The 55993-nt window shown below is 60.8% G+C and carries 50 protein-coding genes, 1 tRNA gene and 1 pseudogene; 27 read left to right on the top strand and 25 right to left on the bottom strand.

Going from position 1 to position 55993, the window contains the following annotated elements:
* The first annotated feature begins 2 nt into the window (after positions 1 to 2).
* Entirely contained in the window at positions 3 to 893 is an 891-nt protein-coding gene (locus ACRTG1_RS07690; protein ID WP_113155757.1) for a LysR family transcriptional regulator, read from the top strand.
* A gap of 241 nt (positions 894 to 1134) precedes the next feature.
* Here the strand turns inward: ACRTG1_RS07690 and msrP are convergent, their stop codons facing one another.
* The 4 genes from msrP to ACRTG1_RS07670 form a co-directional block, all read right to left on the bottom strand.
* Positions 1135 to 2118 carry a protein-methionine-sulfoxide reductase catalytic subunit MsrP gene (gene msrP, locus ACRTG1_RS07685; RefSeq protein ID WP_206543978.1) on the bottom strand — a complete coding sequence of 328 codons (984 nt, stop codon included), beginning with the start codon at positions 2116 to 2118 and terminating at the stop codon, positions 1135 to 1137.
* A gap of 120 nt (positions 2119 to 2238) precedes the next feature.
* The gene (locus ACRTG1_RS07680; protein ID WP_283799559.1) at positions 2239 to 4287 is read right to left on the bottom strand and encodes an elongation factor G; all 2049 of its coding nucleotides are present in this window, start codon (positions 4285 to 4287) and stop codon (positions 2239 to 2241) included.
* Between the two features lie 207 nt (positions 4288 to 4494).
* Positions 4495 to 6030, bottom strand: coding sequence for a putative bifunctional diguanylate cyclase/phosphodiesterase (locus ACRTG1_RS07675; protein ID WP_113155754.1), 1536 nt, complete (start codon positions 6028 to 6030; stop codon positions 4495 to 4497).
* Positions 6031 to 6155: 125 nt separating this feature from the next.
* Complete coding sequence (locus ACRTG1_RS07670) at positions 6156 to 7358, bottom strand: pyridoxal phosphate-dependent aminotransferase (protein ID WP_113155753.1); 1203 nt, start codon at positions 7356 to 7358, stop codon at positions 6156 to 6158.
* A gap of 182 nt (positions 7359 to 7540) precedes the next feature.
* Between ACRTG1_RS07670 and ACRTG1_RS07665 the strand changes: the two genes are divergently transcribed.
* Positions 7541 to 8461 carry an EAL domain-containing protein gene (locus ACRTG1_RS07665; protein WP_206548206.1) on the top strand — a complete coding sequence of 307 codons (921 nt, stop codon included), beginning with the start codon at positions 7541 to 7543 and terminating at the stop codon, positions 8459 to 8461.
* A gap of 4 nt (positions 8462 to 8465) precedes the next feature.
* Complete coding sequence (locus tag ACRTG1_RS07660) at positions 8466 to 9317, top strand: EAL domain-containing protein (RefSeq protein ID WP_432516021.1); 852 nt, start codon at positions 8466 to 8468, stop codon at positions 9315 to 9317.
* 136 nt (positions 9318 to 9453) lie between these two features.
* Here ACRTG1_RS07660 and ACRTG1_RS07655 read toward each other — a convergent pair whose 3' ends face one another.
* The 3 genes from ACRTG1_RS07655 to ACRTG1_RS07645 all read right to left on the bottom strand — a co-directional run bounded on the left by ACRTG1_RS07655 (position 9454) and on the right by ACRTG1_RS07645 (position 11115).
* Positions 9454 to 9948, bottom strand: a complete 495-nt coding sequence (locus tag ACRTG1_RS07655) for a hypothetical protein (RefSeq protein ID WP_317560334.1) — start codon at positions 9946 to 9948, stop codon at positions 9454 to 9456.
* 145 nt (positions 9949 to 10093) lie between these two features.
* Positions 10094 to 10351, bottom strand: a complete 258-nt coding sequence (locus ACRTG1_RS07650; RefSeq protein WP_113155749.1) for a hypothetical protein — start codon at positions 10349 to 10351, stop codon at positions 10094 to 10096.
* Positions 10352 to 10560: 209 nt separating this feature from the next.
* Complete coding sequence (locus tag ACRTG1_RS07645; protein ID WP_206548203.1) at positions 10561 to 11115, bottom strand: methylated-DNA--[protein]-cysteine S-methyltransferase; 555 nt, start codon at positions 11113 to 11115, stop codon at positions 10561 to 10563.
* Positions 11116 to 11271: 156 nt separating this feature from the next.
* On the opposite strand from ACRTG1_RS07645, the gene ACRTG1_RS07640 reads away from it, so the two are divergent.
* The 3 genes from ACRTG1_RS07640 (at position 11272) to ACRTG1_RS07630 (ending at position 13888) form a co-directional block, all read left to right on the top strand.
* Positions 11272 to 11901 carry a lytic transglycosylase domain-containing protein gene (locus ACRTG1_RS07640; RefSeq protein ID WP_113155747.1) on the top strand — a complete coding sequence of 210 codons (630 nt, stop codon included), beginning with the start codon at positions 11272 to 11274 and terminating at the stop codon, positions 11899 to 11901.
* Between the two features lie 152 nt (positions 11902 to 12053).
* Positions 12054 to 13064: an ATP-binding cassette domain-containing protein gene (locus ACRTG1_RS07635; protein ID WP_432516020.1), complete on the top strand. Its 1011-nt coding sequence runs from the start codon at positions 12054 to 12056 to the stop codon at positions 13062 to 13064.
* Complete coding sequence (locus ACRTG1_RS07630; RefSeq protein WP_206548200.1) at positions 13061 to 13888, top strand: ABC transporter permease; 828 nt, start codon at positions 13061 to 13063, stop codon at positions 13886 to 13888. The genes ACRTG1_RS07635 and ACRTG1_RS07630 overlap by 4 nt, the downstream gene beginning before the upstream one ends.
* 62 nt (positions 13889 to 13950) lie before the next feature.
* Here the strand turns inward: ACRTG1_RS07630 and ACRTG1_RS07625 are convergent, their stop codons facing one another.
* Together ACRTG1_RS07625 and ACRTG1_RS07620 are read right to left on the bottom strand one after the other, a co-directional pair.
* The gene (locus ACRTG1_RS07625; RefSeq protein ID WP_206548199.1) at positions 13951 to 14409 is read right to left on the bottom strand and encodes a cupin domain-containing protein; all 459 of its coding nucleotides are present in this window, start codon (positions 14407 to 14409) and stop codon (positions 13951 to 13953) included.
* A gap of 69 nt (positions 14410 to 14478) precedes the next feature.
* Positions 14479 to 15099 carry a cysteine hydrolase family protein gene (locus ACRTG1_RS07620; protein WP_432516019.1) on the bottom strand — a complete coding sequence of 207 codons (621 nt, stop codon included), beginning with the start codon at positions 15097 to 15099 and terminating at the stop codon, positions 14479 to 14481.
* Between the two features lie 138 nt (positions 15100 to 15237).
* Here ACRTG1_RS07620 and ACRTG1_RS07615 point away from each other — a divergent pair, with 138 nt between their 5' ends.
* Entirely contained in the window at positions 15238 to 16230 is a 993-nt protein-coding gene (locus tag ACRTG1_RS07615) for a GlxA family transcriptional regulator (RefSeq protein ID WP_432516018.1), read from the top strand.
* Between the two features lie 57 nt (positions 16231 to 16287).
* On the opposite strand, the gene carB is transcribed toward ACRTG1_RS07615, so the two are convergent.
* The gene (carB, locus tag ACRTG1_RS07610) at positions 16288 to 19785 is read right to left on the bottom strand and encodes a carbamoyl-phosphate synthase large subunit (protein ID WP_113155742.1); all 3498 of its coding nucleotides are present in this window, start codon (positions 19783 to 19785) and stop codon (positions 16288 to 16290) included.
* A 314-nt stretch (positions 19786 to 20099) separates the two neighbouring features.
* On the opposite strand from carB, the gene ACRTG1_RS07605 reads away from it, so the two are divergent.
* The 5 genes from ACRTG1_RS07605 to ACRTG1_RS07585 all read left to right on the top strand — a co-directional run bounded on the left by ACRTG1_RS07605 (position 20100) and on the right by ACRTG1_RS07585 (position 25220).
* Positions 20100 to 20849, top strand: coding sequence for a DUF4336 domain-containing protein (locus ACRTG1_RS07605; protein ID WP_432516017.1), 750 nt, complete (start codon positions 20100 to 20102; stop codon positions 20847 to 20849).
* A 149-nt stretch (positions 20850 to 20998) separates the two neighbouring features.
* On the top strand, positions 20999 to 21988 hold the full coding sequence (locus ACRTG1_RS07600; RefSeq protein WP_432516201.1) for a L,D-transpeptidase: 990 nt from the start codon (positions 20999 to 21001) through the stop codon (positions 21986 to 21988).
* Positions 21989 to 22085: 97 nt separating this feature from the next.
* Positions 22086 to 23009 carry a KPN_02809 family neutral zinc metallopeptidase gene (ypfJ, locus tag ACRTG1_RS07595; protein ID WP_206548195.1) on the top strand — a complete coding sequence of 308 codons (924 nt, stop codon included), beginning with the start codon at positions 22086 to 22088 and terminating at the stop codon, positions 23007 to 23009.
* 45 nt (positions 23010 to 23054) lie between these two features.
* Positions 23055 to 23570 (top strand): DUF2937 family protein, encoded by a 516-nt coding sequence (locus ACRTG1_RS07590; protein ID WP_283799569.1) that lies wholly within the window; start codon positions 23055 to 23057, stop codon positions 23568 to 23570.
* Positions 23571 to 23732: 162 nt separating this feature from the next.
* Entirely contained in the window at positions 23733 to 25220 is a 1488-nt protein-coding gene (locus tag ACRTG1_RS07585) for a TadE/TadG family type IV pilus assembly protein (protein WP_283799570.1), read from the top strand.
* Positions 25221 to 25280: 60 nt separating this feature from the next.
* Here the strand turns inward: ACRTG1_RS07585 and carA are convergent, their stop codons facing one another.
* Complete coding sequence (gene carA / locus ACRTG1_RS07580) at positions 25281 to 26480, bottom strand: glutamine-hydrolyzing carbamoyl-phosphate synthase small subunit (RefSeq protein ID WP_297560345.1); 1200 nt, start codon at positions 26478 to 26480, stop codon at positions 25281 to 25283.
* Positions 26481 to 26878: 398 nt separating this feature from the next.
* Between carA and ACRTG1_RS07575 the strand changes: the two genes are divergently transcribed.
* Both ACRTG1_RS07575 and ACRTG1_RS07570 read left to right on the top strand, forming a co-directional pair.
* Entirely contained in the window at positions 26879 to 27328 is a 450-nt protein-coding gene (locus tag ACRTG1_RS07575; protein ID WP_113156380.1) for a GatB/YqeY domain-containing protein, read from the top strand.
* 142 nt (positions 27329 to 27470) lie between these two features.
* Positions 27471 to 29837, top strand: coding sequence for a heavy metal translocating P-type ATPase (locus ACRTG1_RS07570; RefSeq protein WP_432516016.1), 2367 nt, complete (start codon positions 27471 to 27473; stop codon positions 29835 to 29837).
* Between the two features lie 67 nt (positions 29838 to 29904).
* On the opposite strand, the gene ACRTG1_RS07565 is transcribed toward ACRTG1_RS07570, so the two are convergent.
* Positions 29905 to 32283: a bifunctional diguanylate cyclase/phosphodiesterase gene (locus tag ACRTG1_RS07565; protein WP_432516015.1), complete on the bottom strand. Its 2379-nt coding sequence runs from the start codon at positions 32281 to 32283 to the stop codon at positions 29905 to 29907.
* Positions 32284 to 32521: 238 nt separating this feature from the next.
* On the opposite strand from ACRTG1_RS07565, the gene dnaG reads away from it, so the two are divergent.
* The 7 genes and pseudogenes from dnaG to ACRTG1_RS07530 all read left to right on the top strand — a co-directional run bounded on the left by dnaG (position 32522) and on the right by ACRTG1_RS07530 (position 39447).
* Positions 32522 to 34462, top strand: coding sequence for a DNA primase (dnaG, locus tag ACRTG1_RS07560; RefSeq protein ID WP_206543961.1), 1941 nt, complete (start codon positions 32522 to 32524; stop codon positions 34460 to 34462).
* 360 nt (positions 34463 to 34822) lie between these two features.
* Positions 34823 to 36817, top strand: coding sequence for an RNA polymerase sigma factor RpoD (gene rpoD, locus ACRTG1_RS07555; protein WP_113155733.1), 1995 nt, complete (start codon positions 34823 to 34825; stop codon positions 36815 to 36817).
* 143 nt (positions 36818 to 36960) lie between these two features.
* Positions 36961 to 37292: pseudogene (locus ACRTG1_RS07550) on the top strand (carbonic anhydrase family protein); the annotation flags it as partial.
* A gap of 218 nt (positions 37293 to 37510) precedes the next feature.
* A complete protein-coding gene (locus ACRTG1_RS07545; RefSeq protein WP_113155731.1) occupies positions 37511 to 37804 on the top strand; it encodes a GYD domain-containing protein in 294 nt (97 codons plus the stop codon).
* 57 nt (positions 37805 to 37861) lie between these two features.
* On the top strand, positions 37862 to 38281 hold the full coding sequence (locus tag ACRTG1_RS07540) for a secondary thiamine-phosphate synthase enzyme YjbQ (RefSeq protein ID WP_206543959.1): 420 nt from the start codon (positions 37862 to 37864) through the stop codon (positions 38279 to 38281).
* Between the two features lie 83 nt (positions 38282 to 38364).
* On the top strand, positions 38365 to 38658 hold the full coding sequence (locus tag ACRTG1_RS07535) for an HlyU family transcriptional regulator (RefSeq protein ID WP_206543958.1): 294 nt from the start codon (positions 38365 to 38367) through the stop codon (positions 38656 to 38658).
* 54 nt (positions 38659 to 38712) lie between these two features.
* On the top strand, positions 38713 to 39447 hold the full coding sequence (locus ACRTG1_RS07530) for a DUF599 domain-containing protein (RefSeq protein WP_432516014.1): 735 nt from the start codon (positions 38713 to 38715) through the stop codon (positions 39445 to 39447).
* Between the two features lie 21 nt (positions 39448 to 39468).
* Here the strand turns inward: ACRTG1_RS07530 and ACRTG1_RS07525 are convergent, their stop codons facing one another.
* The 4 genes from ACRTG1_RS07525 to ACRTG1_RS07510 all read right to left on the bottom strand — a co-directional run bounded on the left by ACRTG1_RS07525 (position 39469) and on the right by ACRTG1_RS07510 (position 43481).
* Positions 39469 to 40443 (bottom strand): aminotransferase class I/II-fold pyridoxal phosphate-dependent enzyme, encoded by a 975-nt coding sequence (locus ACRTG1_RS07525; protein ID WP_432516199.1) that lies wholly within the window; start codon positions 40441 to 40443, stop codon positions 39469 to 39471.
* A gap of 56 nt (positions 40444 to 40499) precedes the next feature.
* The gene (locus tag ACRTG1_RS07520; RefSeq protein ID WP_432516013.1) at positions 40500 to 41552 is read right to left on the bottom strand and encodes a hypothetical protein; all 1053 of its coding nucleotides are present in this window, start codon (positions 41550 to 41552) and stop codon (positions 40500 to 40502) included.
* Between the two features lie 251 nt (positions 41553 to 41803).
* Positions 41804 to 42295 (bottom strand): hypothetical protein, encoded by a 492-nt coding sequence (locus ACRTG1_RS07515; RefSeq protein ID WP_206548185.1) that lies wholly within the window; start codon positions 42293 to 42295, stop codon positions 41804 to 41806.
* Between the two features lie 541 nt (positions 42296 to 42836).
* Positions 42837 to 43481 (bottom strand): TetR/AcrR family transcriptional regulator, encoded by a 645-nt coding sequence (locus ACRTG1_RS07510; RefSeq protein ID WP_432516012.1) that lies wholly within the window; start codon positions 43479 to 43481, stop codon positions 42837 to 42839.
* A gap of 196 nt (positions 43482 to 43677) precedes the next feature.
* On the opposite strand from ACRTG1_RS07510, the gene ACRTG1_RS07505 reads away from it, so the two are divergent.
* A complete protein-coding gene (locus ACRTG1_RS07505; protein ID WP_113155725.1) occupies positions 43678 to 44103 on the top strand; it encodes a VOC family protein in 426 nt (141 codons plus the stop codon).
* 61 nt (positions 44104 to 44164) lie between these two features.
* On the opposite strand, the gene ACRTG1_RS07500 is transcribed toward ACRTG1_RS07505, so the two are convergent.
* The 4 genes from ACRTG1_RS07500 to ACRTG1_RS07485 form a co-directional block, all read right to left on the bottom strand.
* Positions 44165 to 44599: an FKBP-type peptidyl-prolyl cis-trans isomerase gene (locus ACRTG1_RS07500; protein ID WP_113155724.1), complete on the bottom strand. Its 435-nt coding sequence runs from the start codon at positions 44597 to 44599 to the stop codon at positions 44165 to 44167.
* A 251-nt stretch (positions 44600 to 44850) separates the two neighbouring features.
* The gene (locus ACRTG1_RS07495) at positions 44851 to 45273 is read right to left on the bottom strand and encodes a VOC family protein (RefSeq protein ID WP_206543954.1); all 423 of its coding nucleotides are present in this window, start codon (positions 45271 to 45273) and stop codon (positions 44851 to 44853) included.
* Positions 45274 to 45389: 116 nt separating this feature from the next.
* Positions 45390 to 46643 carry an RNA polymerase sigma factor gene (locus ACRTG1_RS07490; protein ID WP_432516011.1) on the bottom strand — a complete coding sequence of 418 codons (1254 nt, stop codon included), beginning with the start codon at positions 46641 to 46643 and terminating at the stop codon, positions 45390 to 45392.
* A complete protein-coding gene (locus ACRTG1_RS07485; protein WP_113155721.1) occupies positions 46640 to 47026 on the bottom strand; it encodes a YciI family protein in 387 nt (128 codons plus the stop codon). Before ACRTG1_RS07485 ends, ACRTG1_RS07490 begins: the two co-directional genes overlap by 4 nt.
* A gap of 174 nt (positions 47027 to 47200) precedes the next feature.
* Between ACRTG1_RS07485 and ACRTG1_RS07480 the strand changes: the two genes are divergently transcribed.
* Positions 47201 to 47905: an orotate phosphoribosyltransferase gene (locus ACRTG1_RS07480; RefSeq protein ID WP_113155720.1), complete on the top strand. Its 705-nt coding sequence runs from the start codon at positions 47201 to 47203 to the stop codon at positions 47903 to 47905.
* A 138-nt stretch (positions 47906 to 48043) separates the two neighbouring features.
* Here ACRTG1_RS07480 and ACRTG1_RS07475 read toward each other — a convergent pair whose 3' ends face one another.
* Complete coding sequence (locus tag ACRTG1_RS07475; protein ID WP_113155719.1) at positions 48044 to 48913, bottom strand: dihydrodipicolinate synthase family protein; 870 nt, start codon at positions 48911 to 48913, stop codon at positions 48044 to 48046.
* 194 nt (positions 48914 to 49107) lie between these two features.
* Positions 49108 to 51102 carry an OmpA family protein gene (locus ACRTG1_RS07470; protein WP_432516010.1) on the bottom strand — a complete coding sequence of 665 codons (1995 nt, stop codon included), beginning with the start codon at positions 51100 to 51102 and terminating at the stop codon, positions 49108 to 49110.
* Between the two features lie 181 nt (positions 51103 to 51283).
* Between ACRTG1_RS07470 and ACRTG1_RS07465 the strand changes: the two genes are divergently transcribed.
* The 3 genes from ACRTG1_RS07465 to ACRTG1_RS07455 all read left to right on the top strand — a co-directional run bounded on the left by ACRTG1_RS07465 (position 51284) and on the right by ACRTG1_RS07455 (position 52656).
* Positions 51284 to 51733, top strand: coding sequence for a YcgN family cysteine cluster protein (locus tag ACRTG1_RS07465; RefSeq protein WP_113156378.1), 450 nt, complete (start codon positions 51284 to 51286; stop codon positions 51731 to 51733).
* 52 nt (positions 51734 to 51785) lie between these two features.
* Positions 51786 to 52202: a nuclear transport factor 2 family protein gene (locus tag ACRTG1_RS07460; protein ID WP_113156377.1), complete on the top strand. Its 417-nt coding sequence runs from the start codon at positions 51786 to 51788 to the stop codon at positions 52200 to 52202.
* A gap of 103 nt (positions 52203 to 52305) precedes the next feature.
* Complete coding sequence (locus ACRTG1_RS07455; RefSeq protein ID WP_297560316.1) at positions 52306 to 52656, top strand: hypothetical protein; 351 nt, start codon at positions 52306 to 52308, stop codon at positions 52654 to 52656.
* 217 nt (positions 52657 to 52873) lie between these two features.
* On the opposite strand, the gene ACRTG1_RS07450 is transcribed toward ACRTG1_RS07455, so the two are convergent.
* Positions 52874 to 53602 carry an SIMPL domain-containing protein gene (locus tag ACRTG1_RS07450; protein ID WP_113155716.1) on the bottom strand — a complete coding sequence of 243 codons (729 nt, stop codon included), beginning with the start codon at positions 53600 to 53602 and terminating at the stop codon, positions 52874 to 52876.
* Positions 53603 to 53712: 110 nt separating this feature from the next.
* On the opposite strand from ACRTG1_RS07450, the gene ACRTG1_RS07445 reads away from it, so the two are divergent.
* Positions 53713 to 53789 (top strand) — tRNA-Ile (locus ACRTG1_RS07445).
* Here ACRTG1_RS07445 and ACRTG1_RS07440 read toward each other — a convergent pair.
* Together ACRTG1_RS07440 and ACRTG1_RS07435 are read right to left on the bottom strand one after the other, a co-directional pair.
* A complete protein-coding gene (locus ACRTG1_RS07440) occupies positions 53746 to 54450 on the bottom strand; it encodes a zinc ribbon domain-containing protein (protein WP_432516198.1) in 705 nt (234 codons plus the stop codon). The genes ACRTG1_RS07445 and ACRTG1_RS07440 overlap by 44 nt on opposite strands.
* Before the next feature lie 289 nt (positions 54451 to 54739).
* Positions 54740 to 55929 (bottom strand): IS3 family transposase gene (locus ACRTG1_RS07435; protein WP_432516009.1). Its coding sequence is split into 2 segments (ribosomal slippage): positions 54740 to 55672 and positions 55675 to 55929, totalling 1188 coding nucleotides; the frame shifts between segments, so codons are not numbered across the junction.
* Positions 55930 to 55993 lie beyond the last annotated feature (64 nt).

Genomic DNA, 55993 nt, shown 5'->3' with positions numbered 1-55993 from the left:
CGTTGGACTGGGACAAGCTCAGAGTTTTTCACGCTGCCGCAGAGGCTGGCTCGTTTACGCACGCCGCTGAGATACTGCATCTTTCGCAGTCGGCCATTTCGCGCCAGGTGAGTGCGCTGGAGCAGGAAGTGGGCGTGCCGCTTTTTCATCGGCACGCGCGCGGCCTCGTTCTGACCGAGCAGGGCGAGATGCTCTACCGCACCGCGCATGAGGTGCTGATGCAGCTCGAAAGCGTGCGCGTGCGGCTGACCGAGGCGAAGGATCGCCCATCCGGCCTGTTGAAGGTCTCCACCACGGTGGGGCTTGGCACGGGCTGGCTGACGGAGCGTCTGCCGGAGTTCATCGAACTCTATCCAGACATCGAGTTGCAGCTGATCCTCGACAATGAGGAGCTGGATCTGACCATGCGGCAGGCCGACTGCGCCATTCGCATGCGTCAGCCGCAGCAGCCGGATCTCATTCAGCGCAAGCTGTTCACCGTGCATTTCCACCTGTTCGCATCGCCATCCTATGTGAACAAGCATGGCAAGCCGTCGTCGATCGCGGATCTGGACAAGCACCGGATCGTGACGTTTGGCGAGGCAGTGCCGCCGCATCTGAGCGACATGAACTGGCTGGAGACCGCTGGCCGACCGGAGGGCCAAAAGCGCCAGACAGCGCTTCAGATCAACAACATCCTGTCGATCAAGCTGGCCGTTCAGCGTGGCGCCGGCATCGCGATGCTGCCTGATTATGTGGTCGGCAAGAGCAACGATCTCGTGCAGCTTATGCCCGAAACGGCGGTGCCATCCTTCGACACCTATTTCTGCTATCCGAACGTGATGAAAAATCAGGCAAAGCTGCATGCCTTCCGCGATTTCTTGATTTCAAAATCGCGTCATTGGGCATTTTGACGCAGTATTTCCAAAGAAATACGGCGTGTCATGCAAAATTGCATGGGTGAATTGCAAAATCATGTGGTTGTTATTTAGGCGGCGATTGCCCATATGAGAAGCACTCCCGGGGGCGTTCTCCTCCCATTTGCCCCCGCGAGTGTTCCCCTCTGGAGGTTTCGCCTATATGGCACTTCCAATGACTAAGCCGGATCTCTTTTGATCCGGCTCTTTTTTTATCTGCATCCCAAAACCGCGATTGTCAGCGATAGAGCTGTTCGTTTTCGAGCCCCGCATAAAGCGCGGCAACCTCTTCGCCATAGCCGTTGAAGAGCTGCGTGGGCACGGTCTCTCCCGTGTGGAGGACACGCTCTTCCGCCTGGCTCCAGCGCGGATGCGGAACCTGCGGGTTCACATTGGCCCAGAAGCCGTATTCGCTGGCCGCGATCTCTTCCCAGAAGCTGACGGGCCGCTCTTCCGTGAAGCTGATCCGCCGGATCGATTTGATGGACTTGAAGCCGTATTTCCAGGGCAGGGCGAGGCGCAGGGGCGCGCCGAACTGTTTTGCAAGCGGCTTGCCATAGACGCCCGTCACCATGAAGGCGAGGTCGTTGGCCGCTTCCTCCATCGTGACGCCTTCCACATAGGGCCAGGGATACCAGACCTGTTTCTGTCCGCCGGCAACGCTCGGGTCGTTGAACGTCTCGAAACGCACATAGCGGGCGGATGAGAGAGGACTGGCGAGCGCCACAAGGGCGGAAAGCGGGAAACCCGTCCACGGAACGGTCATCGACCATGCCTCAACGCAGCGATGCCGGTAGAGACGTTCTTCCAGCGGCATGCGTTTGGCCAGATCCTCGAAGGCGATGGTCATGGGCTTTTCCACCAGGCCGCCGATCTCGATGTCCCACGGATGGGTGGGCAGCGCCTGTGCGGCGCGCGCGATCTGCTTGTGGGAACCGAATTCGTAGAAATTGTTGTAGGCGCTGCTGACGTCTTCCGGCGTCACGTCACGTTCGATCGTGTAGGCCGTGTTGCGCTCTGCCGGATAAAGCGCGGCGGTGCGGCCTGCGGCGTCATCCCCGCCCTGCGCCCGTGCCATCCCGGGCAGCAACCCGGCGCCGGCAATCGCGCCCATGCCAAGCCCCAGCCCTTTCAGAATGGTCCGGCGGTTGGCGAAAACGTCTTCCGGCGTGGCCGCATGTTCGGCGACCGCCCAGCGCGGGCGGCGGTGGATGGCGGGCATGGCTTTCTCCAGCTTGCTTTTCCAGTTTGTCCAAGTGGTAGGGCCAGATGCCCGCCTGTCAAAATCACACGACTTCACGATTGTGTGCCGCAGGGGCTGAAGCCCTGAGGCTGTTGCCGCTTACGCCGCCTTTCCCTGCGCGTTCATTGCGGCGTCTGCCAGCCGTCCCGTAAGCTCGGCCATATGATCGAAGCTTGCGCGATAGCCCGCCACGCCTGCCGTGGCCGAGCGCAGTTCGATGATCAGGTCGCCGGTCTCCGATGCCGGGATCATCGCTTCCACCACGTCCCAGCCGTTCCAGCCGGGGCGCGCGTCAAAACCGAGTATCTGCCCGCGTCGCTGGGAGAGGATGGCGGTCACCCGCGCCGTCGCATCGGACGGCGTGTGAACCTCCACCTTGAGGATCGGCTCCAGCAAAACAGGCGAACAGTCGCCAAGCCCTTCTTTCATGGCCAGCCTGCCGGCAAGCTGGAAGGCCATGTCGGAGGAATCGACGCTGTGATAGGAGCCGTCTGCAAGGTTCACCGCCACATCGATGACGGGAAAGCCAAGCGGCCCGCATTTCAGATAATCGATGACGCCGGCTTCCACGGACGGGATGTACTGCTTGGGCACCACGCCACCGGTGATCGTGTCGGTGAACTCGAAGCCCGAGCCGCGGGGCAGGGGGCGGATATCCAGAACCACATCGCCGAACTGCCCGTGCCCGCCCGACTGCTTCTTGTGGCGGCCACGCTGGGTGGTGTTTTTGCGGATCGTCTCACGGTAGGCGACGCTGGGCGGGGCCGTGGTGATCGGCACCTGGTATTTGCCTTCCAGCCGCTCGCGGGTGACGCGCAGGTGCATCTCGCCCTGGCCGCACAGCACCGTCTCTCCGGTTTCCTGCCGCTGTTCGAGGCCAAGTGCTGAATCTTCCTCCGCCAGCTTCTGCAGGCCGAGCGAGAGCTTTGCCTCGTCCTTTCTGTCGCCGGGCCGCACAGCCATGGAGTAGACGGGCTGAGGCGGCTCAAGCGCGATCAGCGGCGCAATCGGCGTCTTGCCGGTGGTGAGCGTATCGCCTGTCCGCACGTCGTCCAGCTTGCCGAGAGCAACCGTTTCGCCGGCCTGTGCGCTGGCGACCTTGTTCTGCTCGCGGCCAAGCAGCGTGTAGATGCCCGAGACCTTGTCGGATGCCTTCTCGTTGCGCACTTCCGTTCCGTCGGTAAGCGTGCCGCACAGCACGCGCGAGACCGAGAGCTTGCCGCCATGGGGCGTGTGGATGGTCTTCATGACCTGAAGAACCGTGTCGTCCGTCTCCTGCAGGCCAAGACGCTCGCGGGTGGCTTCGATGTCGGGTGAATCGTGCCGTATCGACTTCAGCAGCCGCAGGATGCCATTGCCCTTTTCCGCCGAGCCGATGAGCACCGGCGTAACACTGCCGTCGCGCAAATCGGCCGCCAGATCGTCGAAGATCGCATCGCGCGGCGGTTCGATCTCTTCGAGCAATTGCTCCATCAGCTTGTCGTCGTGGTCGGCCAGTGTTTCCAGCATGGAGAAGCGGGCCTCCACCTCGCGCGCCCTGTCGTCGTCGTCGATGGGCGCGATCTCGCTGCTGGCGTGTTCGCGGTAGATATAGGCGCGCTCAAGCGCCAGATCGATGGAGCCGATGACAATGCCGTCCTTGCGCAGCGGGATCTGGCGCAGCATCAGCGGTGTGTCGCTGGTCGGCTGCAGCATCTTCAGCATGTCGCGCACGCCGAGCGTGGCATGCTCGATCTTGTTGAGAAAGATCATGCGCGGAATGCCCAGCTCGTCCAGCCGGTGGAGGGTGAGCTGAAGGGCGGCGATCTTCTTTTCGTCGGGTTCCGTCACGACGATGGCCATGTCGGCAGCCGCCAGAACGGGATCGGCCTCATGGGCGAATTCAATCGAGCCCGGGCAGTCGACGAAGGTCATGCTCTCGCCCAGAAACTCCGTCGTGGCGATGCTCGCCTCGACGCTCATCTGGTGCTCTCTGGCCTCTGCCGAATGATCGCCGACTGTCGCGCCGGAGCCGGTCGCGGCCTGTTTCATTATGGCGCCGGTACGTTCCAGAATGGCTTCAAGAAGGGTGGTCTTACCGCTTGCAAACGGACCGACAATGGCGATGCATTTCGGTCCGCGGCTTCTTTCTCCCGAGCGTGTTCCCATGGCTGGCGGTCTCCTGTCACGCGTTTCACCCACACGTTTCATGAGCGGCGGCCGGCCTCGGCGGCCGTCGCGCGGTCGTGGCGCGTTGACGGATGATCAGGAGCATTCTGCGCCCTTGAGAAACCCGTGCGTGGCATCTGCATGCCGGAGCGCCGACGTTCTCCGTGAAAATATCGTCACACGGCTGCGGGTTTTGGGCAAGGGGCGTCAGGCCGAGAGAGCTAGCGCCCGACGTTCAGTGAGGCCGGGCGCTTCTCGAAAAGGGGGCAGAGGCTGCGGTTTTCCCAGATAATAGCCCTGAAAGCGATTGCAGCCGGCGGAGCGGGCCAGCCGGAACTCTTCCTCTGTTTCGATCCCCTCCGCCACGATGACGAGATCCTGAATGCGCGCGATCTGGGTGAGGGCGGAGACGAACACCTGGGCGATGCGGTCATCGTCCAGATTGTGAATGTAGCTGCGGTCGATCTTGATCGCATCGATGGGCAGCGTCTTGATATAGTTGAAGCCGCAGTGACCCGTGCCGAAATCGTCGAGCGCAATGTGGAAGCCCATCTCGCGCAGCCGAACGATGCGGGCGATGATCTCCGGCGTGGCGGCGGTGGCCACGGTTTCGGTAATCTCGAGAATGAAGCGGTTGGCCTGCGCATCCGTCTCCTGCAGAACGCGGTCCAGCATGTGCACCAGACCATCACGCTTCAGCTGCTCGCCCGAGACATTGATGCTGATGCGGTTGTCGGGGAAGCGGTGCAGATCGAGGCAGGCCCGGCGGAAAACCCATTCGCCGATCATGTCGATCAGGCTTGACCGTTCGGCAATGGGGATGAACTCGCCCGGCGATATCATTCCGCGCACCGGGTGTCGCCACCGCACAAGCCCCTCCACGGCCGCGCGGTTTCGCTCCGTGTCGGTGATCACCTGATAGTGCAGCTCGAGTTCGTTGAGGTAGACAGCCGCCCTGAGTTCACGCTCGAGAAGACGGCGCTGACGTTTCTCCGACAGCATGTCCGGATCGAAAACCGTCACCCTGCCGCGTCCTGCGCCCTTGCTTTCGTAAAGAGCCAGATCCGCCAGAAGCGGCAGTTCCTTGTGGCTGCTCGCGTGTTGTGGCGCGACGGCAATGCCGATGGAAGCGCTGAGCGGCACCTGATGTCCTTCGCAGGCGCGTCCGTCCTGCAGCATGGCAAGCAGCTTCTGGGCGCGCGTGCGGCAGCGGTTGAGGTCATTGCCGTACATCAGGATGGCGAACTCATCGCCGCCCAGCCGGCCAATGGCGCAGTCGGGAAAGCAATGCCGCGCGCAGGCGACCAGATGCGCAAGCGCCTCATCGCCGAACTGGTGGCCGAAACCGTCATTGAGCTGCTTGAAATGGTCGAGATCGACGAGCAGGAGCATGATGCGTCGCGGCTTGGACAGCGTGCCGATGCTTGCGCTCAGTTCGTCAAGAAAACGGCCGCGTGTGAGCGCGGTTGTCATGAGGTCGGTTTCGGTGACCCTGTGGCGCTCGGCTTCGATGCGCACGGCATCCTGAAGCTGCTGTGAAACGGTGCGTCGCAGATAGGTGAGCAGGGCCAGACCTGCGACACTGAGCACCATGCAGGTCAGCAGCAGCCAGGTCGTGAAAGCACTTTCCTCAGGCGGCGCAAAATAGGCGATGGCCACCATCGCCGTCGCCGAAATCAAAAGCGCTTGAACGCCGCTGTAAAACCGTTCGCCATTACGCTGCACGGTGGAGAGGATGCTCATGCCCCCGCTTTCTCCCCAAGGCCCCTGGAGACGGAGAGAACAATACGAAACTCTAAGGGGGCGTTAAGAATGTTGCGCGGCAAAAAAGATATTTTGCCGCGCAATCAAAACACCCCCTAAGGCAATTACTTCAGCGATGCGGTGAAGCGCTGAATCCGGTTGCAGGCTTCTTCAAGAAGCTCTTCCGACGTGGCGTAGGAAATGCGGAAGTTCGGGCCAAGACCAAAGGCCGAACCATGCACCACTGCAACGCCCTCGGCTTCCAGAAGCTCGGACACGAAGTCTTCGTCGGTCTCGATGACCTTGCCCGAAGGCGCGGTCTTGCCGATCAGCTCGGCGCAGGAAGGATAGACGTAGAATGCGCCTTCCGGCACCGGGCAGTTGATGCCCTTCGCCTGGTTGAGCATGGAAACCACCAGATCGCGGCGGCCCTGGAAGATCGCCTTGTTTTTGGTGATGAAGTCCTGCGGACCGTTGAGCGCCTCGACGGCGGCCCACTGTGCGATGCTGCATGCGCCCGAGGTCTGCTGACCCTGGATCATGTCCATCGCCTTGATGAGCTCGATGGGGCCGGCCGCATAGCCGATGCGCCAGCCGGTCATGGCATAGGCCTTGGAGACGCCGTTCATGGTCAGCGTGCGGTCATAGAGCTTCGGCTCCACCTCGGCGATGGTGAAGAATTTGAAGTCGCCATAGGTGAGGTGCTCATACATGTCGTCCGTCAGCACCCACACATGCGGATGCGCCATGAGCACGTCGGCGAGCGCCTTGAGCTCGGCTTCGGTGTAGGCTGCGCCCGACGGGTTGGACGGCGAGTTCATGATCAGCCATTTGGTCTTCGGCGTGATGGCTTTTTCAAGCGCATCCGGCGTCAGCTTGAAGCCATTGTCGATGCTGGTCTCGGCGAAGACGGGCGTGCCGCCACAGATGGAAACCATCTCGGGATAGCTGACCCAATAAGGGCTCGGGATGACAACTTCATCGCCGGGATTGAGCGTCGCCATCATGGCGTTGAATAGGATCTGCTTGCCACCGGTGGCGACGATGGTCTGCTTCCAGTCATAGTCGAGATTGTTCTCGCGCTTGAACTTGGCGGCAATCGCCTCGCGCAGCGGCTGGATGCCGGAGACCGGCGTGTATTTCGTTTCGCCGCGATTGATCGCGTCGATGGCTGCATTCTTCACATTGTCCGGCGTGTCGAAATCCGGCTCGCCTGCGCCAAGACCGATAACATCGCGGCCCTGCGTTTTCAGTTCGCGCGCTTTCTGGGAAACCGCGATGGTAGCGGAGGGTTTTACGCGTGAAAGGGCATCGGCAAGGAAAGCCATAATGGAAGACTCCGGTTCCTGTGAGATTTTACGCTGAGGATCAGCGTTTCCCTTCTTGTCCGATCACGAGCAAAATCGCAAGCCGCCAGCGAATTTGCAGCGTTAAACCAGTCGTTAACCGCGAATAAAGGCTGGGGTGCCATTCTGCCGGGATTGAATGACGACTTGCAAGGAAGCGCAGAATGTCGCGCAGCATCGGCCTGGCCCACATCGTCCGACAGGCGGACGCAAGTGCAGTGGGTGTCTGGGGTGGCTACACATTAAGAACCGCCTTCCAGCCGATCTTCTCCTTTCGCGGTGGACGACTTCTGGTGAGCGCTTATGAGGGGCTGTTGCGCCCTTTTCGCGATGGCCAGCCCGTGGGGCCGGGCATTTTCTTCTCCAGCATTCCCGAAGTCGACCGTTTTCACGTGGAGACGCTGGCGCGAACCGTGCATCTTCTGAATGCCGGTGTATGCCTGAACCGGGGGGCTTCCCTGTTCGTCAATTTCGACCCGTCGCATTTCGTGGATGCTGCTTCTGCGACAATCGCCCTGCGGGACATTCAGACAGTGCTGGCCGAGGCAGGCGTCGAGCCGCACCGCGTGGTCTGTGAGATCACCGAGCAGGAAACCGGTTCCGATGCGTCCCTGCTTGAGTTTGTGCGCGCCCTGAAGGGCTTTGGTTACCGCGTGGCGGTGGACGATTACGGCGCTGACAATTCCGACATGAAGCGGATTGAGGCTCTGGGACCGGACATCGTGAAGTTCGACGGGGCGTGGACGGCGCGCCTGCTCGCTTCCGCCTCCGGCGTCAGCCTGCTCACCGACATGGTCAGCGCGTTTTCCGAAAAAGGCATTCGCACGGTTTTCGAAGGCATCGAGAACGGCGAGCAGCTTCAGCTGGCCGAGCGCTGTGGTGTTTCGATGGTGCAGGGTTTTGCGCTGGCGAAACCGCAGCTTGCGCCGGGTGCGTTCGATGAATTCGAAGTTGCGCGCGAGACTGCGCGCAAGGAAATCCTTTCCAATGCAGCGGCCCGTCTGGAGCGGAGCAAGCCAGCGGACGACACTTCGTCTGCGCCTGCTGCGCGTGCAAGGCGCACATTTGGCCGGCGCGGAGCGTAATGTCATGGGAGCCGTGACTGTCCCCGGCGCGCCTGCCGGATCCATCATCGCCGATGAAATCGGTCTGGAGACAGGATTCTATGGAGCCTACCGGCTGAAATCCTTTTATCAGCCGGTCTTCCGTGTCTCCGGCGAGAGCCTTGAGCCGGAGGCGCTGGATGCCTGCGCAAAGCCAATGCTCGATGGACAGTCCGTCGAGACAGAAATGTTCCTGCTGTCGGTCGCCCCGGAGCGCGAGCGGCAGGTGCGAACACTTTGCAGTCTCCTGCACATTGGAAACTGCCACCAGATGCGTGAGGACGGTCTGTCGCTGCATCTGGGGTTCGACACAGAGCGGCAGAGCGACGCGGATGCGATGAGCCATCTTGCCTTCATGCTCGCGCGGCTTGCGCAGACCGGCGTTGCGCCTCAGGCGCTTGTCTGCGGTTTCCGGGCTGCTCCGGATCCGCTGGCAGAAGTGTCGGAGCGCCTGTTGGAGACGATGCGCAGCAGCGGTGTGCGCCTCTCGGTCGATGGTTTCGGACCGGGGCAGAGCGCGCTTGAGCGCGTCGAGAAGCTGCGGCCTGAAATCGTCAAGATTGATGGGGGCTGGTTCCGCCGGATCGCGCCCGTTGCGCCTGCCAGACGCCTCCTTGCAAAGCTCGTGCAAGGGCTGAAGCGGCAGGGAGCCAGCGTTCTTGTGAAGGGTGTGGAGACACCCCCGCAGCTCGAAGCGGCGCTGGAAGCCGGGGCAGATCTGGTGCAGGGCGATCTGCTTGCAAGGCGGGCAATGGCCGGATCGGTGCAGGAGCTTGGCCCACTCGAAATCGACCGCTTTTTCCGGGATCCTGAAAAGGTTGTCGTTTCATTGCGTTAGAGCGTCGGGCCGAAAAAGTGGAATCCGGTTTTCGGGCACCCCGATGTTCCATCACGGGCCTGTATCGTTCCTTGGCCTCCAGAGAAGCGACCGGCGATCCAGGCCCGGCTTGTACCGGGCCTGTAACTGAGAGCAGCTACGCGCCTGCCTTGTCCCTTGCCGGCGGTGCATCATAGGCTTCGTTCTCGCCATAGGCGGCGGTGGCGGATGCCAGATCCGTCGTGCCTTCCCGATGGTTCTGCATAAGCACGATGCTTTCTGATGCCTCCGGTTTTGCAATGCGCGAGAGCATGGAGGCAAACTGTTCGTTTCTCTGCACCTCGACTGCGGCGCGTCTTGCCCATGCTTCAACAGCTATGTCGTCATCGGCCTTTGCCGGTGCGAAGCTTCCGGAACTCGCCTGATATGTGGAGGGGCCGCCGCGCGCATGTGACGCCGCCGCTGGCTGCGCGCCCGGTCTTGCGCCTGATGCCGGTGTGCCGGACGTGTCCGCCGCCGCCGGCGACTGGCTGGTTCCACCCTGTGCTGGCGTGGCGGAAGACGGTTCGGAAGTGGAGGGCGCGGGGGCCGGGGCCGGTGGCCTGGAGGTGTGTCCGCCAATCAGCGGCAGATTCAAGATATTGCCGAGCAACAGGGTCTATCCTCTTTTCTGGTCGATGCGTTTGGGCGGCTGGTTGCGCCCGTTGTTCTCTTGCTACCAGAGGAGGATTTTGAAACCGTGTCTGCCTTCTCTACAATTTGATGAAAAAGCCCTTCTTTCAGGGCTTTCCTGTTGTTCAGGCCGCTGCCTGAGAGTCAATATCCGGACGCTGGCTCGAAGCGCTTCCGGCTTTTGCTGCATTCGTGCTGGCATGTTTGCGCACGACACGCAGGACGGCATTCAAGAGGTCAACGTCGATGTAATACAGCTGGGAGAGCTCGGCGGGGACCTGATCGAGCTTTATGCCGCTGGACAGGAGGCGTTTGACCTCCGCAACCATCTCGGAAGGTTCGGTCAGGCGGTCCTTGATACCGTTGTCGGTTGAATGGCGCATGGAATTCTCGTCGGTTTGAATGACACTGACGCAAAAGAGACCCAACGCTGAACAAGAATACCGCCAAGAAATCGACCGATTGGCGGCAAGATTGTGGCTGTCCCCACTAACCACCGGGACCGCCAGAATCGCTGCAATTATGCGCGACCTGTGTTTGTGCGCAAGAGCAAGATTCAACCAGAGGCTAGGGCCCTGACCCTGGAGCCCGGCTAGAACGAGAATGACGCCTGGGCTGGCTCCGCATTCGGAGAGCGGGCGTTCTCCATGGCCAACATCTTCTGCTTGGTGGCGATGCCGCCATGAGCCGAAAATCCGCCGATCTTGCCACCGGCTGCCAGAACACGATGGCAGGGTATGATGAGCGGCATGGGATTACGCCCCATGGCTGCGCCCGTTTCTCGGGTGGCCCTGGGAAAGCCGACGCTCTCGCAAAGCGCGCCATAGGTCGTGGTCTCGCCATAGGCGAGCCTTCGCATGGCCGTGTAGAGCGTGCGGTGAAACGGGCTGATGCCCGAGAGATCGAGGGTAAACCCGGAAAAATCCTCTTCGCTTCCTGCGAAGTAGCGCTGCGTTGCCGCCACAAGCCCGGCCATCGCGCCGGATGGGGTGGAAGTCGCGGCATCCGGCAGCCGGGCTTTCAGCTGCTGCTCAACCGCGTCAGGCTCTGGCGTTGGCAGGACAAAGCGCACGAGGCCGGCATCGCTCCAGCCCGCGCCGCAAAAGCCGAAGGCGGTTTCAAACACATGATGGCCGGGCACGGACATGGCGCTTCCATTCCGATCGTTTCGCGGCCCAGCTCTAACATGGATACATTCTGGCACGAAGAGTGAACGAAGGGTCAGCTGACAAATGATTGCCTTACCCAAGGTTGCGCGATAGAAGGCGCGCGGGTGGGGACTCGTTGATCGAAGGAATGCGCCTTGCCTCTTTTCTCCCGTTATCTCGTTGCCGGACTTGTGATCGCGCTGCCGTCGCTGGCTGCATGCACGACCGCGGGGAGCGACGTTCAGGCGAAGACCGATGCCGCTGAAAGCCGTGCCGATGCGCAGCTTGTGGCAAACAGCCTGGTGGCAGAGCAGGACGCCCAGATCAGCGATGGAGATGTGACGCCGGATGCCTTTGCAGGCCAGCGTCCGCCCAGCGCGGCCCTGACGGCGCTGGAGGCTGGCGGAAAGGTGTCGCCGGTTGCCCCGCGCAGCGCTGAGCTCGATGCACTGATCGCGCAATATGCGGGCATTTACGAGGTGCCCGAGCGGCTGGTGCGGCGTGTCGTCAAGCGCGAGAGCAATTTCAACCCGGCTGCCCGCAACCGTATCTACTGGGGTCTCATGCAGATCCGTCATGATACCGCGCAGACCATGGGCTACCGTGGGCCTGCTTCCGGTCTTCTGGATGCGGAAACGAACCTCAAATACGCCGTCAAATATCTGCGCGGCGCTTATATGACGGCCGACGGCAATGAGGATAAAGCCGTTCGTTTCTATGCAAGCGGCTATTATTACGACGCAAAGCGCAAGGGTATCCTTAAGGAAACCGGCCTGCGCAACTGACGTCAGCTGACGGCAAGAGATGTCAGCAAACCTGCCCGCTTCCCGCGAAATGCGGTTCAGGGCAATTGCTCATTGGTGTATTTCTCCGCCCTGTCGGATTCCGCCCCCCGGATCCGTCTTGCAGCTGACAACAGGCTGCCGGAGGAACAGGCATGAACGATACTTTACCGGTTCAGACCGGTGCAGCGGCGCAGGACGCCGCGCAGCTCGCCATTTCAGTGCGCGGGCTGGTCAAGCGTTTCGGTGACGTCAAGGCGCTGGACGGGATCGACCTCGACGTGCCGCGCGGCATGATTTTCGCCATTCTCGGCCCCAATGGCGCGGGGAAGACAACGCTCATACGATTGCTGGCGACGCTTGCGCAGCCTGATGGTGGAACCGCGCGCGTCATGGGGCACGATCTGGCGACCGAGCCGCATGCCGTGCGCGGCGCAATCGCGCTGACCGGGCAGTTCGCCTCGCTGGATGAGGATCTCACGGGGCGCGAAAATCTGATCATGCTGGCGCGGCTCTGGGGCTTTGCCGGGCGCACCGCAAAGGCGAGGGCGGATGAGCTGCTTTCCGCCTTCGAGCTTTCCGCTGCGGCGAAGAAGCAGGTGAAGTCCTATTCGGGTGGCATGCGCCGGCGTCTCGACATCGCCGCGTCCCTGATCGTAACGCCGGGTGTTCTCTTTCTCGATGAGCCGACCACCGGTCTTGATCCCAAGGCGCGCCAGGGTGTCTGGAAGATGATCCGCGCGCTGGCGAAGTCGGGCGTCACCATTCTCCTGACAACACAGTATCTGGAGGAAGCCGACCAGCTTGCCGCCCGCATTGCCGTGATCGATCACGGCCGCAAGATCGCCGAGGGCACGAGCCGCGAGTTGAAGTCGGCAATCGGCTCGGGCTTTCTGCATGTGGCCGTTGCCGATACGGAGCGTCTGGATGAGGCCGAGGCCATTCTGGAGCATGCGCTGGACGGTACGGCGCAGCGCAGCGCCGAGGGGGCGACGCTCTCCATTGTCGCCGGGTCTCCGAAAGCCGCCAATGAGGCAATCGCCAGGCTGCTTGCGGCTGGCATTGAACTTTCCGATTTCTCCATGGGCTCGCCCAGCCTTGATGAAGTGTTCTTCGCGCTGACAGGCCAGCCCATCGAAGAGGATGCACAGGGAGACGTGTCATGAGTTCCGCCGAGACTGGTCCTGCCATAGAGACTGGCCCTGCCATGCTTTCCAATGTGGCTCGGCCGCCGCGGCCTTCGGCCTTGGCAAATGCGCTGACCTTTGGCTGGCGGGCGGTGCTGAAATTCAAGCATGTGCCCGAGCAGCTGTTCGATCTGATCATGACGCCGCTCATGTTCACGCTGCTTTTCACATTCGTGTTTGGCGGCGCTCTCGCGGGCTCGACCAGCGATTACCTCCAGTTTTTCCTGCCGGGCATTCTCGTGCAGACGGTGGTGTTCAATTCCGTCTATTCGGGCATGGGGCTTTCGACAGATCTGTCGAAGGGGCTTTTCGAACGTTTTCGCTCACTGCCCATCTGGTCCCTTTCACCCTTTGCCGGATTGATGGTCGGAGATGTCCTGCGCCACACGATTGCGGGCCTCATCATACTGACCGTCGGGCTGGTTTTGGGATATCGGCCCGAAGCCGGGCTTACGGGCATCGTCGCCTCTTTCCTGCTGCTTATCGCAATCGGGTTTGGCACGGGCTGGATCTTCATCGTGCTCGGGCTTCTGATCCGCACGCCGATGACGGTGATGACAATCGGCTTCACCTTCATCTTCCCGCTGGTTTTCGCCTCCAACATCATGGTGCGTCCCGAAACAATGCCTGGCTGGCTGGAGGCCTTTGTGGTCCGGAACCCGGTTTCGCATATGACGACGGCTTTGAGGGGGCTGATGGCGGGAACGGCCACAGGTGGTGAAGTGCTCCTGGCGCTTCTTGCACCGGCATTGCTGACGGTCGTTCTTTCGCCAGTCGTTCTGTGGCTTTACCGTCGCCGTTAGGCGGTGCATTCTTTGCGTGAGAGAATAGAGCGCGCCCTTTGGAAGGGCGCGCTCTGCTTCATTCAATCTGCCTTGGCCTTCACCTTTTGCGGGACGAGGTCAAACCCTTCGTCCTGATACTGGTAGAGAAGGCAGTCTTGGCCTTCAGCGCAACCGCTGAAGTGGTCCAGTCGTCCCGGCAGGAAGTAGAATGATCCAGCCGGATATTCTGTACGCTCGCCGTCGACCACGGCGTAAAATGTGCCCTGCATCACCACCGTCGAAATGTCCCGACTGTGATAATGATACGGATTGCTCTTGCCGGCCGGAAACAGGACGAAAGCCTCGTAAGGGCTCTCGCCTGCAAGGTCGCCCCGAACATTCGCGTATTTTATGCCGCCCGAATCCGGGAGCTCGATCCATTCGAGTTCGGATACGGGAAAGGAAATCATCCTTTTCTTGATCAATGCCTGGTCCGTACAGGCTGCTATCACAGCCAGCATTGCCACAAGAGGCAGGGCATGTCTTGCAAAGCGCTTCATTTCAGAAAAGTCCTTGGTGCTTTAAATGTGTGCGCGGGGCCTTGAAATACGGAGCCCCGGATTCGCGCTCTAACGGGTTTTCAGAGCGAGAATGGCCTTCGTGTCGAGGATTTCGGCAAAGGTGTCGGAAAGCGTCACCAGCGATGCCTCGTGCAGAACGTCGTGGGAAATCACCTTCCCATCCGGTCCGGTGATGTCGCGTGTGGCGCAGGCGTCGGAGGCAACGATCACGTCATATCCGAGCGGAACCGCATCACGCGCCGCTCCCGAAACACAGGCATGGGTCATCAGTCCGGCAATGACGAGCGTGTCGATCCCATCCACCTTGAGACGGGCATCGAGATCGGTGCTTGGGAACACGCTGACGGACGTCTTGCAAAGGACATGATGATGCTTTGCCGGCTCGATTCCCGGGTGAAATGCGACCGTTTCTCCATCTTGCGCGAAGATTGGCGCACCTTTCGGGGTTACATGCTGTATATGATAAACGGCAATCTTGTTCGCGTCGGCCCATGCGATCAGCTCAAGCGCTTTGGACAGCGCTGCTTCGCCATTGGGTACAGGCATTCTGCCGGAAAAATATTCTTCTTGAAAATCAATAACAATAAGTGCGGTTTTTCCCGGATTTATCACCTCTTTCGGCGTGCTTCCTGTCATGGTTCTAATGGTCGGATGCAATGCTTCGGTCATCAATCTGCCTCTCGTTTACAGGTTCAGTTACGATAATTCGCTGCGTGATTACCAGTCGATTTGTAACGATCCGGAAAATCGTTTAACTGCCTTTCAGTCACAAGTGTCCCGGACGACAAAGAGCGATGGATTTGGGCCATGAAGGGGAGTGAAGGGGTGCACAGGATTGCGGTCGTGGCTTTTGAGGGGATCAGCCCGTTCCACCTTTCGGTGCCCTGCATGGTGTTTGCCGACGATCTGGCGCGCCTGACGGCACCGCGTTACGCGTTGATCGTGTGCGCCGAGACACCGGGGCGGATCGGGACCACCTCGGGGATCTCATTGTTCGTGGAACACGGTCTTTCGGCGCTTGAGACTGCGGATACAGTGATCGTACCGGCCTGGCCAGGGCCAGAGATCAGACCGCCTGAGGCGCTTCTCGAGGCTCTTCAACGCGCCCATGCACGCGGCGCGCGGCTGGTGGGGCTGTGCGTCGGGGCCTTTGTTCTGGCCGAGGCGGGCCTTCTCGATGGGCGGCGGGCTTCCACCCACTGGGTGTTTGCGGAGGATTTCGCCGAGCGCTATCCGCATGTGTTTCTGGATCGCAGCGTGCTCTATGTGGATGAAGGCGATGTTCTGACCTCGGCGGGAACGGCTGCGGCCATCGATTGCTGCCTGCATCTCCTGCGGCGTGACCACGGGGCAGAGACGGCCAATCGCGTTGCGCGGCGCATGGTGGTGGCGCCGCATCGCAGCGGCGGACAGGCGCAGTATATCGAACAGCCGCTGCACAAGACGCTTCAGGGCGATCTTCTGAAGGAAACGCTGGAGTGGGCCGCCGGTAATCTCAGCGAGCCGCTCTGCCTTGACCGTCTGGCCGCGAAGGCGGCAATGAGCCGGCGCAACTTCTCGCGCCGCTTTCGCAAGGAAACCGGCACAACGGTGTCGCAGTGGATTCTTGCGCAGCGGCTGGCGCTTGTTCAACGCCTTCTCGAAACCACGGACAGGCGGATGGAAACCATTGCCGAGGCGGCGGGTTTCGGGTCGGCCGTCACGATGCGGCAGCGCTTTGTTGATGCGTTCCGCATTTCACCCATGGCCTATCGACGGCAGTTTCGCACTGCCGGGGCGGATGAGCGCGCGCTTCCATAAGGAGAGCAAGGCGCAGCCGCCTGTCATTTGCGGGCGGCTGCGTAGTGTTGCTTGCGGTTAGCCGAAATAGCTCTGCAGCGGGCGGACTTCGAGGCTGCCGGCCTTGAGCGCCAGAATGGCCTCGGCCACGGCTTCAGCGCCCGCCATCGTGGTGTAGTAGGGCACCTTCTGCATCAGCGTTGCGCGACGCAGCGACTTGGAGTCCGACATGGCCTTCTGGCCGTCCGTCGAGTTGAAGACGAGCTGGACCTGACGGTTGCGGATGGCGTCCTCGATGTGCGGGCGGCCTTCCAGAACCTTGTTGATCTTCTCGGCTTCGATGCCGTTTTCGCGCAGGAAGCGGGCGGTGCCGCCGGTGGCCAGAACATGCCAGCCGGCATCGGCCAGACGCTTGACGGCCGGCAGGACGCGAGCCTTGTCGTCGTCACGCACCGACACGAACAGCGTGCCTTCGCGCGGCAGGTCGACGCCGGCGCCGAGCTGCGCCTTGGCAAAGGCGAGCGCGTAATCGGTGTCGAGGCCCATCACCTCGCCGGTGGACTTCATTTCCGGTCCAAGCAGCGTGTCGACGCCCGGGAAACGGGCAAACGGGAACACGGCTTCCTTGACGGCGATGTGGCCCAGCTCGCGTGCATCCGGCATGGAGCCGTAATGCGAGAAGGCGTCTCCCAGCGTCTCGCCGGCCATGATGCGGGCTGCTATCTTGGCAATCGGGCGGCCGATGGTCTTGGCGACGAAGGGCACCGTACGCGAAGCGCGCGGGTTGACTTCAAGAACGTAGACCTCGCCGTTTTTCACGGCGTACTGCACGTTCATTAGGCCGCCGACCTTGAGCGCGCGGGCTAGGGCTGCCGTCTGGCGCTCCAGTTCGCTGACCAGCTCCGCGTCGAGCCCGTGAACCGGCAGCGAGCAGGCGGAGTCGCCGGAGTGAATGCCGGCTTCCTCGATGTGCTCCATGATGCCCGACACATAGGTCTGGCTGCCATCGGACAGGCAGTCCACGTCGATCTCGATCGCTTCGGTCAGATAGGTGTCGAACAGAAGCGGGTTCTTGGAGAGCAGCGTGTTGATCTGGCCCGTCTTGTCGGCCGGATATTTCTGGCGGATCTCCTCGGGCACCAGGCCGGGCACGGTGTCGAGCAGATAGGTCTGCAGCATCGTGTCATTGTGGATGATCTGCATGGCGCGACCACCCAGAACATAGGACGGGCGCACGACCAGCGGGAAGCCGAGTTCGGAGGCCACGACACGGGCCTGCTCGACCGAGTAGGCGATGCCGTTTTTCGGCTGCTTGAGGCCAAGCTTGATAAGCAGCTTCTGGAAGCGGTCGCGGTCTTCGGCCAGATCGATCATGTCGGGCTCGGTGCCGAGGATCGGGATGCCGGCCTTTTCCAGCGCGTCGGCAAGCTTGAGCGGCGTCTGGCCGCCAAACTGCACGATCACGCCATGCAGCGTGCCCGCCGCCTGTTCGGCGCGCAGGATCTCCAGAACGTCTTCAGGCGTCAGCGGCTCGAAATAGAGGCGGTCGGACGTGTCGTAGTCGGTGGAAACCGTCTCCGGGTTGCAGTTCACCATGATCGACTCGTAACCGGCGTCGGCCAGCGCGAAGGCGGCGTGACAGCAGCAATAGTCGAACTCGATGCCCTGGCCGATACGGTTGGGGCCACCGCCAAGGATCACCACCTTCTTGCGGTCCGAAACGCGGGCTTCATCGGCCACTTCGCCCGCAAAGGGAAGCTCGTAGGTCGAGTACATATAGGCGGTGGGCGCCGCGAACTCGGCCGCGCAGGTGTCGATGCGCTTGTAGACGGGGTGCACGCCAAGCGAATGGCGTTGCTTTTGAATCTCTTCCGCCTCTTTCTTCGTAAGCGACGCGAGGCGTGCATCCGAGAAGCCCATGGACTTCAGCAGGCGCAGGTTTTCCGCGTCTTCCGGCAGGCCATGTTCGCGCACGCGTTCTTCCATGGCGAGGATCGCGGCGATCTGCTCCAGGAACCACGGGTCGATGCGGCACATCGTGTGCACGTCTTCAAGGCTGGTGCCGAGACGGATCGCTTCGGCGACCATGCGCAGGCGGTCCGGCGTGGGCGTGCCAAGGGCCGCGCGAATGGCGTTCTTGTTTTCCGACGGATCGCCATCGACGACATAGCCGGGGATCTCGATCTCATCGAGACCGGTCAGGCCCGTCTCAAGGCCGCGCAGCGCCTTCTGGAAGGATTCCGCGAAGGTGCGGCCAATGGCCATCACTTCGCCGACCGACTTCATCGCCGTGGAGAGAACCGGCTTGGAGCCCGGGAATTTCTCGAATGCGAAGCGCGGGATCTTGGTGACCACATAGTCGATGGATGGTTCGAAGGATGCCGGCGTCGCGCCGCCCGTGATGTCGTTCTCCAGCTCGTCCAGCGTGTAGCCGACCGCGAGCTTGGCCGCGATCTTCGCGATGGGGAAGCCCGTCGCCTTGGAGGCAAGTGCGGAGGAGCGCGACACGCGCGGGTTCATCTCGATGACGACGAGACGGCCATTCTCCGGATTGACGGCGAACTGAACGTTCGAGCCGCCGGTTTCCACACCGATCTCACGCAGCACCGCAATCGATGCGTTGCGCATGATCTGGTACTCCTTGTCCGTCAGCGTCAGGGCAGGGGCCACGGTGATCGAATCGCCCGTGTGCACGCCCATCGGATCGACGTTCTCGATGGAGCAGATGATGATGCAGTTGTCCGCGCGGTCGCGAACCACTTCCATCTCATACTCCTTCCAGCCGAGTACGGATTCCTCGATCAGCACTTCCGTGGTCGGCGAGGCGTCGAGACCGGAAGAAACGATCTCGAAGAACTCTTCGCGGTTGTAGGCGATGCCGCCGCCCGTGCCGCCCAGCGTGAAGGAGGGACGGATGATTGCCGGCAGGCCGACGAAGTCGAGCGCCTGCGCGGCCACGCCCATGGCGTGGTTCATGTAGCGCTGCTTGCGGTCGCTCTCGCCGAGGTTCCACTCGTTTTCCAGATCGTCCAGGGCTGCGTCGAGCGCTTCGTCGGAGAGCGTGTCTTTCAGCTCCTGGCGCTTGACCTCGTGCTTCTGGCGGTCGGCGTTCTTGACGTCGGATGCATTGGCCAGCATCGAGCGCGGCGTCTCGAGGCCGATCTTGGCCATGGCCTCGCGGAACAGCGAGCGGTCTTCCGCCTTGTCGATGGCGTCGGGCTGTGCGCCGATCATCTCGACATTGTAACGCTCGAGCACGCCCATGCGGCGCAGGCTGAGTGCGGTGTTGAGCGCGGTCTGGCCGCCCATGGTGGGGAGCAGCGCGTCGGGGCGCTCCTTGGCGATGATCTTGGCGACCACTTCCGGCGTGATCGGCTCGATATAAGTGGCGTCGGCAAGCTCCGGGTCGGTCATGATGGTGGCCGGGTTGGAGTTCACCAGAATGACTCGGTAGCCCTCTTCTCGCAGCGCTTTGACGGCCTGGGTGCCGGAATAGTCGAACTCGCAGGCCTGGCCGATGACGATGGGGCCGGCCCCGATGATCAGGATCGACTTGATGTCGGTGCGTTTGGGCATGGAAGTACACTCGCGCGTAGAAGCCGTCGCCGCACGGGCGGATGCCGCGCGCAGGCCGGGCAAAAAATTGTCGGGCTAGGCGCGCCTTATAGGCAATGGGCGGCCCTGACGGAACCCCGAAAATGACGATTTCAACGCGACCCGAAAATGACGATTTCAACGCGACCAAAGGTTACGAAGGCATATTGTACACGGCAAGTTGCGCTTGTGAGGGGCGGGTGGCACCGTATCGGAGCGGGGGACGCTCATTTCTGCTGCCCCGATTCTCGCAGGCGCGGCATCTCAAGCCGGCATCAAACCGTTGGGAACAGGCCATGGGCGCACATGAAGAAACAGCCACCTATCCGCCGCTCAACACGCTGAAGCCGGTGACGGAAAATCTTTGGATTGTTGACGGCCCGACAATTCCCTTTGGTCCGCCCGGTCTCAAAATGCCGTTCCCCACGCGCATGACGATCATCCGGCTGCGCGGTGGCGGTCTTTTCGTGCATTCGCCGACGCATATGACGGAGGATCTGCGTGCGGCCGTGGAGACGCTGGGGCCGGTTTGCTTCATCGTCGCGCCGAACCGCATCCATTACTGGTGGGTGCCGGTGTGGCGCGCTGCCTTTCCCGATGCCGAAATCTGGATGGCCCCGCGCATTCGCGAACAGGCCGGGGGCCACATCGACTTCCCGACACGCGAACTCACGGACGAGAACGGCTATCCGTGGGATGATGAAATCCGCACCCTGCCGGTTGCGGGCAGCTTCATGACGGAGGTGGAACTCTTCCACATCGAAAGCCGAACGCTGATCCTGACGGATTTCATCGAGAATTTCGAGCCGCAGAAACTCAACTGGTGGCGGCGCATTATGGCGCGGCTTGGCGGCGTTCTTGCGCCGCAAGGCGCGATGCCGCGCGACATGCGCCTCACCTTCGCCAGCCAGCGCCCCGCGTTGAAACGGGCCGTGGAAACGATGATCGGCTGGGGACCGGAGCGTGTCATCATTGCACATGGTCGCTGGTTCGAACGTGATGGTGCGGAAGCGCTGAAGCGGGCTTTCAGTTGGCTTCTGCGTTGACCGGACGGATTAGCGCCTCACCGCCTATGGTTGCTTTACTTGGGTGGAAAGCTTGGCTGTAATGCTGTCTTTGAAGCCTTCCGCGCTTCCCGCGCTTCTGGAGGGCATCGGGGAGAGGAGCCAGCTTGATGGGAATGCGCGACTGGGGAATGTCAGGCGTGAACCGCAGGCGCTTTATGGTCGGGGCAGGGGCCTTTGGAGCGGCAGGCCTGATCGGGCTGGAAGTGGCCGCAGAGCAGGTGCTCAAGGACATGAATGCGCTGAAGCCCGGTGAGTTCACCTGGCACCCGGACCGTCAGCCTTCAGGGCCGGTTGCGGTGGTCGTGTCGCTGCCGGAGCAGCGCGTGCATGTCTACCGCAACGGCATCCGCATCGCTGCCTCCACCTGCTCGACGGGCAAGCAGGGGCATGAGACGCCGACCGGTGTTTTCGTGGTTCTTCAGAAAGACAGGGACCATCGCTCCAGCACCTACAACAATGCGCCCATGCCGAACATGAACCGGCTGACCTGGTCGGGCATCGCGCTTCACGCAGGCAATCTGCCGGGATATCCCGCCTCGCATGGCTGTGTGCGCCTGCCGATGGCCTTTTCCGAAAAACTCTTTGAGGTTACCCATCTGGGCACGCCGGTCATCATTTCCGGCGCGCATGGAGACCCCTGGGAATTGACGCATCCGGGCATGGTCCTGTCCGGTTATGCCGAGCATGAGTTCGAGAAGATCGAAGCCTCGCTGGACGGCAAGAAGCACCCGAAGGACTGGAGCGCGGCCGAGCAATATCCCGTTACCTCGGTGATTGCCTCATCCGCCGACCGGCGCATCATGCTTGTCGAGAATGGCCGCGTTCTGGCCGAGGGAGATCTGAACATCTCCGGGCGCGGGAAGCTTGGCAGCCACGCCTTTGTGCTTCACGGCGCTGATGGAGAGGCGCAGGGCATGAGCTGGTATGTCATCAGCCATGACAGTGGCGCGGATGGCAATTTCCAGCCCGAGCAGCGACTTCTGTCGCGGCTGACCACGGACAATGCCTTTTCCGCAGCCATGCATGACCGCATGCATCCGGGCATGGTGATGATTTTAACTGACGCCCCGCTTCATCCGGAAACACGTTCGGGCAAGGACTTTGTCATCATGTCCTGAGCCGCTTCGGATATGATTCTGACGGGAAACAATCTCTGGCGTTGTGGTGTATAAGCCGATAACTAGAGTTCACTGAAGACAACTGGGAATTGCACGCATGCGCTGGAAAGGCCGCCGTCAAAGCAGCAATGTCGAAGACCGCCGGGGCCGCTCGAGCGGCGGTGGTTCTTTACCGGGTGGGTTTGGTCGATCCGGCGGGCGCATAAGGTTGCCTTCCGGTGGTAGCAGGCGCGCTGGCGGCGGCTTGTCCGGGATCATTGTTCTTGTCGTCCTGTTCTTCGTTCTGCGGGCCTGCGGGATTGATCCGCTGGGCATGCTCACTGGCGAGCCGGGCGGTGGTAGCCAGACGACCACGACACAGCGTCAGGAAACAGGTGGCGCAAGCGACGAGATGAAGCAGTTCGTCAGCGTCGTTCTCGCCGAGACGGAAGACACCTGGAACGGCATCTTCGAGTCCCAGGGCCTCGATTATAAAGAACCTTCGATGGTTCTGTTCAGCGATTCCGTGCGTTCGGCCTGCGGTTTTGCTTCGGCGGCGACCGGGCCATTTTATTGCCCGGGCGATGAGAAGGTCTATATCGATCTGAGCTTCTTCGATCAGCTTGCCCGGCGTTTCGGCGCGACCGGCGATTTTGCCCAGGCCTATGTCGTGGCGCATGAGGTTGGGCATCACGTGCAGAACGTGACCGGCATCCTGCCGCGCTTCAACCAGATGCGCCAGCGCATGAGCCAGGCCGAGGCCAACGCCATGTCCATCCGTGTCGAATTGCAGGCGGATTGCTTCGCCGGCATCTGGGCGCATTACACGGCCCAGAAAGGGCTTCTGGAAGATGGCGATATCGAGGAAGCGCTGAACGCTGCCAACCAGATTGGCGACGACACCTTGCAGCGCCGCACCCAGGGATATGTGGTGCCGGAGAGTTTCAATCATGGCACGTCGCAGCAACGGCGGACATGGTTTGCGCGGGGGCTCAAAAGCGGACGGCTGGCCGATTGCGATACGTTCAACGATCCGATCTAAGCCGAAGCCGGCTGTTCTGCTGCCACCCAAGAGGTAGATCTGAACATGTTTGGACCAGGACGAATTCTCGGCCTTGCCGTGGCTTTGGCATGTGGAGCCGCAACCTCGCAGGCGCCGGAGTTCGCACAGCAATACCGCCAGCGCCTCAATGGCGCCCTGCATGAACTGAGGCTGGTGGTCTCGGCTTTCGATGCCGACGCCACCCGGAACAACCTCACCCGTGAGAGAGCGATTGTCGTCTACGAAGAGGCTGGCAGCGACTTTCTGCGTGACCGCGCCACGTCCGTTCGTGTCGCGATCGGGCGGCTTGGCGATCTGGAGCGGCAGTCGGCTGCATTTGACGAGGCTTCGCCCGTTCTGCGGCCGCTTATCGTCGCGCGCTCTCCCGATGGACCGCTTCTACAGGGCGCGCTGGATGATTATGAGCCAGCCGTTCCACTGACGCTGCACGGATTTATCTGGACAGGCGTGGGCGTTCTATTTGGCTTTTCTGTAGTCTGGCTCCTGGGACTACTGTTCCGTAGAAAAAAGCATTACCCGGCTCACAATTTACGCGTGTAAAATTTACAACTCGCGTTTAACGTGTTTTTAAAAGCAGAGAAATAGATTGCCCCAAACAATAAAAGCTTGGGTGGGCATATGATTTCTCTTTTAGAACGCTTTTTGCGTTCCGGGACGCGCTTGTGTGAGCGTTTCGGAGCGGACCGATCCGGCAATTTTGCAATGATCACGGCTCTGTCGGCGATGGCCCTCATCGGGGGCTCTGGCTTTGCCCTGGACTACGCGAATATGAGCCGCGTGCGCGCAAGTCTCCAGAACAGTCTGGACAGCGCAGCACTTGCTGTCGCGCAAAAGGGCAAGACGATCACGGATACCGAGGCGCGCGCGATCGCCGAATCCTATCTTGCGGGCAATCTTCCCGTTGTTTTCAAGAATCTGGACGTTGACCGTGTCGGTGAATCCGTCACCGTAACGGCGGACGTGGACGTCAAGCTGTTCTTCGGCGGTATTCTGGGGAAGGAAAGCATGCCGGTTTCCGCCCTGTCGAAGGCGGATGTGGCGCTGATTTCCTATGAAATCGCTCTGGTTCTGGACACGACGGGCTCCATGAGCGGACGCAAACTCCGCGACATGAAAACGGCGGTCGAGGGACTGATCGACAACATCTCTGCGCAGGTCAAGGATCCCGAGCGGCTGCGGTTTTCGCTTGTGCCATTCTCGACTTTCGTCAATGTCGGTCCGCAATTTGCACCGGATTTCGACAAGAACGGCAAGATCGTCAAGGATACTGGCGCTCCATGGCTTGATCTCGAAGGCGTCAGCGAAATCCCGCAGCTTGAGCTGGAAGCCGGGGTTAGCCGCTTCGAAGCCTATCACAATATGGGGCTTGAATGGAAAGGTTGCGTTGAGACACGCATGCCCGATGGCGACAAACGTCACGATGTCGCCGACACCGAGGCCGTTCAGACGCATCAGGCGTCACTGTTCGTACCCACGTTTGCGATTGATGAACCTGAGGATTATCGCAACGATTACATCGAGTCCGAGGTCGACCCGCGCGGCAATGACCGGGAAAAGAAGCTCAAGAAATACGGTTACAACGGCTACAAGCAAATCTTCAAGCGCGTCGCGCTGGAAGACCTGGAGGACAATCGCGGTCCGAACTATATGTGCGTTTCCGAGCCCCTGACGCCTTTGACGAACGACTACGCCGATCTGAAAACGAAGGTTAAAAAGCTCAAGGCAAGCGGCAACACCAACATCATGGAAGGTGTGGCGTGGGGCACGCGGGTTCTCTCGCCGCACGAGCCCTTTGCCGGCGGCGATCCGAATGACGGCATCATCAAGGTGATGGTTGTGCTGACCGACGGCAAAAACATTTTCGGTGTTCGTGATGACAGGCTGCGGTCGCGCTACTCGAGCTTTGGATACATGGTCGACGGCCGCCTTGATGGTGAAGTGAACGCCAGCTCCAGCAAGTCGACCAAGCTGATGAACAGCAAGACGCTTGAAGCCTGCACCTATGCCAAAGCGGACGGGATCGACATCTATACGATCCGGCTTGAAGAGGACGACTCCGATACAGGTACGCTGATGAGCGCCTGCGCGAGCCGGCCGGACCAGTATTACGACACCCCCTCCAGCAGTCAGCTCAAGAAGGTGTTCGAGAACATTGGCGAGAAGATCGTCCGGCTTCGTCTGTCGACCTGACGGAAGCCGGAGTGCTGAAAAAGAAAGGGCGGCCTGTGAGCCGCCCTTTTTGCTGTGTCGTTATTCCGCCAGTGCGGGCTCGCCGCGCCGTTCGCGGATCAGATTGGCGAAGCGGCGGAAGAGATAGTGTGAGTCCTGCGGGCCGGGCGAGGCCTCCGGGTGGTGCTGCACCGAAAAGACCGGGCGTCCGGCGATGGTCAGGCCGCAATTGCTGCCGTCGAACAGCGAGACATGGGTCTCTTCCACACCTTCCGGCAGCGTGTCGCCATCCACTGCAAAGCCGTGGTTCATGGACACGATCTCCACCTTTCCGGTGGTGAAGTCCTTGACCGGGTGGTTTGCGCCATGATGACCCTGATGCATCTTCACCGTCTTGCCGCCAAGCGCCAGGGCAAGCATCTGATGGCCGAGGCAGATGCCGAAGACCGGGATGTCGGTTTCAAGCAGTTCACGGATCATCGGCACGGCATAATCGGCGGTTGCCGCCGGATCGCCGGGGCCGTTGGAGAGGAAGATACCGTCGGGCTTCATGGCGAGGATGTCTGCGGCGCTGGTCTTGGCGGGCACCACCGTCACCTTCGCGCCGAGACCGGCCAGAAGGCGCAGAATGTTGCGCTTCGCGCCATAGTCGACAGCGACGATGTGGTGGGTCGGCTCGTCCTGCGCGCCAAACCCTTCATCCCAGACCCACGGCGTTTCCGTCCAGCCCATCGACTGGCCGGAGGTAACCTCCTTGGCGAGGTCGAGGCCGACCAGACCCGACCATTCGCGCGCCTTGCTCTTCAGGGCTTCGATGTCGAACGCGCCATCTGGATTATGTGCGATCACCGCATTGGCCGCACCCTTTTCGCGCAGAAGCGCGGTCAGCGCACGCGTGTCCACGCCGCTGATGGCCACGATGCCGCGGCGCTTCAGCCAGCCATCGAGATGGCCGCCGGAGCGGTAGTTCGAGGGGTTGGTGATGTCAGCGCGCAAAACAGCGCCGACCGCGCCAGCGCGCGCCGCCGGGTGCAGGTCTTCGATGTCTTCGTCATTGGCGCCGACATTGCCGATATGCGGGAATGTGAAGGTGACGATCTGCCCGGCATAGGACGGATCGGTCAGAACCTCCTGATAGCCGGTGAGCGCGGTGTTGAAGCAGAGCTCGCCAATGGCCTCTCCGCCAGCGCCAATGCCTTTGCCCTCTATGACAGTGCCATCGGCAAGCACGATGAGAGCCGTTGGCCGGGTCGTGCTCCATGGGGCGGTCTTGGTCGCCATTGGGAAGTCTCCATCCTTCGTGTGCCCGGGCGCGATCACGGTCATATGACCGGGCGCTCCGTTCAGGTTCCTTTAGCATGATCTGCGAGCAGACCGGTTCTCACTTTTTGCCGCCGAGCGCAAGAGGCTTGCGCCCGAGGGGCCTTGAAAGAAAGTGCCTTATAGGCCATATGGCCCATCGACATGGGTCCAGCCCCGGGCGAAATCGCCGGTGGATTCAGGCCGAAACGGAAATTGTCCATGCAGGTCGCGGACAATAGGCAAAGGCTCAAAAACGGTCAATCTGTAGCAAATAAATATTTATGCCAATGTTTCCAATGACTTATGGGGGCGTTGCGGCTTGCTTCGAGATTCGGCCGGGGCTATGTTCATCCTAGTGACTGGAGACAGGTGTTATGATGCGCGAGAAACTCGCCAGGGCGTTGAACGATGCCGTCAAACAGAAGGACAAACGCCGCGTTTCGACGCTGCGTCTGGTTCAGACCGCTATCAAGGACCGCGATATAGCCAATCGCGGAGCCGGCAAGGATCCTGTGAGTGATGAGGATATCCTCCAGATTCTCTCGAAAATGGCCAAGCAGCGTCAGGAATCGGCAAAGGCTTTCGAAGAAGGCAACCGCCTCGAGCTCGCAGAGCAGGAGCGCGAGGAGATCGTGGTGATCACCGAGTTTCTGCCAAAACCCCTTGGCGAAGACGATCTGAAGCAGGCCTGCGCCCAGGTGGTGCAGGAAGTCGGCGCAGACGGTTTGCGCGACATGGGGCGCTGCATGAACGTTCTGAAGGAAAAATTCCCCGGCCGTATGGATTTCGGCAAAGCCAGCGGCATCGTGAAGGGCATGCTGCGCTAGCGCCTTTCACATATTGCGGGAAACAGGATGTCAGGGCGGCTCGATCGGGTCGCCCTTTTTGCATTGAGGCGAAGAGGGGTTTGACCTTCCAGCGGCTGGAAGGAGTAACGCAGGAGCGAACACATATCTCTGGAGGTGTGCAATGGCCGATGCGCATAAACATGATCACGCTGAAAAAGCCTGCTGCGGCGGACATAAGGAGGCTCACACCGAAGCCTCGGCGCGTGACCCGGTTTGCGGTATGGACGTGACGATAGAGGGAGCCGGGCACACGCTGGAGCACGGCGGTGAGCGTCACTATTTCTGCTCGCAGCGCTGTCAGGACCGGTTCGAAGCTGATCCGGAGCGGTATCTGGATGGCGCTCGGCAACAGGAGCCCATGCCCAGGGGTACCCAATACACCTGTCCCATGCATCCCGAGATCATTCGCGACGAGCCGGGCTCGTGCCCGATCTGCGGCATGGCGCTGGAGCCCATGGGCGTGCCCACCGGCGAGGAGGGGCCCAATCCCGAGCTTGTGGATTTCACCCGCCGTTTCAAGGTAAGCGCAGTTCTGGCGGTTCCGCTGCTGCTGATTGCGATGGGGCCGATGGTTGGCTTGCCTTTCCGCCACTGGATCGGTGAGCCGCTTGCGGTCTGGCTGGAATTCGCGCTGGCAACGCCCGTGGTTCTGTGGGCGGCGCTGCCGTTTTTCCGTCGCGGCTACGATTCCATCGTCAATCGCAGCCCCAATATGTGGACGCTCATTTCCATCGGTGTGGGCGCGGCCTATGCCTACAGCGTCGTCGCCACCCTGATGCCGGATATCTTCCCGGCCCAGTTTCGCGGCGAAGGCGGTGTGGTGCCGGTCTATTTCGAGGCAGCGGCCGTCATCGTGGCGCTGGTCTTTCTCGGTCAGGTGCTGGAGCTGAGAGCGCGTGAGCGTACCGGCTCGGCCATCCGGGCCCTGCTCGATCTTGCGCCAAAAACGGCGCGGCGCATTGCCGAGGATGGTTCTGAGGCCGATGTGCCGCTGGATGACGTGCGTGAAGGCGACCGGTTGAGGGTGCGCCCCGGCGACAGCATTCCCGTCGACGCCACGGTCGAGGAGGGGCGTTCCTCCGTCGATGAATCCATGATCACCGGCGAGCCCGTTCCCGTCGAAAAGGCCGAAGGGGACCCGGTAACGGGCGGTACGATCAACAAGAATGGCACGCTGATCGTGCGCGCCGACCGGGTCGGTTCGGAAACGGTCCTGTCGCAGATCGTCGACATGGTGGCCAAAGCCCAGCGCTCGCGCGCCCCCATTCAGGGGCTGGCCGACCGGGTTTCGTTCTACTTCGTGCCAACGGTGGTGCTGGTCGCCATCATTGCCTTTGTCGTCTGGGCGATGTTCGGTCCTGCGCCTTCAATGGTCTTCGCCATCGTCTCGGCGGTCTCGGTGCTCATCATCGCCTGCCCCTGTGCGCTTGGGCTTGCCACGCCCATGTCGATCATGACGGCCACGGGCAGGGGCGCGCAGGCGGGTGTCCTCATCAAGGACGCAGAGGCGCTGGAGCGCTTTGCCAGGGTGGACACGCTGATCGTGGACAAGACCGGAACCCTGACCGAGGGGCGTCCGAAACTGACCGATGTGGTGGTTGCCGAGGGGATCGACGAAAAACGCTTCCTCAAACTGGCGGCAAGTCTGGAGCGAGGTTCCGAACATCCGCTGGCCGAGGCAATCGTCGCTGGCGCGGAAGAGCGTGGCGTCACACTCGAAACGGCTTCCGATTTCGAGGCAATCACCGGCAAGGGTGTTTCCGGCACGGTCTCGGGCAACCATGTCGCACTGGGCAACAGGGCGATGATGGAAGAGGCCGGCGTCACGGTTGATACTCTGGTTGAACAGGCCGACGCACTGCGCAGCGATGGCAAGACAGCCATGTTCGTTTCTGTCGACGGAAAGGCAGCCGGCCTCATTGCCGTCGCCGATCCGGTCAAGGAGACGACGGCCGATGCGATCCGCGCGCTTCATGATCTCGGCCTCACCATCATCATGGCGACCGGCGACAATGCCCGCACGGCGAAGGCGGTCGCAGAACGCCTCGGCATTGATGAAGTGCGCGCCGACATGCTGCCGGAGAGCAAGCAGGCGCTGATCGAGGAGCTGCGCGCCAAGGGAGCCAGCGTGGCGATGGCGGGCGATGGCGTGAATGATGCGCCTGCACTCGCCGCTGCCGATGTGGGCATCGCCATGGGGACCGGTGCAGACGTGGCTATGGAAAGCGCCGGCATCACGCTGGTGAAGGGCGATCTGAACGGGATTGTGCGGGCGCGCGCTCTGGCGCGGGCAACCATCCGCAACATCAAGGAGAACCTGTTCTTTGCCTTTGTCTACAATGCGCTCGGCGTGCCGGTGGCCGCTGGCATTCTCTACCCGGTCTTTGGCACGCTTCTGTCACCGATGATCGCAGCAGCGGCGATGAGCCTGTCTTCGGTTTCCGTGATCGCGAACGCCCTGCGCCTTCGCACCGTGAAGCTCGGATAGATCTGGTTCTTCGCGAAGCCAGAAATGAAAAAGCCCCGTCCTGAGCGGGGCTTTTTGTTGAGATCTCTCAGGCTGCGTTCGCGTCGGAGCGCTTTTGCTCCCCCGTTTCGAACTCCCGGAGCACATCCTCGATCGGGCTGGGTCGACCCAGATAATAGCCCTGTCCGATCTGACAGAACTCGCTGGCGAGAAAGCTCAGCTCGCCGGAGGTCTCCACACCTTCCGCCAGCACCGGCAGGCCGAGGCCGCGCCCGATGCCCAGAACCGCTTTCACAATGGTTGCGGCCTGTTCGTTGGTGTCCACCTGACGAATGAAGCTGCCGTCGATCTTGATCTTGTCGAACGGGAAGGCGCGCAGGTTGGAGAGTGAGGAATAGCCGGTGCCGAAATCGTCCATCGCCACCTTGATGCCGAGCGCCTTGAGCTGGCGCAGCGTGGTGAGCGCACGGTGCATGTCGCGCACCAGGGCCGTTTCGGTGATCTCGATCTCCAGGCGATGCGGCGAGAGGCCGGTTTCCAGAAGCACGCGATGTACGGTCTGCGGAAAGTTCACACTGTGCAGCTGCACGGCGGAGACGTTGACCGCGATCATGAGATCGTCTTTCCAGCTGGCCGCTGCGCTACAGGCAGTCTGCAGAACCCATTCGCCGATCGGCACGATGGCGCCGCTTTCCTCGGCAACCGGAATGAAGACGCCCGGAGAAATGTTGCCGCGCTCGGGGTGTTTCCAGCGCAGAAGCGCCTCGTATCCGATCAGCTCGCCCGTATCGAGCTTCTTCTGTGGCTGGTAGACGAGGTGAAACTCTCTGCGGCCCACCGCATGGCGCAGCTCATGCTCCATGATGCGCCGCGCGCGCGCTTCCTGCCCCATTTCGTGTTCATAGAAGCGATAGGTATCGCGGCCCTCGGACTTTGCGCGGTAGAGCGCGGTGTCTGCATGGTTGATCAGGGTCTCCTGATCTCTGGCGTCCTGCGGATAAAGCGCAATGCCGATGCTGGTGGACATCAGGCCATCATTGCTCGCCTGCTCGTTTTCCTTGCGGAAAGCGTGAAGGATTTCCTCTGCGAGTGCCGCAGCCTCGCGCGGATCAGAAAGCCCCGGTGCAATGATCGCGAACTCATCGCCGCCAAGGCGCGCGAGCATCTGCCCATGGCGAAGCGCACGGCCAGCATTGTCGGCGACCTTGCGCAGCATCGTGTCTCCGGCCGCATGGCCAAACAGGTCGTTGACCTCCTTGAAACGGTCAAGGTCGAGACAGAGAAGCGCGATGGATTTGCCTTCCGGGAGCGCTTCCATCTCTTCTTCCAGCCGGGCGGTGAAGTTGCGCCGGTTGGGCAGGTTGGTCAGCGTGTCATGCATGGCGAGCCGGCGGATATCGGCCTCCGCCTTCTTGCGCTCGCGCAGGTCGCGCACAGCGACGACGGTGTGCGGCTTGCCGCTGTAATCGATGACGCGCGAAAGAAGTTCAACAGGCTGCGTGGTGCCGTCCGCATGTTTCAGCGTGGTCTCCCAGACCGGTTCATCGGCAAGGACGCCATTCTTCTCGATGGAGGTGAAGAGCCTGGTGAAGTCCATGCCGATGAGCTCATCGAGCGGGCGGCCGCTCAGTGTGCAAAGGCTTTGGTTTGCGGTGATGATGGTGGTGTCATCGCATACCAGAAGCCCTTCCATGGCGGCGTTGGCGAGGCCGCGCATGCGGCGTTCTTCGGTGATTGCACGGCTGCGGTCACGGATATCGACCCACAGCGCTACGGCCGTCATCAGGAAGATCATGAAGGCTGCGAACGCGACTGCCATGGCCAGCCACATGGACGGTATGGAGAAGGGCGAGATGGTGATCGTCGGGTCGGGAATGATCGAAACGGCGCCCATCGCGGTGAAGTGCATGGTGCAGATGGCCAGCGTGAGCGTCAGGCTCGCGGCGATGGTCTTGGCTTCATTGCTGCGGGAGAGCGCAATGCGCATCGCCAGTGCGCCAAGAACGACGCCGGCAATCAGTGAAGCGGCGACCAGCCCCATGTCCCACACGAGACGGCCTTCAACCTCGAGCGCTGCCATGCCCGTAAAGTGCATGACGGCGATGCCGGAGCCGACAATCGCGCCGCCGACCAGATGATGATCGAGTTTCTGGCGGGCGGCGACCGACATGCCAAGTCCGCTGAATAGGATGGCGAGCAGAAGGGAGACGGCTGTGAGCGGCACGTCATATGCCGTAGGAAGGCCCGGAGCGAAGGCGAGCATGGCGATGAAGTGCGTCGCCCACACGCCAAAGCCGAAGCAGATTGCGGCAACGGCGGTCCATAACCAGCGCGTGCGGCCGGTGGATTTACATAAATGCTGGAGCAGGATTATCGCTGCAAAGGATGCGATGGCTCCAATGACCCCGGCGAGAAGCACCATTCCCGGGTCGTGTTCATTGACGATGCAATTGTAAACCGTAAGCACTTTGTGTCCCGCCACCTGATCGTTTTGTCAGTCGCTGGCCGTGCATTCGGGCGCAGCGCGCTGTTCTTTGAACCAGCGTTTAGCATCACTGTTTTGAATAATCGGTTAAGTTGTATGGCGGTTATGAAGTACCAGCCTGACGGGGCAGGGCTGTGAATACCGTGAAGAAGCCGGATCTCGATTCGCCGTCGCCGACGAACGTGCTTATATGGAGCGGCTAGAGGCTCTGAACTGAACAATGCGCTTTCCGAATTCCTTTCTTGATGAGATACGCGACCGCGTTCCGATTTCGCAGGTGATCGGCACACGTGTGACGTTTGACAGGCGCAAGACAAACGCCTCGCGCGGCGACTATTGGGCCTGCTGTCCCTTCCATGGCGAGAAGTCCCCGAGTTTTCACTGCGAGGACCGCAAGGGGCGTTACCACTGTTTCGGCTGCGGCGTGTCGGGCGATCATTTCCGCTTTCTCTCCGAGCTCGATGGAATAAGCTTCCCCGAAGCGGTCGAGCGCATTGCCGACATGGCTGGTGTGCCGATGCCGCAGCGCGATCCGCAGGCGGAGCGTCGCGAGCAGAAGCGCGCCTCACTCTCCGAGGTCATGGAAATGGCGGCAGGCTATTTCCAGAGTATGCTGCAGGAGCAGCAGGGTGCCGAGGCGCGGGCCTATCTGCGTTCGCGCGGGCTCTCCAGCGCCACGCAGCAGAGCTTCCGCATCGGTTACGCGCCGTCGAGCCGCAATGCGCTCAAGGAGTTTCTTGCCGGCAAGGGCGTTGGGAAGGATCAGATCGAGGCCTGCGGTCTTGTCGTGTTCGGCCCCGATATCCCGGTTTCCTATGACCGTTTCCGTGATCGCATCATGTTTCCCATCGAGGATGCACGGGGACGGGTGATCGCTTTTGGCGGTCGCGCCATGTCCAAGGATGTGCCTGCCAAATATCTGAACTCGCCCGATACCGAGCTCTTCCACAAGGGAACGGTGCTCTACAATCTGGCGCGCGCGCGCCGTGTGTCCGCGAAGGGCGACACCGTTATCGCGGTGGAAGGCTATATGGACGTGATCGGGCTTGCGCAGGCGGGCTTTGAAAACGCCGTTGCGCCGCTCGGAACGGCGCTCACGGAAAACCAGCTCGAACTGCTCTGGCGCATGACCGGTGAGCCGGTCCTGTGTTTCGACGGCGACGAGGCGGGGCTGCGCGCTGCCTGGCGCGCTGCCGATCTCGCCCTGCCGGTGGTGCAGCCGGGGCGCAGCCTGCGCTTTGCGCTTTTGCCCGAGGGCAAGGACCCCGACGATCTGGTGCGCGAAGAGGGGCCGGACGCATTTGCGGCGGTTCTGTCCGGCGCGCGCCCGCTGGCCGACATGCTCTGGATGCGCGAAACCTCCGGCAAGGTGTTCGATACACCCGAACGCCGCGCTGAGCTGGAGCGCAATCTGCAGGCGCTGACGGCGCAGATCCGCGACGAAAACCTCAAGCGCCACTACAGCCAGGACATGCGTGAGCGTGCGCGCACCTTCTTTGGGGGCGAGCAGTCGAAGCGTGGCGGCCAGCGTGGCTACCGCGATGGCGGCGGTGGTGGTGGGCGCAATCGCGGTTTCAGCGGCAGGCCCGGTGGGGCGTCAGGACGGCTTGCGGTTTCCGAAAGCCTGGCCCGCTCGGCTCTGGTGCGCAGTTCCAAACCCGCAATGCCGCTGCGCGAGGCAACCCTCCTCGTGACGCTGGTAAATCATCCGGGCCTTCTGGATGAGTATTTCGATGCGCTCGATCAGATGCTTCTGGCCAGTGCCGATCTCGGTCGGCTGCGCATGTCTCTTCTGGATGCGGTGGCGCACAACCCCGCGCATGACCGGGACATGATCCTCAAAAAGATCGAGGATGACGGACTGGTCGGGATCTGGAAGCAGGCGGAGGCGCGCGTGAAGGGCGCTTACATGTGGCCGGCCCTTGAGAATGCTGCTCTGGACGATGCGCGGGAGGCTTTTGCGCAGACCCTCTACTTGCACCGGCGCGCAGGCTCTCTACATAAGGAGCTGAAAGCGGCCGAACTGGCGCTCGCAAACGATTGGAATGAAGAGGATGCGCGGCATCTGACTGAGATCCAGGCGGAGCTGAGCAATCTGCAGGCAACTGAAGCGCTCATTGAAGGCTTCGGTCTTCTATCAGGGCGTGCGAATCGATCTTGAGCGTGACAAACCTATCTGGTTGGCTAAAAACCGGCCGAAACGGGAAAAAGCACGAGAATCACCCTCTGATTCGCTTTTTTACTCCGAATCAGGGTGCTTCGGCTTGACGTTGCGCCGGAATGCAGGAATCAGGTTCGATTCGAGAATGGGCTGTGCCGACGCCGCGAAAAGCGCGGCACGCAAGAGAAAAGATACTGAAATTGGACACGATAGGGAGTCCACCTAAGTATCAGGGTTAATCCGACATTAACGCGGCCGGCGCTAGACCACGAATCAGGTTGCGGGATGTCGTGACGGACAGCCGTTGCAGCGGCGGCGACGGGGTGGCATGGAACCCCGCTCGGTTGGAGAAGGCAAAGCATGGCGACAAAAGAGAAGGAAGAGGTCGAAACCGAACGCGAGGGCACCGACGGCCCTTTGCTCGACCTTTCCGATGACGCAGTCAAGAAGATGATCAAGGCCGCGAAGAAGCGCGGCTATGTGACAATGGACGAGCTTAATGCCGTTCTTCCTTCTGGCCAGGTCAGTTCCGAACAAATCGAAGACACCATGGCGATGCTCTCGGATATGGGCATCAATGTGGTCGAGGATGAGGAAGCTGCGGAAGACAACGATTCCAATGACAGTGAGGAAAGCAGCGAGCTGACCACGCAGTCGGGAACGGCTGTCGCCACGACGACCAAGAAAGAGCCGACGGACCGTACCGACGATCCGGTGCGCATGTATCTGCGCGAAATGGGCTCGGTCGAGCTTCTGTCGCGCGAAGGCGAAATCGCCATCGCGAAGCGCATCGAGGCTGGCCGCGAGACGATGATCGCGGGGCTTTGCGAAAGCCCGCTGACCTTTCAGGCGCTCATCATCTGGCGTGACGAACTCAACGAAGGCAAGATCCTGCTGCGCGAGATCATCGATCTCGAAGCGACCTATGCCGGCCCGGAAGCCAAGCAGGCGCCGGTCGTTCAGCGCCCTGATGAAGAGAACAAGCCTGCTGATGACAAGTCCGCGCGTTCGCGCAGCGACGACGTCACCAATGTAGGCGGCGAGGGCCAGAGCGAGGAAGAGGACGACGAAGAGGATGAGGCCAACCTGTCGCTTGCCGCGATGGAGGCCGAACTCAAGCCCGGCGTCATGGAGACGCTGGACTTCATCGCCGACACCTACAAGAAACTGCGCAAGCTGCAGGACCAGAAGGTGGAATCGAGCCTGGCCGACGCCGACAGCCTGTCGAGCAGCCAGGAGCGCCGCTACAAGCAGTTGAAGGGCGAGCTGATCACTTCGGTGAAGTCGCTTTCGCTCAACAATGCGCGTATCGAGACGCTGGTCGAGCAGCTTTACGACATCAACAAGCGCCTTGTGCAGAACGAGGGCCGTCTGCTGCGGCTCGCCGAAAGCTATGGCGTGAAGCGCGAATCCTTCCTCAAGGAGTATCAGGGGTCCGAGCTCGACACGAACTGGACCGAGCGCGTTGCAACGCTTTCCGGCAAGGGCTGGAAGGAGTTCTCGAAGAACGAAGCCAGGGCGATCGAAGATCTGCGCACCGAGATCCAGAATCTCGCGCAGGAAACCGCGATCTCCATCGGCGAGTTCCGTCGCATCGTGAACCAGGTGCAGAAGGGCGAGCGCGAAGCTGCAATCGCCAAGAAGGAGATGGTCGAGGCCAATCTGCGTCTCGTGATCTCCATCGCCAAGAAGTACACGAACCGCGGCCTTCAGTTCCTGGATCTGATCCAGGAGGGCAATATCGGCCTGATGAAGGCGGTGGACAAGTTCGAGTACCGCCGCGGCTACAAGTTCTCCACCTACGCGACCTGGTGGATCAGGCAGGCAATCACCCGTTCGATTGCCGACCAGGCCCGCACGATCCGCATCCCGGTCCACATGATCGAGACGATCAACAAGATCGTCCGCACCTCGCGCCAGATGCTGCACGAGATCGGCCGTGAGCCGACCCCGGAAGAGCTGGCCGAAAAGCTGGCCATGCCGCTGGAGAAGGTGCGCAAGGTGCTCAAGATCGCCAAGGAGCCGATCTCGCTCGAAACCCCGGTGGGTGACGAGGAAGATTCGCATCTCGGCGACTTCATTGAGGACAAGGGCGCTGTCCTGCCGATCGACGCGGCCATTCAGGCGAACCTGCGTGAGACCACCACCCGTGTTCTCGCTTCGCTGACCCCGCGCGAGGAACGCGTGCTGCGCATGCGTTTCGGCATCGGCATGAACACCGACCACACGCTGGAAGAAGTCGGTCAGCAGTTCTCGGTGACGCGTGAGCGTATCCGCCAGATCGAGGCGAAGGCGCTGCGCAAGCTCAAGCACCCGAGCCGCTCCAGAAAGCTGCGGAGCTTCCTGGACAGCTAATCAGAGGTCACTCACGACCTGCGATAAAAACCCGGCTGCAAAGCCGGGTTTTTTGTAATCTAAATTTGTAAAACAATAATTCTATATTCGTCCGTGATCGCCTTTCCTTTCTGATCTATAATTTGATTTGTTCTGTTTATTTAAGCGGCGCCCTTGGCGTGCTCGGCGTTTTCATTGAGCCGGGAGAGCGTGATGATGCTTTGAAAGCCTCGCGCCTGTCTTTCCTGGCAAGGTGCAGGGCAGTGCGTCGGTTGCGGATGTCGACCCGGGCGGGCTCCTGCCGGACGACCTTGCCTATTGGTTCTATGAGGGCTCGCTCACGACGCCGCCTTGCTCCGAAATCGTCGACTGGATGGTTTTGCGCGCACCAAAGCGCGTCGCGGCTGAAGACATTCGCCGGTACACAACGCTCTATTCGGGCAATGCAAGGCCCGTGCGCCAGTCAAACCGGCGCTTCATCCTCGCTTCGCAGTGATTGGCATCAGGTTCTTTCGCCGGCATGCGCGGGCATATTCGGAATGATGAGGGCCGGGCTTCATGTCCGGCCTCCTTCATTCTCCGTAAGGTCCTGTTTTACCTCCAAAGCCCAGCTTGCAACGCCAGTGTGGCAGGCGGCAGGATTTGTTGCAGGCGGTATGGGCGATGAAGGGCGCATCCGGTCGGTGGCCGGTGTGCGTCGCAGGGAGGTGTGACATGACCACCTACATCATTCTCATCAACTGGACCGACCAGGGCATCAAGAATGTGAAGGATTCGCCAAACCGGCTGGAAAGCGCGAAGGCTGCGCTTTCCAAAATGGGTGGCACCCTGCGGGCGTTCTATCTGACCATGGGTGAATACGACATGGTCGCCGTGTCCGAGGCCCCTGATGATGAGGTTGCGGCGCGCTTTGCGCTGACGCTCGGCATGGGCGGCAATGTGCGCACGAAGGTGGTGAAGGCCTTCCCCGAAGCCGCCTATCGCGACATCATCGGCTCGCTCGGTTAGGGATAAGCTCGCTCCGGTGCGCTTGACAGGTTCGGCTCGCCGGGGCACCACCTCCGGATGCGACAGGCAATTCTCTCCGTGTCGACCATGGGCGCGGGGCTTTACGAATTTACCGATCGGGTTGAGGATTTCGTCAGGGAGGCAGGTGTTGAGGCCGGTCTCCTGACGGTCTTCGTGCGTCATACATCCTGCTCCCTGACCATTCAGGAAAACGCGGACCCGGATGTGAAGCGGGATCTGGAGGTGTTCTTTCGCCGTCTCGTGCCGCCCGCGGATGATGCTTCAATGAGCTGGGTGGTTCACCGTCTGGAAGGTCCCGACGACATGCCGGCCCACATCAAGGCGGCGCTGACACAGGTTTCCATCGGTATTCCGGTGGTGCGGTGGCGTCTGGCGCTTGGAACCTGGCAGGGGATCTACCTCTTCGAGCACCGCACACATCCGCACCAGCGCGAGGTGGTATTGCACCTCTCCTGAGGAGAGAGTGTTCGCAATGGTTTCGCAGCAATGCTTCTGCGGGTAAAACGATATCAAATATCGAATTTGACGGGAGTAAGCGTATGTCATTCTTGAAGCGGCTTTTCGGGGGCGGGGGCAGCGCGCCGGAAACGGGTGAGGCAAAGCCTGTCGGAGACGCGGTGGAGCACAAGGGCTTCACGATCCAGCCGACGCCCTTCTCCGAAGGCGGCCAGTTCCAGACCTGCGCGCTTATCACCAAGGACGTGGATGGCGAACGCAGGGAACACCGGCTGGTGCGCGCGGACCGTTTCCCCAGCGCTGAATTCGCCGCCGATCAGTCGATCCGCAAGGCGCGGCAGATGATCGATGAGCAGGGCGAGAAGATCTTCACCTGATCTTCAACGAGCGGGTCTGACTCGCTGGTTCTTTGTGCTGAAAGGGATTGCACGTTGACGCTCGCGGCATCGCTGTTTCCGATCCTGTGCTGGATCTTCTACACCGTCTTCGCCAGCTGGCTGGAGAAGCGCCGGCCGTCTCTGTCCATCATCATGGGCGCGCAGCGCCATCGCTGGGTGCGCAATGCCGTCCGTCGCGAAACGCCCATGGATGCAATCCTGTCGGGCAATCTCATGGGGGCGGTGTCTTTCTTCGCCTCCACGACGGTGCTGATCATTCTGGCGATGATTGCCGTCTTCGGGCAGGTCAATGCGGTGCTGGACGCGGTGACGGTGATGCAGCCGGCGCTCGATGTCGACAAGGCGGCGGTCGAGCGGCATCTGGTGATCTTTCTGCTGATGTTCGTGATGGCGTTTCTGTCGTTCACGCTTTCGCTGCGCCAGTTCAACCATTTCTGCATCATGCTTGGCGCTGCCGACGATTCCGAGGAAAGCGACCCGGAAGAAATCTACATCATGGCCGCGCTCAACACGATTGCGGCGCGCAACTTCAATCAGGGCATTCGCGCCTACTACTTCTCGATCGGCATGATTGCGTGGTTTGTCTCCGCCTGGGCGGCGATTGCGGTCAGTCTCGTCATCTTCGCCTCCATTCTCTACCGGGAATTCTTCTCCGCCGCACGCGAGCTCGTGGCGGGTCTCAAGGTCGAAGTCATCGAACCGGCTGGGAAAAAGAGCCAAGTGGGCGCGAAGACGGTGGGCGAGAAGACGGGTGCGCAGAAGCCCTGACCGGCTTCTGTTCAAAGCTGGCTATGCCTGTCCGGTTTTCTGTCTGGCAGCATCAGCCCATTGGCTGAGTACTGCGAACGTATCGGCCTCGCGCGTTCGGTCGATGGTCATGCGCACCAGTCCATTGTTCCAGATCTTGCAGGGCAGGTCTTCAAGAAGTCTGCGCGGCAGGATTTCCTTGCCATCCGGCGTGCGGTTTTGAAAGCTCACGAAATTCGCGTTGGCCGGATAGACCTTCAGCCCCCGTATCGTTTCAAGCAGATTTTTGAGTCTGACTGCCGCCTGATGGACAAGCCGGCCCTCCTGGATAGCGAGTGCGTACCAGTTCTCCTCAAACAGGGTCCCGAGCGCCGTGATCTGCGCAAAATCCAGCATGTAGCGTGGCTGGTTTCTCGAAATCCTCTGCAAAAGCACTGCCGGAGCAATGATTGCTCCAAGTCGCATGCCAGCCACCCCAAACGCTTTTGAAAACGACAGGAGATTGATGAAGCCGTATGCCAGATAGGATCTGAAGAGCGCCGGGCTGAAGTCGGGCCGGAAAAACGCATACGTACTGTCGATGGCGATGTGGCGTCTGGTCGATACGGGGATGGCATGCAGATCCTCTGCGCACAGCCAGTCGCCTGTCGGATTGTTCGGGTTGCAGACCAGAAGGTGGCTGTTGGCGTCGGGAACAAAGTTCATGAGGGACGCCGGGTCGTAATGCTCGACGGCCAATCCGCTCGCCTGCATGATCGTCCCGTATGCAAAATAGCCGGGGGAGGGCAGCGCCACGCTTGCAGCTTCGGTCGCTGCAAAGCGTGCCAGCAAATCCAGTGCCTCCGTGCAGCCATTGGTTGGAAGCACATTTTCTGGAGCCATGCCGAACCTTGCGCCGATGCATTGCCGCGCGGCCATGGCGGAATTCGCGGGATAGCGCCGCCAGTCCAGGTTGCGCAGGCGTGACGCCACCGCCTCCTTGAATGCATCGGGGAAGGACCAGTCTGACAGGGTCATGTCGATGCCCCCGGGTGGTTCTTCATAGATCTTGGTTGTCACGTCTCGTCTCCTTCTCAACGGTCGGGCAGGGTGCGCGGCGCCAGTAAGCCATTGCTGGCTTGAAGTTGAAGCAGGCAGGCAAACAGAAGGCGTCCGAAGAGGAGGGTGAGCCAGGTGGCTTCAAGTGTCAGGCGACCTGTGAACCACAGCCCTCCGACAATGGGCAGCACAAAGCCCCAGAGCGAGCCGGCAAGCGCCAGTAGAACCTGAAACGGCGACATCGTGACCTTCATCACTGCGGCCCTGAATGCCGCACAGGGTTCGATCAGGAACTGTATGGCGATGGCGCACAGGATGAGTGGTCCGCTTGTCGTCCAGAAGCAGCTCGTGCTGAACGGAGACAGGCCCGCATTCCAGGCTGCTATTCCCAGAAGTGTCAGTGAGAGAAGCGCGCAGATCGAAACAATCGCCATGAACATGGAGCGCTCGGTGGCTTCAAGGTTCTCTGTTCTGTCGAGGGAGCGCAGCATTCGCCCTGCGACCACGCCGAAAGACTTGAGCGGCACGATGAAGGTGCGAACAATCGTGAAGCCGATCGACGTGTAGGTGGCGGCGGCGGGGTCGGTTGCACGCAGGGCTGTCAGTACAAGCCAGAATGTCGAGGAGAGAACGATGATATCGCTGCCGGAAGCGAGCGCCTGGCCGGAGATCGCGTAGCCTGCGCGCCATGAGCCTGACGGCTGGAACAGGGTTCTGAGGTGATTGGTGATGCGCAGCGCTATGCAATAGCGCAGGCTGATGTAAAGCTGCGTCGTGAGGCTGATCAACCCCACAAAGCTGAGCAGAAGTGCGGGATTTGCTGGAAGAAACTGAAGGGCGCTTGCTGCCGTCAACTGCAGGAGAATTGCCTGAAAGGTGACGGCGAGCTGAGTGTTTTCCATCTGTGCACGTACCAGATAGCCTCCCATGAGTGCGTTCAGGCCGGTGATGGGAAAACCAATCGCGCAGAAGACAAGATAGGCTGGGAGCAGCGAAAACAGATCGTCCGAGATGAGGAGAATGGTCGTTGATGTCACGCCGAAAAGAAGCAAAAGGCTTCCGCAGAGGAGATAAAAGGCTTCTGCCATTCCCTTGATTCTGAAAGGGCGGGACTGCTTTCTGCGTTGAGAAATCACAACGATCCGAAAGCCGGAGAGTGGGACGGAGAAGGCGGCGCAGAGAAACCACCCCATGCCATGCGCGGCTGCGGCCTGGGTGCTGGTTGTCGCCAGCGCGACCGAGAATATAAGTCCGCTGATGCCGGCTGCAAATATCGCGAATGAAAGTTGGCCGCCTCTCTTGAGAAAATCGCGCGTCGTGCGCTGCAGGAATCGTGTGTTCATTTTTCGCCAGATTGAGGCGGTGGGATTTCCTGCGCCTGCTTTGAGCCGATATCATTGATTTGAGCCAGTGAAAGGCCGAGTTCGTTCTTGAGAAAACGACATATGGTCCAGTAGTCGGATATTTTATCGGTAAACGGTCCAAATCTATTTATGTATTTTGGTAGCCATTCGAGCATCTGATCTACCATTTGTTCTTTTCCTACCTTCTTGCTGTATTCCTCCATGCTGATGGTTTCGTGGTGTATGAAGCGCTTTCCGGGGAGTTTCTTGCAGAGGTTGTCGTAGGACGCGGTCTGCATGATGAACTCATGCCAGATGTCATCAACTTCGGCGTTCAGCGGGATGAAGGATGTGTCTTCATCCGAGGCAATCGTCATGAACTTCAAGAACTCTTCAACCTGTAGAACGAGCACGGCGTCACTGCGTTCGGGAAGGTTTTCTTTCAGGACATCCCACATTTTCGCAGTTACATATTTTTCGGCAAGCATATGACTCTCCTGCGTTGTCGGAGACAGGGCGCTTGAAAGCGCCCTGTCTTTGCACTCATACAAATTGGTATTCTTCTTCCTGATTAACGGCGCAGCATGAGTGTCCGTAGGACAGAAGCTTCAGGAAGTGGCGCTTCAGGATAACTTCGCGGATATTTTCGTAGGTCATTTTCGTCTCCACTAATTTTCACGCGTCTCGTCTGAGGCGCGTATCTATTTAAATATTGTTTTCGTTTGATTTCAACATCTATAAATAAAAAACAATGTAAGTGATATACTATATTTGTTATACTTACTTTGATTTGTAAAAGTTATTTTTAATGATTGCATTGTTATGATGAATGTATTTCAAAGTAATTCTTTGGTGAATTTGAAATTTCTGGCAGGCGAGCAGTGATGTGGTGCGCTTGGCGCCCCGACCGCGTGTTGCGGGGGCGAAGCTATGGCGGCCAGAAGCGCTGCAAGGCGCGATGCACCGCGCCTTGCAGAGAGCCGTCAGGGGGGGGAGGGGCTGGCGCCCCGATATGAAAGTCGGGTTATGTCAGGCTTGCCGAGTGGGGGCCGGAGTGGGGGCCGGAGGGGAGACCGGAGCCGGGGCTGTGGCGAGGCCTTCGATAAGCCCGTTCAGGGCCGCGATCTGCGCATCCGCATCGCTGCCCGCGTCGATGGCAAGGGCTGCCCGATCAAAGGCGGCTGCCAGCAGGCCCGTCAGTGCATCCAGTGGCAGGCTGCGCAGCGCGCCTGCCTCCATGGCTGCGTGGAGCCCTTCACGCAGGGTTCTGTTGCCGTGGCGATCTTCGATTTCATCCATCCGCCTGCGTCCCAGAACGGCCGGGCCGTCAAGCAGGAGGAGGCGTGTTCTTCCAGGGTGGGTCATGGCGTTGAGGTAGGCTGCGCCGCCGTCGATCAGCGCGGCTGTTGCGGAGGTCGTGTCCAGAGCGCCTGTCTCGATTTCACGCGCAACACTTTCGGCTTCCCGTTCCGCTACGGCGGCGAACAGCGCCTGCTTGTCTGCAAAGTGATGATAGAGCGCGCCGCGTGTCACGCCGGCTTCGCGGACGATCTCCGGCGTGCCCGTTTCCGCGTAGGACTTCTCGACGAAGAGGCGGCGGGCCGCCCTGATCAGCCTGTCGCGCGTGTCTTCACTGCGTTCGCGGTTTGAACGGCGGGGTGTGGTCTGTTGCATACATGCAGCCTGTATGTTAATCAATAATACATGCAGTCTGTATGTTTATAGGCGCATCGCCCGCGTCTTGCCAAGACCTCCAGCCTGTCTGCCGGGCGGCAGGAGGCCGGGCAGCGGCGAGGGTCGGGCAAAGGGGCGGTGGCGACGACCTGCAGGGAAAGCGGCTGCATGAGAAACGCGGTGAGGGAGAAGACCGATGAAAGTCACCAGCTACTACCCGGTCATTATGACGGGAAACGTGGCCGAAACGGCTGCATTCTATTGCGATCATTTCGGTTTCCAGCCGGCATTTGAGGCTGACTGGTATGTCCATCTTCAGTCAAAGGAAGATCCGGGCGTAAATCTCGCCATACTGGATGGATCGCACCCGACGGTGCCGGAGGCGGCGCAGGGTAACGTGACGGGCCTGATCCTCAATTTCGAGGTCGAAGATCCCGATGCCGAATATGCGAGGTTAAAGGGGGCAGGGCTGCCGATCCTGCTCGAACTGCGCGACGAGGCATTCGGTCAGCGCCACTTCATCACGGCCGACCCCAATGGTGTCCTGATTGATGTAATCAAGCCGATCCCGCCATCGGCGGAATTCGCGGAGCAGTATGCACAGGATGCATTGCCGCAGTAGCGGGGGGGGGCATATGGGGAGCCGCGATGGTTCTGCACCGGCGGCTCCCATGCCGGCTCAATCAGCCGGCGACGACTTCGACGATCTCGATCTCGAAGACCAGGTCGTGCCCAGCCAGCGGGTGGTTGGCGTCGACGGTGATCTCGGCTTCGGAAACGCCGACAACCGTCAGCGAAATCTGGTTGCCGTCCGGGGTGGTGGCCTGAAGGTTGGAGCCGACCTGCACTTCCATCTCCGGCGGAAGCGCCGTGCGCGGAACCACCTGAACCTGGTTTTCGTCCCGTGCGCCATAGGCTTCTGCGGCAGGAATGGTCAGCGTTCCGCTCTCACCCTGCTTCATGCCCTGAATCTGCCGGTCGAGGCCGGGAATGATCTGGCCGCTGCCGACCTTGAACTCAAGCGGCTCGCGTCCGGCTGATGAATCGAACTGCGTGCCGTCAGCCAGCTTGCCAGTGTAATGAATCCTCACGACATCGCCGCTTTTGACCTGGCTCATGTCTGTCTCTCAATCGCTTTTGTGTGAGAAGATGGTGACGCGGCATAGCGCTCAGCGTCGGTGAACAGGGGGTGCGGCAGCGCCCTTCACCCCTTGCTGACACAGCCTAGTGCGTCAGATACGGCCCTGTAAAGCGATTGTGGCAAAACGGCCGGGGACAGCGCGGCGTCCCCGGCCTTTGCGGCAGTTCTTTCTGGCCCGGCGCTTGGGGAGCTGGTTGATGCGGACCAACCGCCGCGATCTCTGACGGTCTACTTTCCGGTGATGGCCCAGTTCACGCCAAACGGATCGCGGATCTGCCCGTAGCGGTCTCCCCAGAACATGCGCTCAAGCGGCATCACGACTTCCACGCCCGCGCCAACGGCGCGCGACCACCACCCGTCCACATCCTCCACGGCCAGTGTGAGCGTGTATCCGGAGTGCTCACGCAGTGGCTGGCCGTATTCCGGGTAGGCATCGCTCAGCATGATCGAGCCACCATGGATAAGGAGGTGGATGTGCATGGTGCGGCCGCTCTCATCCTCGGGATGGCGATGGATTTCGGTCGCGGCGAAGGCCTGCTCATAAAACGTGGCCGCCTTCGATGCGCCGTCCACCATCAGATAGGGGGCGACACCGCCCTGAACTTTGGGCAGCTCCTGATTTTCATCAACGGTTACGCTGGTTTCAGACATGATGGCTCTCTCCTCATTGGGGACCGGAAAGTCGGCCCATGTCGGAAGGACGAACAGCGTTTCGCCCTTCCGACAGTGAGCGTGTGTATTCTTGAAAAAAAAGTGGGAGAGAGGCTTCAGTCTGCCGAGACCCGTTGGGACAGCCTGTCGAGATGTTCGCGAATATGGCTCGCCTCGGCGGGCGTGCGCGCAAGGGCGATTGCGCGGTTGAAGGCCTCGCGGGCCTCCGCCATGCGTCCGATCTCACTGAGATATGCGCCCCGAACACCATGGAAATAGAAATAGCCCGAAAGGCGGTCGGCAAGCGGGGCAATGAGCTTCAATGCGGCTTCCGGCCCCTTCGTCTTCGACACGGCAACCGACCGGTTCAGCGTGATGACCGGGGAAGGCGTCAGGTGTTCGAGCATCTGATAGAGCAGGTCGATCTCTTCCCAGTCCGTGTCCGCAGCCGTCCCGGCGCGAGAGTGCAGTGCGGCAATCGCCGCCTGAACCTGATAGGCCCCCGGCTGACGGTGGCGCAGCGCCTTGTCGACCAGCGCCAGCCCTTCATCGATGTTCGCCCTCTTCCAGAGTGTGCGGTCCTGATCTTCCAGAAGCACGGCCTTGCCTTCGGGGTCCGTGCGGGCGGGGCTTCGGGCATGTTGAAGCAACATCAGGGCCAGAAGCCCCATGATCTCGGGTTCTGCCGGAAACAGGCGCAACAGCAGGCGGCAAAGCCGGATCGCCTCGTCACAGAGTGAAGCGCGCACGGTCTCATCGCCGCCCGAGGCTGAATAGCCCTCGTTGAAGACGAGATAGATCATGGCCGCCACTGCGCCGAGGCGTGCCGAACGCTCCACCGCATCGGGTGCGGCAAAAGGAATGTTCGCTTCCGCCACCCGACGCTTGGCGCGCGTAATGCGCTGTTCCATGGCGCGTTCATTGACGAGAAAGGCGCTCGCCACCTCCCGCACGCTGAGGCCGGAAACGATGCGCAGCGCCAGAGCCACCTGCTGCGTGGCAGGCAGGTCCGGGTGGCAGCACACGAACATGAGGCGCAGGATGTCGTCGCGATAATGCGCGTCGTCCAGCCGTTCGGCGATATCGGTTTCCGCATCCTCAAGATCGGAAATCCGGTCCTCGGGCGGCAGGGCGGTGTTGCGCCGGTCGCGCCGCACGCTGTCGAGCGCGGCATTGCGTCCGACAAAAATGAGCCAGGCAGCCGGATCGCGCGGCGGTCCCTTGAGCGGCCAGGTCTTCAGGGCGCGCAGGCACGCTTCCTGAAAGGCTTCTTCGGCCCGGTCCAGATCGCGGAAGTAACGCAGCAGCGCGCCCATCGCCTGTGGGCGTGCGCTTGTCAGCGCGTTCTCGATCCAGGCCAGTTCGGTCATAAGGTCAGGGTTTCCTTTCCAGTGAGATTGCCCTTTTCAAAGATCTGCATCGGGCGGATTTCGAAGGTGACGCTCTCGCCTTCCTTCATTCGCTTGGCGAAATCGACAACTTCGTCGAGATTGTCGCAATCGACCACGTAGAAGCCGAGAAGCTGTTCCTTGGTCTCGGCAAAGGGGCCGTCGAGCACGAGCTGTTCGCTGCCGGATGCGCGGATCGTGGTCGCAGCAGATGTGGGCATGAGGCGGATCGCAGGACCCATGCGCCCCTTGTCGACAAGCTCTTTCTGGACCCGGCGACGCTTGGCCAGCACCGCGTCATCCTCTTCCTTGGACCAGGACATGACCACGTCTTCATTGTGGTAGCAGAGAATTGCATAGAGCATTCCGGTTCCTTTCTCGATTGGAAGACGGCGAAGCTTGCCGCAGTCCGACACGAGGCGTCGAGAAAAAACTTCTGCGGATGGCGCAAAGCCATCCACCGGAATATTGTCAAGAAAACTTCCTACCGGCGTTCAATCCTGATAGCTGAAAGCCGCGTCACCAACCGAGAGCCAGCCATGTTCGCCAACACATTCCCTGATCGCGCCTTGATCGCCGAGACCGTGGCCAAGATGCTGATCGAGATCAAGGCGGTGCATTTTCGCGCCGATGAACCCTATACCTTCACTTCAGGGCTGAAGAGCCCCGTCTATATTGACTGCCGGAAACTGATTTCCTACCCGCGCATCCGCTCGGCCATCATGGACTTTGCGGCCTCCGTCGTGCTTCGCGACGCGGGCTTCGAGAAGTTCGATGCCGTTGCCGGCGGCGAGACGGCAGGCATTCCCTTCGCAGCCTGGCTGTCCGACAAGCTCGGCCTGCCCATGCTCTACGTGCGCAAGAAGCCCAAGGGCTTTGGCCGCGATGCGCAGATCGAAGGCGATCTGAATGAGGGCGCACGCCTTCTTCTGGTCGAAGACCTGACCACCGACGGCGGCAGCAAGCTGAAATTCGCCGAAGCCGTCCGCAAGGCCGGCGCCGAGGTAACCGACACCTTCGCCGTTTTCTACTACGGCATCTTCCCCGAAACGCCGAAGCGTCTGGAAGACGCCGGCATGCGCCTGCACTACCTCACCACCTGGTGGGATGTGCTGAAAGTTGCGCGTGCGGAGAAGCTGTTCGACGAGAAGACGCTCGACGAGGTGGAGAAGTTCCTCAACAAGCCGCTCGAATGGTCCGCTGCCAATGGCGGCATCGCCGAGCTTGGTGAAAAGGCCGGCTGATCGAGAGCCTTCCGGCCTCCGGGCCTGTAAAAATAAAAAGCGGCAGTTCGGCTGGTCGGAACTGCCGCTTTCATTTTTCAGAAGCTTCCACCGCCCGGTGCATTTTGGTGACGCAGCACCGGCGGTGGGAGACGATATTCAGAGCGGGATTTCGTCGAGCGCCGCCTTCTGCGCGCTGGTGAGTGGCATGTGCGGCGGCAACGGCGCTTCAAAGCCGCTATCCCCGTGCAGCTTGCCCGTCAGATATTTCACAGCCGGAATGAGCGGCTGCGCCGAAATGGCCGTGCGCGCCGCCGAGGCCGCTTCCAGCGCATCGTCATTGGTCGGTTCCGACCAGAGCTTCGCAACGAGCGGAGCCGTCACGCTGGCGGTGGCCGATATGCAGCCGGCATAGCCTTCCGCCTCGGCCTTTGACAGAGCGGCCTCATTGCTTGGGAAAACGTCGAACCCTTCAATCTTCGCCAGTTTCGAGGCGTAATCGAGATCGCCGGAACTGTCTTTCGCGCCGATGATGCGCTGCGGGAAGGCGGCTTTCAGCCGGGCAGCGAATTCCGGCGAGAAGGTCAGCCCCGTCATCTGCGGGAAATTGTAGAGATAAATGTCGATGGGTGCGTCCGCCGTGGCCGTGACGAGGCGCTCGAACCAGGCAAACAGGCCGTCATCGCTGACACCCTTGTAGTAATAGGGGGGCAGAACGAGCGCTGCGGCAAACCCAAGCGCGTGCGCGCGCCGCGTCAGTGCGATGGTCGTTTTGAGGTCGGGTGTGCCGGTGCCCACCATCAGCCGGGCCTTGTCGAGAGAACCGGCGGCGGCTTCCATGAGCGCAATGCGCTGATCCTGCGAGAATGAATTCGCCTCGCCAGTGGTGCCAAGCACGTTCAGCGCATCGCAGCCATTGTCGAGCGCCCATTCTGCATGGCGCAGGAAACGTTTGATGTCGGGATCGCCGGTTTCGGTCACGGGGGTGGGAACGGCGGCAATGACACCGCTTAAGCGTTTAGAGGTCACGGAAGAACTCCTTTGGATATGCGCTTCGATGTGTAGAGCATTTTGCGCCGGGCAGGAAACAACCGACCATTGGGCCATTGAGCCGGGCCGCCCGGCTGCCGGCAAATGAAAACCCGGCCGGAGGAGGGAACGTCCGGCCGGGCTCTTTTCGCCCGCCCGGTTGCCCCGGGCTCACGGCGGAAAGCTGTGCCTGGTTAGTTAGCGCTCGCGACCGGTGCGACAAGCGGGGTGATGCGTCTGAGCGCTACACGCCGGTTCTCACGCTCGCGCGCCTGCGTGTCGATCTTCAGGTAGCGCTCGCCATAGCCCTGCGTGACCAGGTTTTCCGGCGGAATGCCGAACACATCGGTCAGTGCGCGGGCGACGGATTCCGCGCGACGGTCCGAAAGCGCCAGATTGGCGAGATCGGAGCCCACCGCATCCGTATGTCCCTCGATAAGGAAGGTTTCGGCCGGATTCCTCTCCAGCATGCGGTCGATGGCCGTGGCGATTGCCTCGAGCTCGTCGATCTCGCTTTCCTGAATTTCAGCCGAGCCGAACCCGAACTCGACCGTGTCGAGGTCGATGCGGCGCACCATGTCGCGCACCCGGGCCGAGCGCTTCACTTCCTCGAGCGAATACATGCGGCGCACCGGCTCCACCGGCGGCTTCTCAAGGAAGGTGTAATAGCGGTCGGGGTTCTCCACGCGCTCTGCCTCAAGAATGTAATCGCTCACCGGGATCGTGAGTCGCAGTGGCGGCAGGTCACGTGCCGGATCGCGCCAGCGATCGACCGTGTCCAGACGCTCATCCGGCACGAAGACCAGCACCTGCTCGCGCCCGTCCGGCGCAACACGCACGCGTCGGATCACATCGCCATAGCGGTTGCGCACGGTGATCAGGCGAACGCCATTGGGGCGTGTCACCACCTCGCGCACGCGGCCGCGCTGTAACTCCTCGTAATAGACCTCGTCCTCATCAAGGATCAGGCGGTCGCTGTCCGGGCTTTCAACGAAGATCTGGTTGTTGATCTCCACGATGGTGCGGTTGTCGTTGAACTCCTGCACGATTTCCGCATCCTCGCGCTGCTGACGCAGCTCCCGGCGGCGTTCGCGGCGCTCTTCGCGCGTCGTACCCATCTCGATCCGCTCGCCCTGTTCTTCAAGAATATTGCGGATTTCGGTACGCAGCGCCTCCGGATCCAGTGCTTCGGCCTGCGCCTCCGCATCGCTTTCAGGCGGCGGTGCGGCAGCTTCGGCTTCAGGAGCTGTCGTTCGGGTTTCAGCCGGAGCGTCCGCATTGCCTTCCGGCGGCACCTCGTCCTGCACTTCAGGCTCTTTCTGGCTGTCTAGAACAGGTGCGGCGTTTTCCGGCAGCACGTCCTCTTCAGCCGCCTCCACATCGGTCCCGGCTTCCGCCTCTACCTCTGCGCTGTCTGCTTTGGGTTCCTCGTTTGCCTGGCTTTCATCGGCAGCAGGCTCATCCGGGGCAGGGGCGGCCTCCGGCTGCTCAGTCTCCGTTTCGACCGGCTCTTCGGTGGCCGTTTCGGGGACAGCCGGTTCGGGCTCCGCCGTCTCGACAGCAGGCGCGTCTTCAGCGGGACTCGTCTCGGCCGCCGGCTGTTCTTCTTCGCTTTCCTGAGCTGCGGGTTCTGCCGGCTGCTCCTCAGTGGGTGCCGCAGGCTCTTCTTCCTCAGCCTCAACCGGAGCGGGTTCGGTTGTCTCCGCCGCAGGCTCCTCCTCTGTCTCTACCGCTGGTTCTTCGGCTTCGGGGGCAGCCTCCTCCGCTGCGGGGTTCTCTGGCCGCGCCTCTGGCACGGGCGTTTCTTCAGCAGCCGGTGCAGCCTTCGGCTCGGCCGGGGCCTCGGCTTCCGGTTCGGCAATGGGCGCGGGCGGTGCCTCGTCAGCCTCGGGCGCCGCTTCAGGCGCCTCATCGACAGGGGCTGGTGCTGGGGCTGCCGCAGGCGCTTCCGGGGCGGGCTCTTCTGCCTCGCCAGCCTCTTCGTCAGCGCTTTCTTCCTGCTTGCCGCCGCCGCGCTTCTTCAAAAGGGCGCGCCATGCTTCTTCCGACATGCCCTCGGGCTTTTCCGCCTGCGCCAGCACCATGCCGGCATTGCGCTCCTGTGCGAGCGCCGGCTGGACGGCAAGCGGTGTGGCCGCGATGAGCAGGCCAAGGGCCGTGGTCGTCATGATCCGCTTTCGCGTCGTCATAAAATCTCTCCTGTGTGGGCGTCCCATCGCCGCCTAAACCGCTTCACGGGCAATCGGTTCCCATTTCGGTGCATTTGACACCGCTGCGTGTGAAAGCATGGCGGGGCGATGGCGCAGGCATGGCGAAAATGCGCCCAACAGCTCGCTTGACGCGCGCGAAAAGGCGGTCCAAAGCTCTGCCATGACAACGAATGAATTCTGGAAAACCAAACCGCTTTCCGCGCTCAGCAACAGGGAATGGGAGGCCCTGTGCGATGGCTGCGGCAAGTGCTGCCTCGCCAAGCTTGAGGATGAGGATACCGGCGACATCTACTGGACCAGTGTGGGCTGCCGCCTGTTCGACGGGGCAAGCTGCCGGTGCCATGATTATGAAAACCGCCTCGCGCGCGTGCCCGACTGCGTCCAGCTGACGCCCGAGAATGTCGGAACCATCCCCTGGCTGCCGGCAACCTGTGGCTATCGTCTCGTGGCGGAGGGCAAGGATCTCCTCTGGTGGCACCCGCTTATTTCCGGTGATCCCGAAACGGTGCATGAAGCCGGCATCTCCATGCGCGGGCGCGTGAAGGCCAGCGAAGACGATCTGGCGCAGCCGGAGGATTATTTCTCTTTCATTCTGGATGAGGAACCATAGGCCGCGAACGCGGCTTTCCTTCAGGCGAAAGAGCAAACACGGAGCAATGACCATGTCGGACGATGAAACGCTGAGCCTCGTGCAGTCCTTTCTGGATGCGCTGAACGCCAATGATCACGATGCCGCACTGGCGCTGGTGAGCGAAGACGTTGCGCATGATCCTTTCGACGGTGAACGCGAGATCGGGCGCGACAGGCTGCGCTGGCGACTGGGGCTCGAGGCGCGGCATTTCGATGAACGTTTCGCCGACATTGCGCTGATGAGCGCACCGGGCGGCGTGCGGGCTGCGGCCGAGTTCACCGTGCGCGGGACCTATCGCGCAACGGCCGAAGGCCTGCCGGAAGCGACCGGCCAGAATTACACGCTGCCGGGTGGCATGTTCTTCGAGATCGATGGCGGCGAAATCACCCGCATCAGCGAGCAGCGCAACCCGGTGCAGTGGCGCGCCGCATTGTCGCCCAGTCGCTGAATGCCATGTGAACGGCTCATTCCCGGGCCGTTCAGGCACACCCTGACAAAGTGCTTTTCATCACGGGGCGCGGAAGAAGTCCTGACCAACCGAGGAAAGCACCATGTTACACAAGCTCAAGATCGCAACCCTTTCGGCAATGATCGGTCTCGGCACGCTGGCAGCGGCCCCGACCACGGCGCAGGCGGACAATCTCTATTTCGGTTTCGGCATCGGCGGCCCCTCGGGTGGCTATGTCTACGGCCATAACGGACGCGGCCATCGCGCAGAACGCCCCCGCCGCAACCGCGCCTGCACGCCGCGTCAGGCAGTTCGCAAGGCTGAGCGTTTCGGCATGCGCCGGGCGCGCGTGGTGAAGGCCAACCGCAACATCATCCGCGTTGTCGGACGCACCCATTGGGGCCGCCAGCACATGGTGTTTGCACGCGCCCCGCGTTGCCCGGTGATCCGTTAGAGCAATTCCAGGAAAAGTGGGAGCCGTTTTTCCGCGCAGAATTGCGTAAAAACAATTGGTTAGGGAGTGTCTCTAGCCAGTCTGTCGACCGGCAAGAAACACCCATTCAAAAAGAGAAAAGCCGCTGGCAGGGCGCCAGCGGCTTTTTTGTGCGTCACATGCTCTGTCTTGAGCGCTCTCCCGACAGGCAGGGGCCTGACGGGAAAGCCAAGTAGGCCTAGTTGTCCAGTTCGAACGTGACGTTGACCTGCACCTGATAGGTGTTTTCGCCTGCTTCCACCGGAACGGATTCGGCCGACGCCTGCATCCGCACGGCCTTGCCGGCATAGGGCATGGGCGGGCGCTGCTGCATCTGCTCGGAGATCTCGACAATGTCGCCGAGCTTCAGGCCGGCGGCCTCTGCAAGCGTCTTCGCCTTGTCCATCGCGTTTGCCACCGCACGCTTGCGCGCTTCGGTAACGGTTTCCGACGGATCGTCATTGGTGAAGTTCAGGCCACCGCCCTGGTTCACGCCGAGCGACACGGAGCGGTCGAGAATTGCGCCGACCTTGTCCAGATCGCGGATGCGCACGGTGAGCGTGTTGCCCACCTCGTAACCGATGATGCGCGGGGCTTTCTCGTCATTCTTGTCGTTGGGGTAGACATAGCGCGGGTTGATCGACAGGCCGCCGGTCTGCAGATCGCGGGCTTCGACGCCGTCTTCCTTCATCGCGTCGATGACGGCGGTCATTGCCTCATTGTTGGCGTCGAGCGCCTCGCGCGCTGTCTCGGCCTCTCGCACGACGGCGATGTTGAGGATCGCCATGTCGGGGCTGACGGCGGCTTCTCCCTCGCCGGTCACGATGATTCGTCCGTCCTTGTCGCTGGCGACTGCCGGGCCGGCTGCCAGCAGCGAAGCGGCCAGCATCGGGGCTGCGAAGGCGGCGGGGAAGATGGATTTGGTCATGGAAATCTCCTTTTGCGATGTCCGCATACGGCAAGTAGACAGCGATTGTGTATCGATTGCGGCAAGATGACTTGTGCAGCGATGAAAAAGCAACTAATCCATCGCCCACCGGGCCTGTAGCTCAATTGGTTAGAGCCGGCGGCTCATAACCGCTTGGTTGGGGGTTCGAGTCCCTCCGGGCCCACCATTCCGCACTTTATTAAACTAAAATCCGCTAACACCTTGAATGGAAAGGTGGTTTCTGCGGTTCGATAACCGTTTTCTCGGCTATATCGTAGCGGCTCCGCAAAAGCTAATTTCAGCACTGTTCTTTTCAGCGCAAACTCGCCTTTTTCGTATATAGTCCAAGGGCTTGCGAGAAAAGTCAGGGCGTGTTCGATAAATTCGTTTAGGTGTCCCTTCGACGGGATGCAGTTTTCGGCCTGTTCAGTCAGTCGGATTTTCTGACGCTCCAGCTTTTCGATTCGTGTTTCATACGCTCTGATCATCGTTTTATTCGATGTATCGACAATCCGCTCAAGCAGGGTTTCGATTTCACGCTCCGTGTCGATAATTTGAGTTCTAAGCGTCTCTCGTCCGCGTTCGGCTTCAGCCAGGAGTATTTTGCGGCCATCCTCAAACATCGTTCTAGCGAGCTTAAACAGCCTTCGTGTGGGTTGTAGCTTGCGGAGAATATCTTCTGCACCTTCCTCGATCTTGGCGCGGGGAATGGATTTGCGTTTTGATGGGCAATCCGGCGTATCACACAGGTAATATGCGTAATGCTTCTTTCGCCCCTTACTCCAGCAGGATGTCATTGGTTCCCCGCAATCATCGCACAGTACGAAACCGCGTAGAGGGAAATCCATGTTGATGTCTTTGCGCGCAGGAGCAACAGCGGTACTTTTCAGTCGTGCCTGAATTCGCTCATAGGTCTGGAAGCTAATAAGGGGCTCATGATGCCCTTTGCGCAGCGTGATCCCCCAATTCGGCGATTCCACATAACCTGCGTAAGTTGCCCTTTGAAGCATCTCAGTGATTTTCGTTATCCGAACGATGCCGGTGACTGCGCTTTTCGGAAAGTCGGGTTTAGATTCAAGATAACGCTTGATTTCGGTCTGAGAACTAAAGCGTCCGCTCTGACGTTGCCCCCAAGTTTTATCCAGTTTGACGGAGACTCTGGCGGTGGGTTTGGCCGATATGGCCGGGGCTATTGACGGGGTCTGACGCGGAGCTCGCGAGCGAGCGGAGCGGCAGATCCCGTTTCGGGTTCAAGGTGTCGGCATACTCGGTCGGGGTCAGCCAACCGAGCCGGGAGTGTGGGCGGTTGAGGTTGTAGTCGTTCCTCCAGGCCTGAAGAGTTGCTCGGGCGTGCGAGAGCGACGGGAACAGCGTTTCGTTCAGCAGTTCGTCCCTCAGCCGGCCATTGAAGCTCTCGATGAAGCCGTTTTGCATGGGCTTTCCCGGCGCAATGTAGTGCCAGTCGATCTGCATTCGATCAGCGAAGCCCAGGATGGCGTTCGAGGTGAACTCGGTCCCGTTATCGCTGACCGCCATCTTCGGCTTGCCGCGCCGTGCCAGGAGCGCTTCCAGTTCGCGGGCTACGCGAAGACCCGAGAGCGATGTGTCGGCGACCAAGGCCAGACACTCGCGGGTGCAGTCATCCACGATTGTCAGGACCCGGAAGCGCCGGCTGTCGGTCAACTGGTCCGAGACGAAGTCGAGCGACCATCTCTCGTTCGGGGCCATGGGGATCAGCATCGGCCGCCTTGTGCCCATTGCCCGTTTCCGGCCACCTCGTCGACGTACCGACAGCCTCTCTTCCCGGTAGATGCGGAACAGGCGCTTATGATTGACCACATGCCCTTCGCGGCGCAGCAGGACGTGTAGCCGTCGATAGCCGAACCGTCGCCGCTCATGGGCAATCGCCTTCATCCGCTCGCGCAGAACCACGTCTTCGGTTCTCCTGGTCTGATAGCGCATCGTCATGCGGCAACAGCCAAGGATCTTGCACGCCCGCCGCTCGCTCATTCCAAACGCGATCTGGAGATGTGCGACGGCCTCTCGCTCGACGGCGGGCGTCACCATTTTTTTGACAGAAGGTCTTTCAGCGCAGCGTTGTCGAGCATGCTGTCGGCAAGGAGCCTCTTCAGCTTGGCGTTCTCGTCTTCAAGCGTCTTCAGCCGCTTCGCCTCGCTGATGTCCATGCCGCCATACTTGGCTTTCCACTTGTAGATGCTGGCGTTGCTGACGCCGTGCTTGCGGCACAAATCCGCAACCGGAACACCGGCCTCGTGCTCCTTCAATATGCCTATGATCTGTTCTTCGGAAAATCGGTTGCGCTTCATCTCTGGTCCTTCGCGTGGGGCCAGAGCCTACTTCAACCTGGATTAATTCACTGGGGCAACGTCA

It is taken from the genome of Nitratireductor sp. PBL-C9 (assembly GCF_050877045.1).
Lineage (GTDB): Bacteria > Pseudomonadota > Alphaproteobacteria > Rhizobiales > Rhizobiaceae > Nitratireductor > Nitratireductor aquimarinus.
This window is presented reverse-complemented; position numbering and strand designations above follow the sequence as displayed.

Excerpts from the sequence above, each read along its gene's own strand:
- msrP (WP_206543978.1), bottom strand. The coding sequence starts at position 2,118 with ATGCCCGCCATCCACCGCCGCCCGCGCTGGGCGGTCGCCGAACATGCG.
- ACRTG1_RS07680 (WP_283799559.1), bottom strand. The coding sequence starts at position 4,287 with ATGGGAACACGCTCGGGAGAAAGAAGCCGCGGACCGAAATGCATCGCC.
- ACRTG1_RS07675 (WP_113155754.1), bottom strand. The coding sequence starts at position 6,030 with ATGAGCATCCTCTCCACCGTGCAGCGTAATGGCGAACGGTTTTACAGC.
- ACRTG1_RS07670 (WP_113155753.1), bottom strand. The coding sequence starts at position 7,358 with ATGGCTTTCCTTGCCGATGCCCTTTCACGCGTAAAACCCTCCGCTACC.
- ACRTG1_RS07665 (WP_206548206.1), top strand. The coding sequence starts at position 7,541 with ATGTCGCGCAGCATCGGCCTGGCCCACATCGTCCGACAGGCGGACGCA.
- ACRTG1_RS07660 (WP_432516021.1), top strand. The coding sequence starts at position 8,466 with ATGGGAGCCGTGACTGTCCCCGGCGCGCCTGCCGGATCCATCATCGCC.
- ACRTG1_RS07650 (WP_113155749.1), bottom strand. The coding sequence starts at position 10,351 with ATGCGCCATTCAACCGACAACGGTATCAAGGACCGCCTGACCGAACCT.
- ACRTG1_RS07645 (WP_206548203.1), bottom strand. The coding sequence starts at position 11,115 with ATGTCCGTGCCCGGCCATCATGTGTTTGAAACCGCCTTCGGCTTTTGC.
- ACRTG1_RS07635 (WP_432516020.1), top strand. The coding sequence starts at position 12,054 with ATGAACGATACTTTACCGGTTCAGACCGGTGCAGCGGCGCAGGACGCC.
- ACRTG1_RS07630 (WP_206548200.1), top strand. The coding sequence starts at position 13,061 with ATGAGTTCCGCCGAGACTGGTCCTGCCATAGAGACTGGCCCTGCCATG.
- ACRTG1_RS07625 (WP_206548199.1), bottom strand. The coding sequence starts at position 14,409 with ATGAAGCGCTTTGCAAGACATGCCCTGCCTCTTGTGGCAATGCTGGCT.
- ACRTG1_RS07620 (WP_432516019.1), bottom strand. The coding sequence starts at position 15,099 with ATGACCGAAGCATTGCATCCGACCATTAGAACCATGACAGGAAGCACG.
- ACRTG1_RS07615 (WP_432516018.1), top strand. The coding sequence starts at position 15,238 with ATGAAGGGGAGTGAAGGGGTGCACAGGATTGCGGTCGTGGCTTTTGAG.
- carB (WP_113155742.1), bottom strand. The coding sequence starts at position 19,785 with ATGCCCAAACGCACCGACATCAAGTCGATCCTGATCATCGGGGCCGGC.
- ACRTG1_RS07605 (WP_432516017.1), top strand. The coding sequence starts at position 20,100 with ATGGGCGCACATGAAGAAACAGCCACCTATCCGCCGCTCAACACGCTG.
- ACRTG1_RS07600 (WP_432516201.1), top strand. The coding sequence starts at position 20,999 with ATGTCAGGCGTGAACCGCAGGCGCTTTATGGTCGGGGCAGGGGCCTTT.
- ypfJ (WP_206548195.1), top strand. The coding sequence starts at position 22,086 with ATGCGCTGGAAAGGCCGCCGTCAAAGCAGCAATGTCGAAGACCGCCGG.
- ACRTG1_RS07590 (WP_283799569.1), top strand. The coding sequence starts at position 23,055 with ATGTTTGGACCAGGACGAATTCTCGGCCTTGCCGTGGCTTTGGCATGT.
- ACRTG1_RS07585 (WP_283799570.1), top strand. The coding sequence starts at position 23,733 with ATGATCACGGCTCTGTCGGCGATGGCCCTCATCGGGGGCTCTGGCTTT.
- carA (WP_297560345.1), bottom strand. The coding sequence starts at position 26,480 with ATGGCGACCAAGACCGCCCCATGGAGCACGACCCGGCCAACGGCTCTC.
- ACRTG1_RS07575 (WP_113156380.1), top strand. The coding sequence starts at position 26,879 with ATGCGCGAGAAACTCGCCAGGGCGTTGAACGATGCCGTCAAACAGAAG.
- ACRTG1_RS07570 (WP_432516016.1), top strand. The coding sequence starts at position 27,471 with ATGGCCGATGCGCATAAACATGATCACGCTGAAAAAGCCTGCTGCGGC.
- dnaG (WP_206543961.1), top strand. The coding sequence starts at position 32,522 with ATGCGCTTTCCGAATTCCTTTCTTGATGAGATACGCGACCGCGTTCCG.
- rpoD (WP_113155733.1), top strand. The coding sequence starts at position 34,823 with ATGGCGACAAAAGAGAAGGAAGAGGTCGAAACCGAACGCGAGGGCACC.
- ACRTG1_RS07545 (WP_113155731.1), top strand. The coding sequence starts at position 37,511 with ATGACCACCTACATCATTCTCATCAACTGGACCGACCAGGGCATCAAG.
- ACRTG1_RS07540 (WP_206543959.1), top strand. The coding sequence starts at position 37,862 with ATGCGACAGGCAATTCTCTCCGTGTCGACCATGGGCGCGGGGCTTTAC.
- ACRTG1_RS07535 (WP_206543958.1), top strand. The coding sequence starts at position 38,365 with ATGTCATTCTTGAAGCGGCTTTTCGGGGGCGGGGGCAGCGCGCCGGAA.
- ACRTG1_RS07525 (WP_432516199.1), bottom strand. The coding sequence starts at position 40,443 with ATGACCCTGTCAGACTGGTCCTTCCCCGATGCATTCAAGGAGGCGGTG.
- ACRTG1_RS07520 (WP_432516013.1), bottom strand. The coding sequence starts at position 41,552 with ATGGCAGAAGCCTTTTATCTCCTCTGCGGAAGCCTTTTGCTTCTTTTC.
- ACRTG1_RS07515 (WP_206548185.1), bottom strand. The coding sequence starts at position 42,295 with ATGCTTGCCGAAAAATATGTAACTGCGAAAATGTGGGATGTCCTGAAA.
- ACRTG1_RS07510 (WP_432516012.1), bottom strand. The coding sequence starts at position 43,481 with ATGCAACAGACCACACCCCGCCGTTCAAACCGCGAACGCAGTGAAGAC.
- ACRTG1_RS07505 (WP_113155725.1), top strand. The coding sequence starts at position 43,678 with ATGAAAGTCACCAGCTACTACCCGGTCATTATGACGGGAAACGTGGCC.
- ACRTG1_RS07500 (WP_113155724.1), bottom strand. The coding sequence starts at position 44,599 with ATGAGCCAGGTCAAAAGCGGCGATGTCGTGAGGATTCATTACACTGGC.
- ACRTG1_RS07495 (WP_206543954.1), bottom strand. The coding sequence starts at position 45,273 with ATGTCTGAAACCAGCGTAACCGTTGATGAAAATCAGGAGCTGCCCAAA.
- ACRTG1_RS07490 (WP_432516011.1), bottom strand. The coding sequence starts at position 46,643 with ATGACCGAACTGGCCTGGATCGAGAACGCGCTGACAAGCGCACGCCCA.
- ACRTG1_RS07485 (WP_113155721.1), bottom strand. The coding sequence starts at position 47,026 with ATGCTCTATGCAATTCTCTGCTACCACAATGAAGACGTGGTCATGTCC.
- ACRTG1_RS07480 (WP_113155720.1), top strand. The coding sequence starts at position 47,201 with ATGTTCGCCAACACATTCCCTGATCGCGCCTTGATCGCCGAGACCGTG.
- ACRTG1_RS07470 (WP_432516010.1), bottom strand. The coding sequence starts at position 51,102 with ATGACGACGCGAAAGCGGATCATGACGACCACGGCCCTTGGCCTGCTC.
- ACRTG1_RS07465 (WP_113156378.1), top strand. The coding sequence starts at position 51,284 with ATGACAACGAATGAATTCTGGAAAACCAAACCGCTTTCCGCGCTCAGC.
- ACRTG1_RS07460 (WP_113156377.1), top strand. The coding sequence starts at position 51,786 with ATGTCGGACGATGAAACGCTGAGCCTCGTGCAGTCCTTTCTGGATGCG.
- ACRTG1_RS07455 (WP_297560316.1), top strand. The coding sequence starts at position 52,306 with ATGTTACACAAGCTCAAGATCGCAACCCTTTCGGCAATGATCGGTCTC.
- ACRTG1_RS07450 (WP_113155716.1), bottom strand. The coding sequence starts at position 53,602 with ATGACCAAATCCATCTTCCCCGCCGCCTTCGCAGCCCCGATGCTGGCC.
- ACRTG1_RS07440 (WP_432516198.1), bottom strand. The coding sequence starts at position 54,450 with ATGGATTTCCCTCTACGCGGTTTCGTACTGTGCGATGATTGCGGGGAA.